General features: G+C 48.1%; 45 protein-coding genes, 1 tRNA gene and 1 other RNA gene (1 of these 47 only partly in view). 35 read left to right on the forward strand and 12 right to left on the reverse strand.

What is annotated here, in order from left to right:
* A protein-coding gene (gene lepA / locus ACKU35_RS05430) for a translation elongation factor 4 (RefSeq protein WP_319763892.1) crosses the window boundary here: on the reverse strand, positions 1–368 show its 5' end (the start). Its footprint begins 1,438 nt before the window's first position; only the first 368 of its 1,806 coding nucleotides appear in the window; it begins with the start codon at positions 366–368; its stop codon lies off the left edge, out of view.
* Positions 369–780: 412 nt separating this feature from the next.
* Positions 781–1,200, reverse strand: coding sequence for a hypothetical protein (locus ACKU35_RS05435; protein ID WP_319763893.1), 420 nt, complete (start codon positions 1,198–1,200; stop codon positions 781–783).
* A gap of 313 nt (positions 1,201–1,513) precedes the next feature.
* Here ACKU35_RS05435 and ACKU35_RS05440 point away from each other — a divergent pair, with 313 nt between their 5' ends.
* Together ACKU35_RS05440 and gltA are read left to right on the forward strand one after the other, a co-directional pair.
* Positions 1,514–2,359 (forward strand): sulfide/dihydroorotate dehydrogenase-like FAD/NAD-binding protein, encoded by an 846-nt coding sequence (locus tag ACKU35_RS05440; RefSeq protein ID WP_319763895.1) that lies wholly within the window; start codon positions 1,514–1,516, stop codon positions 2,357–2,359.
* A complete protein-coding gene (gene gltA, locus ACKU35_RS05445; protein ID WP_319763897.1) occupies positions 2,349–3,764 on the forward strand; it encodes an NADPH-dependent glutamate synthase in 1,416 nt (471 codons plus the stop codon). The genes ACKU35_RS05440 and gltA overlap by 11 nt, the downstream gene beginning before the upstream one ends.
* 117 nt (positions 3,765–3,881) lie before the next feature.
* Here gltA and ACKU35_RS05450 read toward each other — a convergent pair whose 3' ends face one another.
* From ACKU35_RS05450 to ACKU35_RS05465, 4 genes are all read right to left on the reverse strand, one after another.
* Positions 3,882–5,177 (reverse strand): L-serine ammonia-lyase, iron-sulfur-dependent, subunit alpha, encoded by a 1,296-nt coding sequence (locus tag ACKU35_RS05450; RefSeq protein ID WP_319763899.1) that lies wholly within the window; start codon positions 5,175–5,177, stop codon positions 3,882–3,884.
* 257 nt (positions 5,178–5,434) lie between these two features.
* On the reverse strand, positions 5,435–6,631 hold the full coding sequence (locus ACKU35_RS05455) for a dicarboxylate/amino acid:cation symporter (protein ID WP_319763900.1): 1,197 nt from the start codon (positions 6,629–6,631) through the stop codon (positions 5,435–5,437).
* Between the two features lie 70 nt (positions 6,632–6,701).
* On the reverse strand, positions 6,702–7,076 hold the full coding sequence (locus tag ACKU35_RS05460; protein ID WP_319763902.1) for a RidA family protein: 375 nt from the start codon (positions 7,074–7,076) through the stop codon (positions 6,702–6,704).
* Positions 7,077–7,383: 307 nt separating this feature from the next.
* A complete protein-coding gene (locus ACKU35_RS05465) occupies positions 7,384–8,085 on the reverse strand; it encodes a PAS domain-containing protein (RefSeq protein ID WP_319763904.1) in 702 nt (233 codons plus the stop codon).
* 196 nt (positions 8,086–8,281) lie between these two features.
* Between ACKU35_RS05465 and ACKU35_RS05470 the strand changes: the two genes are divergently transcribed.
* A complete protein-coding gene (locus ACKU35_RS05470) occupies positions 8,282–9,283 on the forward strand; it encodes a sensor domain-containing diguanylate cyclase (protein WP_319763906.1) in 1,002 nt (333 codons plus the stop codon).
* Positions 9,284–9,396: 113 nt separating this feature from the next.
* On the opposite strand, the gene ACKU35_RS05475 is transcribed toward ACKU35_RS05470, so the two are convergent.
* Entirely contained in the window at positions 9,397–10,218 is an 822-nt protein-coding gene (locus ACKU35_RS05475) for a TatD family hydrolase (RefSeq protein ID WP_319763908.1), read from the reverse strand.
* Positions 10,219–10,281: 63 nt separating this feature from the next.
* On the reverse strand, positions 10,282–11,265 hold the full coding sequence (locus tag ACKU35_RS05480; protein ID WP_319763910.1) for a glycosyltransferase family 1 protein: 984 nt from the start codon (positions 11,263–11,265) through the stop codon (positions 10,282–10,284).
* Positions 11,266–11,468: 203 nt separating this feature from the next.
* Between ACKU35_RS05480 and ACKU35_RS05485 the strand changes: the two genes are divergently transcribed.
* The 11 genes from ACKU35_RS05485 (at position 11,469) to ACKU35_RS05535 (ending at position 22,777) form a co-directional block, all read left to right on the forward strand.
* On the forward strand, positions 11,469–12,833 hold the full coding sequence (locus tag ACKU35_RS05485; protein ID WP_407944204.1) for a sigma-54 interaction domain-containing protein: 1,365 nt from the start codon (positions 11,469–11,471) through the stop codon (positions 12,831–12,833).
* Between the two features lie 3 nt (positions 12,834–12,836).
* On the forward strand, positions 12,837–13,178 hold the full coding sequence (locus tag ACKU35_RS05490; protein WP_319763913.1) for a dinitrogenase iron-molybdenum cofactor biosynthesis protein: 342 nt from the start codon (positions 12,837–12,839) through the stop codon (positions 13,176–13,178).
* A gap of 251 nt (positions 13,179–13,429) precedes the next feature.
* A complete protein-coding gene (locus tag ACKU35_RS05495) occupies positions 13,430–13,783 on the forward strand; it encodes a response regulator (RefSeq protein ID WP_319763915.1) in 354 nt (117 codons plus the stop codon).
* A gap of 50 nt (positions 13,784–13,833) precedes the next feature.
* Entirely contained in the window at positions 13,834–14,388 is a 555-nt protein-coding gene (locus ACKU35_RS05500) for a CBS domain-containing protein (RefSeq protein WP_319763917.1), read from the forward strand.
* 19 nt (positions 14,389–14,407) lie between these two features.
* On the forward strand, positions 14,408–15,877 hold the full coding sequence (locus tag ACKU35_RS05505; RefSeq protein WP_319763919.1) for an SLC13 family permease: 1,470 nt from the start codon (positions 14,408–14,410) through the stop codon (positions 15,875–15,877).
* 142 nt (positions 15,878–16,019) lie between these two features.
* Positions 16,020–17,459 (forward strand): transferase, encoded by a 1,440-nt coding sequence (locus ACKU35_RS05510; RefSeq protein WP_319763921.1) that lies wholly within the window; start codon positions 16,020–16,022, stop codon positions 17,457–17,459.
* A 60-nt stretch (positions 17,460–17,519) separates the two neighbouring features.
* Entirely contained in the window at positions 17,520–19,010 is a 1,491-nt protein-coding gene (nhaB, locus tag ACKU35_RS05515; RefSeq protein WP_319763923.1) for a sodium/proton antiporter NhaB, read from the forward strand.
* Positions 19,011–19,228: 218 nt separating this feature from the next.
* Complete coding sequence (locus tag ACKU35_RS05520) at positions 19,229–19,777, forward strand: MASE1 domain-containing protein (protein ID WP_319763925.1); 549 nt, start codon at positions 19,229–19,231, stop codon at positions 19,775–19,777.
* Positions 19,767–21,575: a PAS domain S-box protein gene (locus ACKU35_RS05525; protein WP_319763927.1), complete on the forward strand. Its 1,809-nt coding sequence runs from the start codon at positions 19,767–19,769 to the stop codon at positions 21,573–21,575. The genes ACKU35_RS05520 and ACKU35_RS05525 overlap by 11 nt, the downstream gene beginning before the upstream one ends.
* 2 nt (positions 21,576–21,577) lie before the next feature.
* A complete protein-coding gene (locus ACKU35_RS05530; protein WP_319763928.1) occupies positions 21,578–21,946 on the forward strand; it encodes a response regulator in 369 nt (122 codons plus the stop codon).
* Between the two features lie 78 nt (positions 21,947–22,024).
* Positions 22,025–22,777, forward strand: coding sequence for an OmpA family protein (locus ACKU35_RS05535; protein WP_319763930.1), 753 nt, complete (start codon positions 22,025–22,027; stop codon positions 22,775–22,777).
* 81 nt (positions 22,778–22,858) lie between these two features.
* Here ACKU35_RS05535 and ACKU35_RS05540 read toward each other — a convergent pair whose 3' ends face one another.
* Positions 22,859–23,254: a MucR family transcriptional regulator gene (locus ACKU35_RS05540; protein WP_319763932.1), complete on the reverse strand. Its 396-nt coding sequence runs from the start codon at positions 23,252–23,254 to the stop codon at positions 22,859–22,861.
* 430 nt (positions 23,255–23,684) lie between these two features.
* Between ACKU35_RS05540 and ACKU35_RS05545 the strand changes: the two genes are divergently transcribed.
* The 7 genes from ACKU35_RS05545 to ACKU35_RS05575 all read left to right on the forward strand — a co-directional run bounded on the left by ACKU35_RS05545 (position 23,685) and on the right by ACKU35_RS05575 (position 33,434).
* Positions 23,685–26,162 carry a glycogen/starch/alpha-glucan phosphorylase gene (locus tag ACKU35_RS05545; protein WP_319763934.1) on the forward strand — a complete coding sequence of 826 codons (2,478 nt, stop codon included), beginning with the start codon at positions 23,685–23,687 and terminating at the stop codon, positions 26,160–26,162.
* 224 nt (positions 26,163–26,386) lie between these two features.
* On the forward strand, positions 26,387–27,163 hold the full coding sequence (locus ACKU35_RS05550) for an AMIN domain-containing protein (protein WP_319763935.1): 777 nt from the start codon (positions 26,387–26,389) through the stop codon (positions 27,161–27,163).
* A gap of 297 nt (positions 27,164–27,460) precedes the next feature.
* On the forward strand, positions 27,461–28,222 hold the full coding sequence (gene pstB, locus ACKU35_RS05555) for a phosphate ABC transporter ATP-binding protein PstB (protein ID WP_319763937.1): 762 nt from the start codon (positions 27,461–27,463) through the stop codon (positions 28,220–28,222).
* 60 nt (positions 28,223–28,282) lie between these two features.
* Positions 28,283–28,948 (forward strand): phosphate signaling complex protein PhoU, encoded by a 666-nt coding sequence (gene phoU / locus ACKU35_RS05560; protein WP_319763939.1) that lies wholly within the window; start codon positions 28,283–28,285, stop codon positions 28,946–28,948.
* Positions 28,949–29,335: 387 nt separating this feature from the next.
* Positions 29,336–31,090, forward strand: coding sequence for a 30S ribosomal protein S1 (locus ACKU35_RS05565; protein ID WP_319763941.1), 1,755 nt, complete (start codon positions 29,336–29,338; stop codon positions 31,088–31,090).
* Positions 31,077–31,958 carry a signal peptide peptidase SppA gene (gene sppA / locus ACKU35_RS05570; RefSeq protein WP_319763942.1) on the forward strand — a complete coding sequence of 294 codons (882 nt, stop codon included), beginning with the start codon at positions 31,077–31,079 and terminating at the stop codon, positions 31,956–31,958. Before ACKU35_RS05565 ends, sppA begins: the two co-directional genes overlap by 14 nt.
* A gap of 147 nt (positions 31,959–32,105) precedes the next feature.
* On the forward strand, positions 32,106–33,434 hold the full coding sequence (locus ACKU35_RS05575; protein ID WP_319763944.1) for a tetratricopeptide repeat protein: 1,329 nt from the start codon (positions 32,106–32,108) through the stop codon (positions 33,432–33,434).
* A gap of 105 nt (positions 33,435–33,539) precedes the next feature.
* Here ACKU35_RS05575 and ACKU35_RS05580 read toward each other — a convergent pair whose 3' ends face one another.
* Positions 33,540–38,246 carry a FecR domain-containing protein gene (locus ACKU35_RS05580; protein WP_319763946.1) on the reverse strand — a complete coding sequence of 1,569 codons (4,707 nt, stop codon included), beginning with the start codon at positions 38,244–38,246 and terminating at the stop codon, positions 33,540–33,542.
* 244 nt (positions 38,247–38,490) lie between these two features.
* On the opposite strand from ACKU35_RS05580, the gene ACKU35_RS05585 reads away from it, so the two are divergent.
* The 3 genes from ACKU35_RS05585 (at position 38,491) to ACKU35_RS05595 (ending at position 43,176) form a co-directional block, all read left to right on the forward strand.
* Positions 38,491–40,812, forward strand: coding sequence for a cache domain-containing protein (locus ACKU35_RS05585; protein WP_319763948.1), 2,322 nt, complete (start codon positions 38,491–38,493; stop codon positions 40,810–40,812).
* Between the two features lie 113 nt (positions 40,813–40,925).
* Positions 40,926–41,774: a zinc metalloprotease HtpX gene (gene htpX / locus ACKU35_RS05590; protein WP_319763950.1), complete on the forward strand. Its 849-nt coding sequence runs from the start codon at positions 40,926–40,928 to the stop codon at positions 41,772–41,774.
* 49 nt (positions 41,775–41,823) lie between these two features.
* A complete protein-coding gene (locus ACKU35_RS05595; RefSeq protein ID WP_319763952.1) occupies positions 41,824–43,176 on the forward strand; it encodes a trypsin-like peptidase domain-containing protein in 1,353 nt (450 codons plus the stop codon).
* 53 nt (positions 43,177–43,229) lie between these two features.
* Here ACKU35_RS05595 and ACKU35_RS05600 read toward each other — a convergent pair whose 3' ends face one another.
* Positions 43,230–44,654: a sigma-54 dependent transcriptional regulator gene (locus ACKU35_RS05600; protein ID WP_319763954.1), complete on the reverse strand. Its 1,425-nt coding sequence runs from the start codon at positions 44,652–44,654 to the stop codon at positions 43,230–43,232.
* 464 nt (positions 44,655–45,118) lie between these two features.
* On the opposite strand from ACKU35_RS05600, the gene ACKU35_RS05605 reads away from it, so the two are divergent.
* The 6 genes from ACKU35_RS05605 to ACKU35_RS05630 all read left to right on the forward strand — a co-directional run bounded on the left by ACKU35_RS05605 (position 45,119) and on the right by ACKU35_RS05630 (position 53,542).
* Positions 45,119–45,847, forward strand: coding sequence for an amino acid ABC transporter ATP-binding protein (locus ACKU35_RS05605; protein WP_319763956.1), 729 nt, complete (start codon positions 45,119–45,121; stop codon positions 45,845–45,847).
* Between the two features lie 161 nt (positions 45,848–46,008).
* Positions 46,009–46,830 (forward strand): transporter substrate-binding domain-containing protein, encoded by an 822-nt coding sequence (locus ACKU35_RS05610; protein WP_319763958.1) that lies wholly within the window; start codon positions 46,009–46,011, stop codon positions 46,828–46,830.
* A 205-nt stretch (positions 46,831–47,035) separates the two neighbouring features.
* The gene (locus ACKU35_RS05615) at positions 47,036–48,817 is read left to right on the forward strand and encodes an amino acid ABC transporter permease (protein ID WP_319763960.1); all 1,782 of its coding nucleotides are present in this window, start codon (positions 47,036–47,038) and stop codon (positions 48,815–48,817) included.
* 64 nt (positions 48,818–48,881) lie between these two features.
* Complete coding sequence (locus ACKU35_RS05620; RefSeq protein ID WP_319763962.1) at positions 48,882–50,957, forward strand: glycosyltransferase; 2,076 nt, start codon at positions 48,882–48,884, stop codon at positions 50,955–50,957.
* A gap of 135 nt (positions 50,958–51,092) precedes the next feature.
* Positions 51,093–52,751 (forward strand): glycosyltransferase, encoded by a 1,659-nt coding sequence (locus ACKU35_RS05625; protein WP_319763964.1) that lies wholly within the window; start codon positions 51,093–51,095, stop codon positions 52,749–52,751.
* Positions 52,752–52,771: 20 nt separating this feature from the next.
* The gene (locus ACKU35_RS05630; RefSeq protein WP_319763965.1) at positions 52,772–53,542 is read left to right on the forward strand and encodes a YkgJ family cysteine cluster protein; all 771 of its coding nucleotides are present in this window, start codon (positions 52,772–52,774) and stop codon (positions 53,540–53,542) included.
* Positions 53,543–53,620: 78 nt separating this feature from the next.
* Here ACKU35_RS05630 and ACKU35_RS05635 read toward each other — a convergent pair whose 3' ends face one another.
* Positions 53,621–54,271, reverse strand: coding sequence for a CPBP family intramembrane glutamic endopeptidase (locus ACKU35_RS05635; RefSeq protein ID WP_319763967.1), 651 nt, complete (start codon positions 54,269–54,271; stop codon positions 53,621–53,623).
* A 185-nt stretch (positions 54,272–54,456) separates the two neighbouring features.
* Between ACKU35_RS05635 and rfaE2 the strand changes: the two genes are divergently transcribed.
* The 5 genes from rfaE2 (at position 54,457) to rnpB (ending at position 57,547) form a co-directional block, all read left to right on the forward strand.
* Positions 54,457–54,963 (forward strand): D-glycero-beta-D-manno-heptose 1-phosphate adenylyltransferase, encoded by a 507-nt coding sequence (gene rfaE2, locus ACKU35_RS05640; protein WP_319763969.1) that lies wholly within the window; start codon positions 54,457–54,459, stop codon positions 54,961–54,963.
* A gap of 159 nt (positions 54,964–55,122) precedes the next feature.
* Positions 55,123–55,198: transfer RNA gene (locus ACKU35_RS05645), tRNA-Ile, on the forward strand.
* A gap of 210 nt (positions 55,199–55,408) precedes the next feature.
* Positions 55,409–56,218, forward strand: coding sequence for a Nif3-like dinuclear metal center hexameric protein (locus ACKU35_RS05650; protein WP_319763971.1), 810 nt, complete (start codon positions 55,409–55,411; stop codon positions 56,216–56,218).
* 126 nt (positions 56,219–56,344) lie between these two features.
* A complete protein-coding gene (locus tag ACKU35_RS05655) occupies positions 56,345–57,100 on the forward strand; it encodes a C4-type zinc ribbon domain-containing protein (RefSeq protein WP_319763973.1) in 756 nt (251 codons plus the stop codon).
* Positions 57,101–57,183: 83 nt separating this feature from the next.
* An RNA gene (rnpB, locus tag ACKU35_RS05660) (RNase P RNA component class A) lies at positions 57,184–57,547 on the forward strand.
* Positions 57,548–57,671 lie beyond the last annotated feature (124 nt).

The following is a 57,671-nucleotide window of genomic DNA, read 5'->3' on the forward strand; positions in this document are numbered from 1 at the left end:
AATGCCAGAAAAACGTTGGCAAGAGTCTGTGCTTCCACTCCCTGCGTGGAATCCACCACCAGCAAAGCTCCTTCCGAAGCGGCCAGGCTACGGGAAACTTCGTAACTGAAGTCCACGTGTCCGGGGGTATCGATAAGGTTAAGGATGTATTCCTCGCCGTCAGCGGCTTTGTAAGGAATACGCACTGTCTGTGCCTTGATGGTAATCCCGCGTTCCTGTTCCAGTTCCATCTTATCAAGGTACTGGTCCTTTTTTTCACGGTCTGAAACCAGTCCGGTGAGTTCAAGGATGCGGTCCGCCAAGGTGGACTTACCGTGGTCAATGTGCGCAATAATGCTGAAATTTCTTATTTTATCTAATTTAGCCATATGTAAAAATGTCGGCATCCTCCAAGGGACGTCGGCTTGTAGTTATTTTTGTTTTCCTGTTTCCGCTTGGAAGCAGGGGTAAAGGGACTTCTTATTACGGTATTTGTGAGCCGCTGTCTAATATGTAATTGCGGCTCCGGCAAGAATAGAAAGCTTTCCACAGTCCGGGAATCGAAATTAATCCCTATACCTGTTTCAATGTTAAATAAATGTATCATTTTTGTTGCGAAAGCAATTGATTGACCCATCAATTTATATTAAAGATAAGTCCAGCTCTAATGAAAAATGATACTGCTATTGCATTGTTTTCACAGTAATGGGCCAATGATCCTTCTGGGTTATAGGGAAATTGGATCGCCGTGCGCAGCACAGAAAGCGGCCTTGAATTGTGGAATTGTGAATACTGACGGAATCAGACTTTGCCGAGAGCGCTGCCCGGAAGCGCGTACTCAAGAGCACGGGACTGTCGGGAATAGGCATTAATTGCTCTGGTCCTCATGTATCCAGTGCTCCCGGGATTGAAAATGGCGGAATCTTCGGAAAGGGACGTTTGTGTGAGAGCGAGCTGCCGGTGTACATTCTGTACGTGTCGCTCTTCGGTCTGAGTACGTGGATAGGTTTTTGATCGGAATTCGCGCGAAGCCTTGCTGGCTTCGTCCGATTCAAATTCGAGGTCCTTCGCAGTGAAATTTATACCGAGCTTACCGATACTGAAGTCGTATTTACGCGTTGTTACGCGTGCCTTTACCTTTGCTGCTTCAGCGGCAGTCTCTGTGGACCACTTCTTCTTATTATCGGCATATTGGTTTATGCCCTGTGCTGCTATTCTCACTTCTCACTCCACCAGAAAAACCGTTCCGCGTAGACAAAAAAGGCCGACTGCCATTGCTGGCAATCCGCCGTACCTGCGATTTTCGCAATCATCCATGAATGATACGCGGTGTTTCCGGCTTCCGTCCGTGGAAGCTGATGAAAATAAACATCTGCTAAGATGTATTAATATATAATACGTCAGGGCAGAATTGGCAAGAGGGCTTCACTACAGGCTGAAAAAGGCGCCGGAGGGTCTTTATAATCAGTCTTGGTCTTGCATTAAGGGGGGCAAAGTTTTAACTTCCCCTGAAACTTAAGCAGTGTAGGAGATTATGAGCAACAAAATTCTGATCAAAAAAGAACTTATCCCCGGCCAGACATCCATGCTGGTCCTTGACTGTCCTCAAATTGCCAAAAAGGCTAAACCGGGAAATTTTGTAATTCTACGCATCCATGAAAAAGGTGAACGCATCCCTCTCACTATTGCTGACACTGACAAGGAAGCAGGCACAATCACCATAGTATACCTTGTTGTAGGTAAAAGTTCAGCCCTGCTTGAAACGTTGAATGAAGGGGATACCGTTCTTGATGTCTGCGGTCCTCTCGGTAAACCGACTCATATTGAAAAATCCGGCACTGTCATCTGTGTGGGCGGTGGTACCGGGATTGCGGCCATGCATCATATTGCCAAGGGCCACCACTTAGCCGGAAACCATGTTGTCGCTATTGTCGGCGCACGCAGCGAGAATATGCTCCTTTTCTGTACCGAACTTGGCTATTTTTGCCCTGAACTGCTTATCGCCACTGATGATGGTTCCAGCGGTCATAAAGGTTTTGTTACCGACCTTCTTCGCGAACGCCTTGAGCAGGATAAAGATGTTGCCGAGGTTGTAGCTATCGGCCCCGTACCCATGATGGAAGCAGTCGCCAAGGTTACCGAACCCTTCGGCGTTAAAACCACAGTCAGCCTGAACTCCATCATGGTTGACGGTGTGGGTATGTGTGGAGCCTGCCGTTGCAGCGTAGGCGGTGAAACAAAATTCGCCTGCGTGGACGGCCCTGAATTCGACGGACATGAAGTTGATTTCAACGAGCTGAGAATGCGCCTTACCCAGTATAAGGAGCAGGAAGACCTTTCAATGACAATGTTCAGGAGTTGTAGCTGCCATGGTGAATAAACAGAACTTTACGCCGACCCGTACCCCCATGCCGGAGCAGCCGGCTGATGTCCGTAACAAAAATTTCAGCGAAGTGGCGCTTGGCTATTCTAAAGAAGAAGCCATGGCCGAAGCCGCTCGCTGCCTACAGTGTAAAAAACCGCTTTGCCAGAAGGGCTGTCCGGTTGAAATCGATATTAAAAGTTTCGTTAAGCATCTGGCTGACGGCGATATCCCTTCCGCATACCGGGTAATCAAGGAAACCAATGCATTGCCGGCTGTCTGTGGCCGGGTCTGTCCGCAGGAATCCCAGTGTGAGGGCTCCTGCATTCTGGGTAAAAAATATGAGCCTGTTGCAATTGGCAGGCTGGAAAGATTTGTAGCTGATACTTTTGACAGTGATTCGGCCTGTGAAATGATTACCGGGCATACTGCCTGTTCCCTGCCCAATGATCAGTTCAAGGTCGCTTGTATCGGTTCCGGGCCTTCCAGTTTGACTGTTGCCGGGTATCTTGCCGCGCGCGGTGTTCCCGTAACCGTATACGAAGCCCTGCACGAAGTTGGCGGTGTGCTGGTTTACGGTATCCCTGAATTTCGCCTGCCAAAATCCATCGTGGCCCGTGAAGTCGGTGCGCTGTGGTCCAAAGGCGTAACTTTTCAGCCCAATTATGTGGGCGGTAAAACGGTCACTGTGGAAGATCTTTTTGAAGACGGTTTTGATGCTGTTTTTATCGGTGTCGGAGCGGGACTTCCCTGGTTCCTGAATATACCCGGCGAAAATCTTGTCGGTGTTTATTCTTCTAATGAGTATCTGACCCGCATTAATCTCGGCAGGGCTTACGATTTTCCCAACTATGACACCCCCGCACCAAAGGCCCGCAACGTGGCCGTTGTCGGTGGCGGTAACGTAGCTATGGACGCTGCTCGTACCGCTCTGCGTCTGGGAGCGGAAAATGTTTACATCACTTACCGCCGCACTCAGGATGAGATGCCGGCCCGTCTCGAGGAATTGCATCATGCCATTGAGGAGGGCGTTCAGCTTGAGTTGCTCACATCGCCCATTTCGCTCAACGGTGACGAAAATTCAAAAGTTAAGTCCATGACATTGCAGGTTATGGAACTTGGTGAACCTGATGAATCAGGTCGCTGCCGTCCTGTTCCTGTTGAGGGCAAGACCAAAGAGCTGGAAGTGGATATGGTTATCCTCGCAGTCGGAACAGGTGCCAATCCGGTACTGCTCGAAGCTACTCCCGGTCTGGAATTAAGCAAGCGGGGTTATATCGTAACCGACCCCGAAAGCGGTGAAACCTCTATTCCCAACGTTTATGCCGGCGGGGACATTGCGGGTGGGTCCGCAACAGTAATCTCGGCTATGGGCGCAGGACGCCGCGCAGCCAGAACTATAGCTGAAAAGCTTGGTGTGTAACTCTTAACTATGAGTTAACCACTACTGAAGTTTTGCTAAAACAAAGCCCCCCTGATGCTGGTCAGGGGGGCTTTTTCGTCAAGGAGACGACTTTAAGGGGGTGTAGTGCTGTATAAATTATGCTGCCGGAGCAGTAGTATGTTTATCGGTCATTATTTTAAGGATGACTTTATCCGTCTGGGCCATACCCACTGAACCCAGCTGCCCCACGTTGCGGATGCAGGCTTCAATGTCATCATCGAGGATGCCGTCTTTTCCGGGAATGCAAATCCCTTTCATCGCCAGCAATGCTGAGTTGATGGCTGCTTCAACAGCCGAAGAAACCTTCAGGGCGCAGGAGGTCTTTGCGCCGTCGCAGATCATTCCGGCAATATCGCCGAGAGTGTTCTTGATGGTGCTTTCCACTTCTTTAAGTCCGCCGCCGAGGATAAGCACTATGCCGCAACCGGAAGCTGTGGCGGCAAGGCTTGCTCCGCAGAGAGCGGAAAGCTTACCGAGGTGGCTCTTCATATGCACAGCGGAAAGGTGGCTTAGAATCAAAGCTCTGACAAGCTGCTCTTCACTTGCGTTACGACGTCTGGCAAAAGCAACAACAGGCAACGTGGCCGTCAGGCCCTGATTGCCGCTGCCGGAGTTACTCATTACCGGCATCTGAATGCCTTCCATGCGCGCATCAGAAGCTGCTGCGGTAATCTTAATGGCGTAAGAAACTATATCATCGGAACGGATACCGTCTTCGATATCCTTGGCTATGGATTTACCGACCATAAGTCCCCAATCGGAAGCAAGACCTTCAGCTGCAACCTTCTCATTAAGTTTTACTGCTTCAAGGATGAAACTTAAATCTTCCAGCGGGGCTTCGGTGGCGTATTCAAAAATTTCTTTCATGCTCATGGTGCAGCCGGATTCTTTATCCTCGTCGCTGATCAAAGGCGCTGTGAACAGTTCTTCACCGTTTTTTTCCACCAGCACAATGGCGGAATGCGAGCGTGCAATTACGCAGCGGGCGGAATCTTCACCTTTTTTTACTACAGCTTCCACGTAGAGTAGTTCTTCCGTATCGGAAAGTTCCACATGGAGCCGGCCGTCCGCGATGAGTTTCTTACCAGCTGCCAGCTGTTCGGCGTTCAGGTCGCGCAGAACCTCCAGCGCCAGTTCGGATTTACCACCGGTAATACCTACGGCCGCTGCAATGTTCAACCCGGTCATTCCTGTGCCGGGAACGCCTACGCCCATTCCGTTTTTGAGCAGGTTGCCGCTGACTTTAACTACAGCGCTTTCAGGCTCGCACCCCAGTGTTTCAGCTGCTTTTGCAGCGGCAAGTGCGATAGCAACCGGTTCTGTGCAGCCCAGTGCGGGGACAACTTCACGTTTGAGAATCTCTGCGAATTCAGACCATTTTTTATTTATCATTATGATATGCCTCCGGCGGCCCTGCCGGGGGCCTTAACCTCTTTTTGTAAAAAGGGTTAAGAATCCCAAAAACTATTATTAGGGCTTCGCCGTATTCTATGCTGAAAATTTATTTTAAATGAACACGTACAAATGGATAGATGATAAAGGTTTTAGGCTGCCGGATGCAAAATATTTTATTCAAAAAAGAGCATGGCGTGCCCAATCTAATCCCTGCGGGATAATTAAATCCCGCAGGGTATAATGGAAGACCGGGCTTAGGATGCGCGGGCTTTTTCGAGTTCTCCGTTACGGTTGAATATACCTTCCATCATGAGTGCCAATGCTCCGTCACCAGTGACGTTGCAGGCGGTACCGAAGCTGTCCTGAAGGGCGAAAACCGCCAGCAGCAGGGCAACACCGGCCGGGTCGAAGCCGAGTACGCCGACGACGATACCGAGGGAAGCCATAACGGTTCCTCCGGGAACACCGGGCGCGCCGATGGCGAAGATACCGAAAAGCACAATGAACAACGCCATAGTGCCAACAGAAGGCAGGCTGCCGTAGAGCATCATGGAGATGGTCATGGCAAAAAAGGTTTCAGTGAGCACGGAGCCGCAAAGGTGGATGGTCGCGCCAAGGGGAACCATGAACTCAACGGTATCCTTGCCGAGGACCTCGGATTTGCTCGCGCATTCAAGAGATACCGGCAGGGTCGCCGCGCTGGACATGGTACCAACGGCGGTAAGGTATGCCGGTGGATAGTGTTTGAAAACTTCAAGGGGATTACGTTTGGAGATAATGCCCGCAAGAGTATAGAGCAGACTCAGCCAGATGAAGTGACCGATAAGGACGATGACAATAACTTCCATAAAAACGGGAAGCTGTTTAGTCAGGCTGCCTTCGTAGGCAAGTCCTGCAAAGGTGGCTGCGATGAAAAAAGGCAGCACGGGAATAATGATACGGCTGACTACCTGCATCATGATATTTTCAAATTCACCGAGCAGGTTTTCAAAGGTTTTGGCTTTAACCCAGATGGTGGCAATGCCGAGAATAACGGCGGTAATCAGCGCGGTCATGACTGACATGATCGGCGGAATGGACAATTGGAATACAACCTTGGGCAGTTCACGCAATCCTTCTATCTGAGTCGCAATGGAAAGATGCGGAATAAGTATATATCCGGCTACAGCTGCCATGGTTGCGGCCCCTGCTGCGGACAAATATGCCAGACTTACGCCGACACCGAGCATTTTGGATGCGTTTTGTCCCAGTCGGGTGATCGCGGGTGCGATGAAAGCAAGTATCACGAGGGGAACAGTATAGAAAATGAACTGTCCCATTACGTATTTAGCAGTAACTACAACTTCCATTATAGCATGGTTGGCAAAAAGGCCTATGCCGACACCGATGGCGATACCGATAAGCAATTTTATAATCAGCCCGAATTCTTTTAACTTTGAATCATTCGACATTTTCCACTCCTTTGTCAGGACCCTGCCGGACCCCTGAAATTATCCGGCAGCACCGTGGTCCGTATTAAAATTATTTTACCGCAACAGCCTCGATTTCAACCAGAGCACCGAGAGGAAGATTGGCTACCTCAAAGCAGCTTCTTGCCGGGAAAGGTTCCTCAAAATAGGTTCCGTAGACTTCATTGATAGCGGCGAAATCTTCGATGTTCTGGATGAGAACAGTGGTTTTGACCACATTGTTCATTTCAGAACCGGCTGCTTCGAGTACGTATTTGAGATTGTCGAGAGACTGTTTCGCCTGTGCCGCAGGTCCTTCAGGCATTTTGCCGGTTTCGGCGTTAACAGGCAGCTGTCCGGAGGTGAAAATCATATTTCCGGCTTCAATGGCGTGTGAGTAACAGCCGACAGCTGCGGGGGCTTTTTCACTTACAACTACTTTTTTCATTGTTAATCTCCTGTATGGTATTTTTGTATCGGTTTAAAAACATCCTTCATGTTCTGATGGATTTGGATATATCGATAAGAAAATCGCACGTCAATAAAAAATTATTCAAATGCGAAAAAATTATTAAAGATAGACTAAAAAATTATCGTTTTTGGGCTTGTTTGTCGTATTAATAAAAATAATGCTCTTAAATTCATGAAAACATAATCATATGTAGTTTGTTTTGTGTAAACGAAAAAACCGGACCAAACCCAGGTTGGGTTTGGTCCGGTTTTAAAAAGTACCAGCGACCGCAGAGCGGCTGTTATTACTTGTCGTTTATTTTCTGCAGGTAACGGTAGACCGTGGCCTCGGAAACAACCAGATGCTTCGCTACATCTTTTATGGCCCCTTTGAGCATGAAGACTCCACGTTCATTAAGGGTTGAAACCACATCCATTTTTTCATCGGATGTCATACGTTCCGGCAGGATGTTTGTGTCGGAAATTACGTTCACTATCAGTGATTCCGTAAGATCTTCCATGGATTTGGGGAAGGTTTCGCTATGCTCTTCAGTGTGAGCTGTGTTGAAATCTTTTTTCTTAACTGAGTGGTTAAATCCGGAACTGCTGATAACTTTATTAATCAGATCCCGGGCGGCAAGTATATCGGAAGTGTCCATGTTCAGGCAGAGCATCCCCAGCAGTTCGCCTTCTGAATCCTTGATAAAATATGTTGCGGAATGGAGTATGTTTCCGGTCCGTCCTTCGGTGGTGTAGCCCATCACCCAGTCTTTCTCGAGGTAGACCTTCTCCACCAGAAATTTAAGGGCTAAATCCGTAAGCGGAGCGCCTATCCCGCGCCCTGATATATGCTCGTTTGCAATAGCAAGTACAGATTTTTCCTTACTTGTTGTGTCGTGCAGCACGACTTCACAATTATCGCCCAGAAATGTTCCCAGAAATTCAACAAAAGGGATATAATGGTCGATTGTGTTTGGCTTAGATTTTGATTTAACGCTTCCCGGCAAGATTTTCTCCCAAGTAATAACTTTTTATCAGCTGCATAATTTTTTGTACTCATGATAAAAAAATTGTCAATCATCCAGTTGTAATTATAAAAAAGGACCGGTTTTTGGCGCAAATCTTGTGCTGTATTTTTGCAGGAAGCCACTGTATGTTGTAAATGATCCAGCAACGATTAACACGGACGAGTAGAAATCGAACATGACCATAGATAAATTCGACTTTGACGCAACTCTGCTGACTATAAATTTTGCGACCCGGCTTTTGGCCATGGAAGTTGATCCCGATATCTTAACTGACCGGGTTGTTGAAACTTTTTGCGATCTGGGAAATTGTCAGGACGCGACTTTGATGATGTATGATGAATACCGTGAACTCAAAGGTGTGGCCGCTTCCCTCAAACAACGCAGGGTTATTATCAATGAGCATATTCCGCTGAATAAGGCCATGCTGGAAGCAGCTCAATCTTTGAGACCGGTCGTTCGTCCTGTCTGCGATGATTCCATTTACCCCCTGCCCTCGGAATGCTGTGAAACTGATAAAACCTGCCTGTGTGTTCCGCTGGTGGGATCGCGTGACCGTGTTCGGGGATTTGTGACCCTTTACCGTCCGAAGGATCAGCAGTGGGAAGTTTCAGAACTTTTCCAGCTTAGCATTGTTTCCACTGTTGCCGCTATTTCCATCGAAAATTCCAGACTTTTTCGCCAGACCATCGAAGACAGTCTGACCGGATTATATATGCGCCGTTACCTGTTCATCCGGTTGCGTGAGGAAGTGCAGCGCTTCAAGCGCAGGGGAGGGCCGCTTTCGGCAATCCTGATCGATGTGGATAATTTTAAATTGGTAAACGATAATTACGGTCATGCCACCGGGGATGTAGTTCTGCGCGCAGTGGGGCAGATCATGTACGATTGCAGCAGGCAGGGTGTGGACCTTCCTTGTCGCTATGGCGGGGAAGAATTTGTAATCCTGATGCCCGGATCGGAGAAAAAAGAGGCGGAAATTGTCGCGGAAAGGATTAGATCCGCCTGCGCAGTTAAAGAAATTAATACTCAGGAAGGGGCCGTGAATGTAACTCTTAGTTGCGGAGTAGCCTCAATTGAGGAATGTGAGGAACCCTCCGCCGGAGAACTCCTTAAGATTGCTGATAAACGGCTCTATTGTGCCAAGGAATCAGGACGTAACCGGGTGGTGTGTCAGTAACCTGATTATTTAAAAAGTTTTCCCGCCCACGCTCATTACAAGGCCTACGCCGAGTTGACCGCTTTCAGCGGTTGATGAACTTCTCCTTTTCCGGAAAATCCTTGCGGTCTTTCCTATAAATTAAAAAAGCGGTGGGCGTTTTCTGAACAGGCTTTCCATAACTCATTTGTTTCCATGCCTTTTAGCTCTGCAACTTTGGCGGCAGTGAAAACGATAAACGCCGGTTCGTTGCGTTTCCCGCGCCATGGCTCCGGTGGCAGGAACGGGCAGTCCGTTTCCAGCACCATGCGGTCTAGCGGGATGGATTTCACTGCTTCCTGTACAAGTTCATTCTTTTTATATGTAACAGGGCCGGGAATGGAAATATACCAGCCGTGTTCAATAATGCGCTGCGCTGTTTCAGTCTCACCACCGAAGCAATGCCAGAGCAGCGGTTTACCGGACCAGCCGAAATCTTCCAGTACTTCAAGGGTTTCGGCATGGGCATCGCGGCTGTGGATTATTACCGGAAGGTTCAGCTCTTCCGCCATCTTGAGCTGCTTGCGGAAAACTTCTTTCTGCACATCGTGCGGAACACGTTCCCAGTAAAAATCCAGACCGATCTCGCCTACGCCTTTCAAACGCGGATCGGCTTTGAACGCTTCACGCATGGATTCGATGTCTTCTTCACAGAATTTGTCGGAATCATTGGGATGTACGCCCATCAGAAAAAATATTTCCGGGTGATTTTCGAAAAGATCTTTGTTCGCGTGGTAGGCTTGCGGTCCCAGAAAGACGTTGCCGATTTTATCGACTCCGCATTCTTTGGCTCTTGCCAGCACTTCCGGCAGGTCTTCACGGAATTCTTCCAGATCCAAATGGGCATGGGTTTCCACACCGGGAATATTGATGCCCACACTTTGGGGCAGGGCTCTTTTTTTCTTTTTCTTAGCCATATTTTTTTGGGGTGATGTGTTTGCTTTTTATGATGGAACAGTTTGTTTTTAAGGAGAAAGCTTTTAAAAATTGTCCCAGATATTCAAAACAGCTTTTTCCTGTTCTTTTATCGTATATGAACGGATGGTCTGTTGCCCTGCTTCCAGAGCGCTGTCAAGAAGGGGGCCGCCGTCGCGCCATAGACTGAGGGCTCTTTCCAGATTGAAAGCCGCGTCAAGTACGTCCGCATCCGCAGACCAGAAACCGTTGCCGGACCATGGGACTTCACGCAGCGGCCACCATGGCTCGAAGGTAGCTCCTTCAAGCTGGCGCATATAATCCCAGCCGCCGAAACCGGAAAACCCGACAGGTATGCAGCCGGATGCAAGGGCTTCAAGGGGCGGCAACGAAAAGCCTTCCGGGAAACCTGAGGCAAGGAAGATATGGCAGGAGCGCAGTGTTTGGGCCACGCCTTCGGCATCCATTCCGGCAATTTCCACCCACCTGACCGCTGAGCCGGGATTGCGTGATTCAAAAATAGATTTAATCTGGCTGACCATCGCTTTGTTCTTGCGCGGCATGTAGGCGATGCGAATCTTGCCGGAGGGCTTTTTCTCAGGTGCATGAAACAGATCGGTATCGATGCCCGGACGCAGAATGGGGGAAGTTGTTTTTACTGTTTGCTGCATAAACCATTGTACCGGATGGGAAACAGCCAGAAAGGAAACAGGAAGACCTGCCCATGAAACCCCTTCCGGCAGGGAAGAAAACAGATAGGCCCAGTTCTGACAGTAAACGACACATCTTGCCCCGGCGTTAAGCCCCGGTGCCAGACTGTTTACCCACCCCTCGGGTACAAGCCATATATCTTCCGGTTTAAGGCTTACTTCGTCCCAGTGCACGGGGGCGGGGTATCCTTCAGCAAGCGTCGGCATCCAACTGCCCTTTTCACGCATGACAAGCTGAACATCCTTACCGTGACGGGCGAGGATTGATGCAATCTGACAAAAAACCGTGATTCCCCCGGTCGGTTTGCGAACCGGAGGTATGAATATGTATGTTCTCATAATTTGTTTTCCTCGCCGGAACATACAACCGTTTTCACCGATTGAAAAGCAGACCCCGAAATGCACCATTCCTAACGCAAGAAGCGGCGTAACCTATCATATAAGATAGATTTAAATTCTGAAAAAAGCGCGTGGCACATCCAATTCATCCATGATAATGAAGTTATGTGACTAACGAATCTCAATATATCATCAACGGCCTGATGGAACAGGAATTTCTGCTGCCGGACCTTTTGAACAAGGTTCCTGTAGGAGTTGCCGTGCTGGATATCGAGGGTCGGGTAAGGCTGGTCAATCGAGCATGGCAGACCCTGACCGGCGCTGATCCCGATGCCATGCAGGGGTTGAAATGTTATCTCGGGCTGCGCTGTGATTATTGCTTCAAAGGCTGTCCGGTCATGGCTGATAAGGCCGATTTTCAGACGGTTTCAGTTGATGCCGATATTATTGACCGCACACGGACTAAAATTCCCATCCGGCTGAATCTTTCGCCTATCGTGAACAGCGACAAGGTTATCTCCGGATATGTGGAAACAATTCAGGATATCCGGCAGGTTGCGGAGTTAAGCATCTCGGCCAGCAAGGCATATTCATTGGGAGGCATGATCGGCACAAGCCCGGAAATCGTCAAGGTTTTCAATATGGTCCCTTCCATAGCGGGGACGGATTCTTCCGTTCTTATCACCGGGGAAACAGGGACCGGTAAAGATGTTCTCGCCGAGGCGATTCATAATGCTTCCGACCGTGCAGGAGCGCCGTTTATCAAGGTAAATTGCGGGGCGTTGCCGGAAACACTGCTGGAGTCGGAACTTTTCGGGCATGTTAAGGGCGCCTTTACCGGAGCCAATGAAGATCGCCCCGGACGGATTAAGCTGGCCCATAACGGCTCTTTCTTCTTGACTGAGATCGGCGATCTGCCGCTGTCTCTACAGGTAAAATTGCTTTCATTTCTGGATGATAAGATTGTATATCCCCTTGGGAGTACCCGCGGCTTTAATGCTGATGTACGGGTTATTGTCGCTACCCACCGCGATCTGAAGAAAATGGTTCAAGAGAAAACATTTCGTTCAGACCTGCTTTTCCGGTTAAACGTGGTGCACTTGCATCTGCCGCCTCTGCGTGAACGTGGCGAGGACATTCTGCTGCTTAAGAATCATTTCCTTATGAATTACTGCAGTAGGTTCAATAAAAAGATATCAGGATTTTCCAGAAATGCGGCGAAAATATTATCTGCCTACCACTATCCCGGCAATGTGCGCGAACTGCGTAACATAGTGGAGTATGCCGTTAATTTTTGTGATCGTGATGTTATCCGCTCCAGCCATTTGCCGGCTTATCTTACAGAGCAGGATATCATGCGTTCGGTTGCGGAAATTCCGCAACCAGAGCGCGAGCGGGCAGCTCCGGCTGAATACAGATCACCGGAAAGCTGGGGTGAGGCGGAAAAGCAGTTGATCATGGGCGCTTTGGTCAAATGCGCTGGACGTAAAGGAGAAGCGGCTGATCTTCTCGGCTGGTCCCGCTCTACTCTCTGGCGTAAAATGAATAAACACTCCATCAGTGGATAGCTAATGCCGCACAAGATAATGATTCCCTTGCATAACGATGAGGTTGCCCCCCGTTTTGATCTGGCAAAAGATGTCCTGCTGGCTGAATTTCGCGCCGAAGGTGAAGTTGACGAACGTATTATTGTTCTGCCGCAGGCTTCAGCTGATGATCTATGCGCATTGGCTACTTCCCATAATACAGATGCGGTTATCTGCGGCGGCGTTGACGATGAGCATTATCAATACCTGAAATGGAAGGGTATAGAGGTTTTTGATGATGTCATCGGTCCGGTGAAGGCTGTGATGCAGGGCTACAAAGATGGGAAACTCTTCAGCGGCGCTAATTTTTATACACTTCAGTCTTAGATATTTATCCTCCAAATATAAGCATTAATCACAGTGCTTACATTCTTTTTGTTTAAAAATGTTTCATATTGTCTCTTCACTCCAGTTTCAAATTGTTTCAAATTGCTTCAGACCCTTCGTTAAAAAAAACTTCATATAAAATTAACGCTCTGTTATACCTGAAATTATTTTATCTGGCATGCCCGGTGCTTAGTGGAAAAACGTTGTATAGGCTGAATTCCCAGCCGGCAGCAAAGACAACGTTTTAATACATGAAAATAATGATTGTTGAAAAAGACTCGGAATTTCGTGAGCACCTTGTTCTGCGCCTCAGGAAGGAAGGATTGCAGGTGACTGAATCCGGATCACTGGACGAAGCTGAAAAATTAATCAGCGTTGATGGCCTGGACGGTATCGTGCTGGGCCTGTCCGGATTCGGCCGGAGTTCACTGAAATTCATGAAAGACATTTCAGCAATTGTTCCTGATTTGAAAGTTGTTCTAATCAATAGGCACAATATGATTCCGCTTTCCATAGAGGCTATGAATCTTGGAGCATGTGCTGAAATTTCAGTTCCGGTGGATATTGCCGCATTGGTCAAAAACCTGCGTAAAGTATGCGCATAGGCAAAATAGAGATCAAAATGTCGACCGGAAAACCTGCATAGGGGGAAAATGTGAAAAATTTTAAAGTTAAAGATTTGATGATCCCTGTTGAAGAATACAACCGGGTTACAAAGAAAACCACTTTGTTTGAAGCATTGCTGCATCTTGAGCAGCTTGATGAAGAGCAGAAGCAACTGCATCCGCATCGAGATCTGCTGGTGGAGGATGAAGAAGGAAACATTGTAGGCAAGATCACCATGCTGGATATTTTCAAGCATATGGAGCCGGCTTATTTTAAAATGGATAACAAACACTCTCCCAATTCCTTGAACACGGATTTTGTTCAAAAGATTTATCGCGATTTTAACCTTTGGTCCGAGCCTCTAGACAGCTTGTGCCGCAAGAATGCGGTAGCGACAGTTGAAGAGATTATGCATAGGCCCGAAGGGGCGGAAATTCTTGATGAAGACGACTCCATCGATAAGGCCCTGCACGCTTTTGTGCTAGGTGTTCACCAGCCCCTGCTGGTCAGGAAAAATGGTCGTATCACCGGGGTTATTCGCCTCGGCGATGCCTTTGACAAAGTTAGAAGTGCTGTCCTCGCTTGCGAGGGCGATATAGCCTAATCGTATAGGAGCGAAACTCATGAGTGCTGAAATTGCAACTAAGCCCGGATTTGATTTCAAGAGGATGTTCTTCCTGCTGCTGGGAATATCCCTTTTCGCCATTGTCTACTATTGTCCGGCATGGCCGGATGCAATTGATCCCGGCGGGCAGCATTTTGTTTTATCCAAAGAAGCTAAAGGTGCCATCGGCGTCTTCCTTCTGGCGGGTACGTGGTGGGTGTTTGAAGTAGTCCCTATCGGGGTGACCTCCCTGGCCATCGGCGTGTTGCAGGCCATGTTTTTCATCCGTCCGGCCAAGGTGGCCTTTAAGGATTTTATGGACCCTTCAGTCCTTTTTATCTTTGCTTCCATCATGATCGGTCTTGTCTTCACAAAAACCGGACTGACCAAGCGTCTGGCCTATAAGATGCTTATTATCGTCGGTGAAAAGACCAGCCGAATTTATCTGGGTGTATTCGTTGTAACCGCACTGTTGACCCATGTTATGGCTCACACCGCTGTTGCTGCGACCGTTTACCCGTTGCTGCTGGCCATTTATTCCCTCTACGGGGAAGGTGATAAGCCCACCAAGTTCGGTAAGGGCCTTTTTATCGGCATGGCTTTTGTGGCCGGTGCCGGATCTATCGTAACCCTGCTCGGAGCAGCGCGCGGAGCAGTAGCTATCGGGTTTTACAACCAGATTCTTGGCAAGGATATCACCTTTTTTGAACTCACTTATTATATGGCACCGATAGGCTGGGCCATGGTCTTTCTGCTTTGGGGATTCTTCATGGTTTTTCTGAAGCCGGAAAAGGACGTTATCCCCGGTCTGCGTGAAAAGGCCAGAGAGCTTAATGATCGGATGGGGCCGCTTTCCCGTGATGAAAAGCTTGCTGCGGTCCTCGTCGGCGGAGTTATCGTGATCATGAGCCTGCGGTCTTTTATTCCTGAATTGAAGGCCATCGATAAGACTTCCATTATTCTGATCTCATCTATTTCATTCTTTGTTTTCAATATTCTCGACATCAATGATCTTGAAGATATTCCCTGGAATATCATTTTGCTCTTCGCGGGTGCCATGTCCATCGGCTTTTGTCTCTGGGATACCGGCGCGGCGAAGTGGATGGCGGTCAATTGGCTGATCCTTTTTCAGGAATCAAGCGGATTTGTTTTCATTATGTCCATCGCCTTTTTTGTAATGATTATGACCAACTTTATCATGAACGTGGCGGCGATAGCCATATCGCTCCCGGTGGCTCTGGTTATCGCGCCTTACCTTGGCGTGGCTCCGGAAGTGATCCTCTTTGCAGCCCTTGTTGTTGCCGGTATGCCCTTCCTTCTCCTTGTCGGTGCGGCTCCCAACGCAATCGCTTACGATTCCAAGCAGTTCACTACCGGGGAGTTCTTTATGTACGGTGTCCCCGCAAGTATTCTGCTTATGGTTGTAACCGGCATTTTTGTTAAGTTTATATGGCCCCTTATGGGTATGCCTGTAAGCTTGCCGGGTTAGCTATATACAGGTATAAGGAAAAATTAAATATAGGGGCAGGACGGTTACGGCAAGGCATGCCGGAGCCGTCCTGCTTGAATAAACCCTGTTTCCGGTTTCCGCCTACGACTTCCGGTACTTAACTAAAAAGCGAGAAGGATTTATGAAACAGCTGAATAAGCTCATTGATCATGTTGCCAATCGTGTGAACATCAATCTGCGCGAGCCCCTCGTGGATGTCCGTCCTTACATCAAGGATTTGCTCCCCGAGGATAGCTTTGCCCTCTACTACGCATTCTATTCCCTGACCAACACTCATCCGCTTATGTTCAACTTCCGCCATTCCAGTATCGGCGGAACTTATTTCCTTGGTAAATGCAAGGTGAACCACTCCATTCTTTATAAGAGTGACATCCGTGGTGACGAGTTGAAGAGGAAAGGGAGCATTGTCGAGATTAACGGGCAGAAGATCAAACTCCGCGATGATGAAGTCATTAAGATTCGCGACAGTTTTTTGATGAAAACACTTGTCCACAACAACTCTCATGATCCTGAAAATCTTGAGTGTTTCAAAATCTCAAACACAGTATCCCTGCATTACGCAAACATCCACGGAACTTCAGTTGAAGGCTGCTTTCTTGAGCCTTTCTCATCTGTGGACCTCTCTATCTGCCACGACTGCGCAGTAGGTGCATACTCCTACGTGCAGGCAGGTGAGCTATCCCATAAACGCATCAAACCAGGCCGGGTATGGGTCAAGTCCGATGGAGCGTTTGAATTCAATTACCAGTTCCCGAAAGAAGTCCTTTCCAAATACATTCGTATGGAAAACAACAGACCCAAAGGAATTTTTATGGATTTCTTTGACGAGCGTAAAGAAGACTTCGTGCCCATCTATTCTTCAGTTAAGCCTGAGGCGCTGGTTTTTGTCCCCGACGGAGCTTCCGTAAGCCCTTACGCAGTTATCAAGGGTAATTGCAAAGTAGCCAAGAATGTTCTCGTGGCTCAAAGGGCCTACATTGAAAACTCCGATCTCGGCCCCGGTGCGAATGCACAGGAAAACTGTTACATTATCAATTCTGAATACGAAGGCAATGATGTTACCGCCCACGGCGGCAAGGTCATCTACTGCTGTCTCGGCAAGCAGGTCTTCGTTGGTTTTAATTCTTTTCTCAATGGTAAAGAGAATGCTAAAATTGAAATCGGCTCCGGATCGATTATAATGCCTCACACTATAATCGATTCATCAGAGCCTATTAAAATACCGGACAATTCTCTTGTCTGGGGCTATGTAAGCAAACAGGAAGATCTCGAAATGCACTCGATCCTACTTTCTGATTTCGCTGCCATTAAGGGACAGTTCCGCCTCGGTAATCTGACCTTTGAAGGCATCGGATCCAAGTTTGTTGACGGCTTCAGGCACCGCATCGAACATATTCTGGAATGCAACGGTGCGTTCTGGGACGGTTCTGAAGAAACAGCGGGCCATTCCCAGCAGACTCAGGACATATCCTTTAATATCCTTCAGCCTTATCCTGAAGGAGATTTGCAGGGACTTTATCCGGAATTGACAATCGACCCGCTGGTTCCCAGTGATCTTTAAAATTACGTTATAAATTAAAGCTCACAGGTTCCACACACAAAAGGCAAAAGGAGATAAACCGTGCCCAAAACTATGTCACAGGCGTTGCAGAAGAACCTACTTGGTAATTCTCCCGGCTGGTACAAACTGACTATTATCGGCTTTCTGGTGTTCAACCCCATTCTTCTGGCTACAGCCGGACCGTTTATTACCGGATGGGTGCTGATCGGTGAATTTATTTTCACTCTGGCCATGGCTCTCAAATGTTATCCTCTGCCCGCAGGCGGGCTGCTCGCCATTGAGGCAGTGGCTCTGGGAATGACTTCCCCGGATACTGTGTACAAGGAAACCCTGCACAATTTCCCGGTTATTCTGCTGCTGATGTTCATGGTTGCAGGTATCTATTTTATGAAAGACATGCTGCAGTATGTTTTCACCAAGATACTGACCAAAATTAAATCCAAGGTCGTTATTTCTTTACTGTTCTGTTTCGCAGGCGCATTCCTGTCCGCATTCCTTGATGCGTTGACGGTTACAGCGGTTATTATCGCCGTCGCCTACGGTTTTTACGGGATTTATCACCGGTTTGCCTCTACGGGTAAATGTACAATTACCGATGATTCATTGCTTAAAGGCGATTGTGTCGATCACCTTGCCGAATTCCGCGGTTTCTTAAGAAATCTGCTTATGCACGGCGCTGTTGGTACTGCTCTCGGCGGGGTATGCACCATTGTCGGTGAGCCGCAGAACCTGCTCATCGGGCACGTAATGGAATGGCACTTTATGGAATTCTTCCTTAAAGTCGCCCCTGTTTCCATGCCCGTTCTGGCCGTAGGATTACTGACCTGTCTCATGCTGGAAGTCACCGGTATTTTCGGGTACGGTTTTCAGCTGCCGCAGAATGTAAGAGAAATTCTTGAAGAAGAGGCTCGCAAAAACGATGAGGAAATGAGCCTGAAGAAAAAGGCGGCCCTGTTTACTCAGGCCTGTGCTGCTGTCTTTCTGATTCTCGCACTGGCTCTGCATCTCGCAGAGGTCGGGCTGATCGGTCTGGCTATCATCGTTGCCCTGACCGCGCTTAACGGCATCACCGAAGAGCATCAGATCGGTCATGCATTTGAAGAGGCTCTGCCTTTTACCGCTTTGCTGGTTGTTTTCTTCGCTATTGTGGCGGTAATTCACGATCAGCATCTTTTCGCCCCGATCATTCACTATGTGCTTGCTTTGGAAGGTAAAGTTCAGCTGGCGGCATACTACCTTGCCAACGGCGTGCTTTCCATGATTTCGGATAATGTGTTCGTCGCAACCGTATATATTTCCGAAACCCTGAAGGCATTTCAGGAAGGCATTATCGACCGTCAGCAGTTCGATCTGCTCGCAGTTGCCATTAACACCGGAACCAATATCCCCAGTGTCGCAACTCCTAACGGTCAGGCCGCATTCCTGTTCCTGCTGACTTCCGCCATTGCGCCTCTGATCAGGCTTTCATATGGCGAAATGGTCAAGCTGGCCTTTCCCTACACGGTCACCATGTCTATTACCGGTCTTGCCGCTGTGTGGTACTTCCTGTAGCGATCAGCTTACTAAATCCTAACAGATTAAATCCCCCTGCCGTATTTTCGGCGGGGGGATCTTTAATTATGTATGGTGAACGAAAAAAAAATAACATATAATAAAAATAGGATTAGCGTCATTGTCCTTGCCGTCAAGGTGCCAGTCCTCTGTTCGGGGAAAAGCTATTCTCTGGAGCAGGATGTTTTTTCGCTCAAGAGGAGATTTAAGGAGTTGTGATGTCTGAAAGCGGGCAGGTCATATTAGAAAATATAGCCGTGGCGGCAGTATATTGGGGAATATCATACCTTAACTGGCTGATTTTCCGCGGTGTAGGTGTTTTGCCTATGCCGGTATGGCCGGCGGCCGCAATCGCGATTATTGCCGCTTTATATCGAGGCTGGGCCATTGCTCCGGGCATTGCAGTCGGCACCATTCTGGCCAATCATTTTTTATTGGGTGCTTCGTGGCCTTTCTCTTGCTGCATCTCGATTATGAATACCTTGGGACCGATTCTGGGAGCAATGTTGATTAAAAGGAAAAGCGGCGGAAGGGTCTTTTTCGGAACCCCCGGAAATATTGCTTTCGGAATAGTTGTCGGGATTGTGTTTGTTCCGTTGCTGACGGCATTCGGCGGCGTGGGCAGCAAATATATGTTTGGTCTGGTCACTGATGATAAAGTCTTCACTTCAATCATCCGCTGGGCGATGGCTCATGGTTTGGGGACCTTCTTTTTCGGTATTCCCGTTTTAGCCTGGCTGCAAAGCAGAGGTAGACATGAATTATAGCAAAAAGCCCGGACGATCCATGTTGCTGACTTTTGTTATGCTTGCTGTTGCTCTTTGGTGTGTGGAAGCCTTTTTTGATTTTACCTGGTTTGAGGCTGAACCAAATAGCTTATTCCATAGTTTTTTTCCTGCGGATGATCCTCATGAAATGTTTGTACGCACGCTGATGGTTAGTGCGGTCATTTTTTGCGGAGCGATAGTTTCTTTTCTGTATGGCCGTGCTGTTCATTCTGAGAAAGAGGCTTTGGAAAGTGAAGAAAACCTGAAGACTCTGTTTAATTCCATCGGAGATGCCGTTATCGCCACTGATAGGCAGGGAATTGTGGTCAGGATGAATCCGGTGGCCGAAAAACTTACCGGGTGGACCATAGAAGAAAGCAGGGGGACAGCCCTGACCGATATTTTTAACATTGTACATTCCGTGACCAAGCATCCGTGCGAGAATCCCGTGGATAAGGTTCTCAAATATAAAAAGGTGGTAGAACTCACTGATCACACCACTCTGATATCCAAAAACGGAGAGCATTATCATATTGCCGATTCCGCAGCTCCGGTCTTAGATGAAGAGGGCAGCATAACAGGTACGGTTCTTGTCTTCAGGGATGTGTCAGATGAATATCTGCGCCGTGAAGAATTGCGTAAGTTGCGTAATTACCTTTCAAATATAATAGATTCCATGCCGTCAATCCTTGTCGGGGTGGATGCTGAAGGCAAGGTTACGCAATGGAATATGACTGCGGAAAAAATTACCGGGGTTTCATCTGCCGACGCGTATGGCAAATCTCTTGTTTCCGTGTTTCCGCGCATGAGTTCCGAGATGGATAAGATAAGAAAAAGTATCCAAACTCGCCGTGCCATGAGCGAAGAGCGTAAACTCAGACATGTTGACAGTGATGTCCGTTATGAAGATCTGACGATTTTTCCGCTTGTGGCTAACGGTGTTGAGGGTGCGGTTATCCAGATTGATGACGTCACTGAACGTTGCAATATGGAGCAGATGATGATTCAGACTGAGAAAATGATGTCCGTGGGAGGTTTGGCTGCCGGGATGGCTCATGAGATAAACAATCCTCTTGCGGCGATTTCCGGCAATGCCCAGAATATTGTCAACCGTATCTATAAAGATCTGGACATGAATCGTCTCGTTGCCGCTGAATGCAACGTTGAGCTGGAGAATTTACGGGACTACCTTTCCCGCAGGGAAATTCCCAAGATGCTGAACGGTATATCCGACTCATGTAACCGCGCAGCTTCCATTGTGACCAATATGCTTCGGTTCAGCCGTAAAAGCAAAAAGAGATTTACTAAATGCAATCTGCCGGAATTGCTGGATAACACTATCGATCTGGCGGCTAATGACTATGACCTCAAAAAGGAATATGATTTCAGGAAGATTAAAATCATTAAAGAGTACAGCCCCGATCTTCCAAGAGTGCTTTGCGAAGAAAACGAAATTCAGCAGGTTTTCCTGAATCTCTTGAAGAACGGCGCACAGGCTATGATGGAAAAGGATTATGTTGATGACACTTCCCGTTTTATCCTCCGGCTAAAACAGGAAGACCAGATGGCAGTTCTGGAAGTAGAGGATAATGGACCGGGTATGGAAGAGGATGTGCGTAAAAGGGTTTTTGAGCCTTTTTTTTCCACAAAAGGCGTCGGGCAGGGAACGGGTCTTGGACTTTCAGTGTCTTTTTTCATTATAACAGATCAGCATAACGGGGAAATGGAAGTGAATTCTGTTCCGGGGAAATGGACCCGTTTCGTAGTTAAAATACCCATCTCTGGTAGGGAGGCATAGCCATGTCGAATATAATTCTGGTTCTGGATGATGACGTACATGTTAGGGAAAGTCTTGCCATAAGCCTTGAAGATGAGGAATTTCACGTCTATCAGGCAGGAAGTTCCGAAGAAGCAATGGCCTTTTTAGATAAAGAAAAAGTGGATATGGTCATCGTAGATCTCAGGCTTCCGGGGATGAATGGGACAGATTTTATCAAGGAAGCCCGTAAAAAATGGACAGAACTGAAATTCATTATATATACCGGATCGCCCGAGTTCAGCATCCCGGTGGATCTGGCTGAGGTTTCCAGTGTTTCAAATTCCATATTTTTGAAGCCGCTGCCTACTTGCGAAGGTATGGTCAGTGAAATAAAACGCATGCTGAATTAATAACCTACCATATTTGCAATAATGGCGGGGTGGCGCTATCAGGTTAACTGAATAACGCTTTTCCCGGAGAATATTTTTGTGCCCCCGAAAAAAGAAGAAATAATATATATAGAAGCCAAGGCTCCTGCTGAACCTCCTCCGGAAGAGGGATTGCCCCCGTGGATGGCCACCTTCGCGGATATGGTAACCCTGCTGCTGTGCTTCTTTGTTCTGCTGCTTTCTTTCGCAAATCAGGATGTCGCGAACTTTGAAACTCTGAAAGGATCGATGAAGGATGCTTTCGGTGTGCAGACCAAGGACAAGACCGGTAAGCACATGGCTTTTTCCAAAAGTCCGCATACCGCATCTTCAATGAGCGCCAAGGCCAAAAAATCGATGCAGGCGCTTGAAGTTGATGTCAGAGCCTTTATAGCTGCCGGTAAAATGAATAAGCTGATGGCAGTTAATAGTGATCAGCAGGGGGTTCTGGTCAGGGTGCCCTCCCGTGCTATTTTTATGCCCGGAACAGCTACTATTAATCCTAAGGTGGCAAAAATACTGGATAAGGTCGCCGGGATTATGAAAAAGAAAAATTTTAACCTGGTTGTGCGCGGACATACTGATGACCGGGCCACGAGAAATAATATCTACAGTTCCAACTGGGAGCTGTCCGCTGCAAGGGCTGCTTCCTGCCTGCGATATGTACTCAAAAAATCAGGGATTTCTTCAAAACGGGTTAAGGCTGTAGGGTACGCCGGAACTAAACCGCTGGTCCCGAATACTTCTGACCGGAACAGGGCCATCAACCGCAGGGTTGAATTTTATTACCAGCCTCCTTCGGATAGATGGTAATTGGTGTCTGTGGACTGATTAAAAAAAATCCCGGCATTCCTTATGTGGAAGTGCCGGGATTTTTTTGATGAAAAATATGGTTTATTGTTTTTTACGTTTTTCCCAGAGTTTCATTTCTTTCATCTTTTTGCGTCGTTCACGCTGCAGGGATTTGCAGACCAAAGGTGTTTTCTTCGCGTATCCCCATTTCTCCCGATATTCTTCCGGAGTAAGGCCGTATTTTGCAAGGTGACGCTTAGTCAGTACCTTGAAAGACTTGCCCGATTCCAGACAGATGATGCTCTTTTCTCTGATGGCTTTTTTAGGATCTACCGGCGGGGTCGGTTCCTGAGAACCGTTATCGAACATGCCGTCACTGATTTTTTTGATTCCTGCAGACAATTTCTGCACCATGGAGGTGATTTCCTCTTCAGTCATGGTTCTTACGCTGGCCTGAGCTTTAACAATTTCAAGGGCCTCTTTCAGATGATCTTCCATATTATCTCCCCTTATTCTGTTGTTATTTTCTATGTGTTATAAATTAATGAAAAATTATGTTCGGCAGTTACTGCTTGGTCTGTTTATGTCTCTCTTTATTGTAAACCTTGCATGCAACTGATCATTACCAATAACACTATCTGTGGATAAAGGTGAAGTAGAATGTTAAATTCTGATTATTCTTTGTGAGTATTGCACGTGAGTTATAGTACGTGTCCATGTCTGTGTTACTCAAATTGATCATTGAGGCGGACTAAGCAGTTGGATGTTATATGTTCGGATGTTTGACTTTGTAATCTTTAAAAAAAAGTTTGCATTACTTTTTTAAGGTAGTTGAGTTATAACTTTGCTGTAACTGTTTTTTCTGTGGGGGAGTTGTTTTCTTTTTTAAGTGAATTAAATCATTTCTTATAGCTAGAGAGGTCTTTCTATGCCTAAAGATATTAAAGATTTTTTAAATGAAATAGGTGGAATGGATGTTGATTCTCTTGAAAACTGCGTCTGCCGCCATCATCTTTCCAATCTGGGGCGTGATTATGGCCGCACGGATATTTTCTCTCTCTATCAGGCTCTTGCTTATACTTTGCGGGACCGTCTGGTCGGTAATTGGATTAAAACCCAGCAGTCTTATTATAATCAGCGAGCCAAAAGCGTTTATTATCTTTCACTTGAGTTTTTGACCGGTAAATCTCTGGCCAGCAATACCTTGAGCCTTGGGGTGGAAAAGGAAGTGGTTGAGGTCCTCGATAGGTTCGGGGTTTCCCTTGAGGAAACTGAAAACGCGGAAGCGGATGCCGGGCTGGGGAATGGCGGATTGGGGCGTCTTGCATCGTGTTTTCTCGATTCCATGGCCAGTCTTGGAATTTCCGGTTACGGTTACGGAATCAGGTACGAGTACGGAATTTTCAAACAGGCAATTGAAAACGGTGAGCAGGTTGAAGCCCCGGACGATTGGCTGCATACCGGTAATCCCTGGGAATTCAACCGCAAAGGTTTCATGTTTACGGTCCGGCTCTATGGACGTGAGGAACAGTTCACACACGAGGATGGATCTATCCGGCACCGGTGGGCGGACAGCGCCAAGGTCATGGCTGTCCCGGTGGATATGCTTATTCCGGGATACAGAAACGAAAATGTGATCAATATGCGACTCTGGGAGGCCCAGCCTGCAAGGCGTTTTAATTTCGACCTCTTCAACAGCGGTGATTACATTCGGTCCATGGAAGACGCGGTTCGTTCCCAGACGATTTCCAAGGTGCTCTATCCTAATGACCGGCTGAGTGAAGGGCGAGAGCTACGTCTTGTGCAGCAGTATTTTTTCGTCTCGGCTACGATTCAGGATATGATGCGCCGGTTTAAAAAACTGAAGCTTGATTTTTCCGAGCTGCCCAACCGGGCGGTAGTTCAGCTTAATGAAACCCATCCGGCTATCGCCATCCCGGAACTTATGCGTATCCTCATCGATGAAAAAATGCTGAACTGGGATCAGGCATGGCGCATCTGCCGCAGAACATTTGCCTACACCAATCACACGGTAATGCCTGAAGCCCTTGAAAAATGGCCTTTGGACATGATGCGGAATGTGTTGCCGCGTCATGTTTCCATTATTTTTGAAATTAATCGCCGTTTTATGGAAGATGTGAAAGCCCGTTTTCCCGGTGATGAAGATCGTCTGAAACGTATGTCAATTATCGAGGACTGCGAGTTTCCTCAGGTTCGTATGGCGTGGCTGGCTGTGGTAGGCAGTTTCACCGTGAACGGGGTTTCCTCCCTGCACGGGGAGTTGATTAAGAAGAATATTTTTCAGGATTTTGTGGAAATGTTCCCCGGCAGGTTCATTTCGGTAACCAACGGGATAACTCCGCGCAGGTGGCTTAGACAGTGTAATCAGTCACTTTCGAAGCTCATTACCGAAACGATAGGGGAGGAGTGGGTTACAGATCTTGACCAGCTGAGCAAGCTTGCTCCTCTGGCCGATGACCCTGATTTTCAGAAGCGCTGGTATGAATGCAAGCTCAAGGAAAAGAAGCGTCTCGTTGACTATGCCCGCAATGAATACGGACTTTATATGCCTGCGGACTGGATGTATGATGTGCATGTAAAGCGCATCCATGAATACAAACGCCAGCTGCTTAACGTGCTGCACGCAATAACTCTCTACTGCCGTTTGAAGCGCAACCCGAACAGCGTTGCCGTGCCGAGGCTTAAGATTTTCGCAGGTAAAGCGGCCCCCGGCTATTTTTTGGCAAAGCGCATCATCAGGTTGATCAATGCGGTGGGGGCTGTTGTCAATTCAGACCCTGCGGTAAATCATAAGCTGCGCATCGTTTTTATGCCCAACTATAGAGTTTCACAGGCGGAACGCATTATTCCCGCAACCGATCTTTCCGAGCAGATTTCATTGGCCGGGACGGAAGCTTCCGGAACCGGAAATATGAAGTTCGCCCTGAACGGTGCCTTAACCATCGGTACTCTTGATGGTGCCAATATTGAGATTATGGAAGAAGTCGGCCGGGAGCACATGTTCATTTTCGGTATGGATGCGGATGAAGTGGAAACGCGTAAACAGAACGGCTATAACCCTTCGGAAATTGCTTCAGCGGATCAGGAACTGGGCGAGGTTTTGCATTATATCGGCGATGGTACTTTTTCGGAAGGGGACCGCGAGCTTTTCCGACCGATTCTGGACGCCCTTTTTAACGGCGGGGATCAGTACATGGTTCTTGCCGATTATCGGGATTATGTCGACGCGCAGGACCGGGTGGATAAATTATGGCTGGATCGCAGCGGATGGCTACGCAGTTCCATCCTCAATACCGCCGGTTCCGGGTATTTTTCCAGTGATCGGGCTATAATGGATTACGCCCGTAATGTATGGGGAATCCGGCCCATGGATATGGAAAAATAGCCTGATTTTAACCCGACCTTAACATAACCGCCTGTTCCTCGTGGAATAGGCGGTTATGCAGTTTAAGAGGGTGTTAACCATATGATATCTGCCGATTAGTTATGTGTGCCGGAGGAGATTAAGCTCATCCCAGACATTTCGCGGGGTGCGGGAGGTTTTGCTTTCAGCGGGAAATTTACATATATTGTAGCTCCAGAACTGATTATAAGAATGGATACCAGATAATGAAAATGAAATTTCGTCCTTTTACGGCTTTCCTGCTGATTCTCCTGCTGCTTGCGGGAGTCTGCACGTCCCTTTTTCATATGGGGTTTTTCGATGCTTTTTTTACTGATGAAGTAGCAGAAATTCAGCAGCAGGGAGAAGGTCCGGTTGTCCGGCGCGAGGTGAGCAATCTTGTTTTGCCGTTGGAGGATTCTGGAGATGAGACTGTTCAGGATGAGAGCGGTCTTAAAGAGACCGACATAAAGACTGAAAACAAGCCTGCGGAAGAATATACAGCGGAAAAGAAAGAGCAGGAAAAGGCCGATATAGTCGTTCCTGCTGTGGTAGATGAAAAGGCTGCCCCGGAAGATAAGTCTGCCCCGGGAGATAAGTCTGCCCCGGAAGATAAGCCTGCTTCCAAGCCGGAGTCTGTGAACCGGGAGAAGGCTGATTCCCCAAAACCCTTATCTGCCAAAGGTTTTGTAAAAGGATTGAGCTCTGTCTGTAACATGCCAAAAGTCGAAATAAAGATTGCGCTTTCTTCGGCTGCGGGAAAAATAAACTGGTTCAATCTTGATAAGCCGCGCCGACTGGTAGTGGATCTGTATGGGAAATGGGAGAACAAGACTAAGTCCCTGTATCGCATAAAGAATTGCCCGATTCAGAAGGTCGTCCTAGGCGAACACCCTGATAAATTGCGTCTGGTTATCTATCTTGACCATGAGAGCCTCTCTGCAAAGCTCAAGCCGGTAATCCAAAGGCATGATAAAGAGGTTGTCCTACGCCTTGATTTTTGATTCATACCTGCTGAAAATTTAAATTTAACGCCCTGTGGAGCTTGATGCCCGCAGGGCTTTTTTTATGGTCATAAATAAAAATGTCTGATTTTAACATATTGAAATATAAGTTTTTAATAGTGCGATGTTGCGCGTAACATAAACGTAACGACCGGGTCATTGCCCTGTAACCCGTGGCAGATAGTTAATTCATGTCACTTAAGAATGGTGGCAATCTTTATGATGTGTACCAATTAAGATCGGGATCGGACGAACCTGGTCCTATTTTATTTTATATAAATTTATGGAGACAATGTAATGGGGCAAGCTGTTAAAATCGCTTCCAAAAATCTTGACTTTTATTATGGTGACTTCAAGGCTCTTGAAGATATTTCCATGGATTTCGAAGAAAACAGGGTTACCGCGCTTATCGGCCCTTCCGGTTGCGGTAAAAGTACTTTTCTACGTTGTCTGAACAGAATGAATGATCTTATTCCCGGAACACGTGTAGACGGCGATCTCACCCTAGATGATGAAGATATTTACGCTCAGGGATTGGACGTGGTTACTCTCAGAAGGCGTGTGGGCATGGTTTTTCAGAAGCCCAACCCCTTTCCTAAATCCATATTTGAAAATGTCGCTTACGGTCTGCGTGTGAATGGCATTAAAGATAAAGAGTTCGTAGCCCACAAGGTAGAGGAAAGTCTCAAGGGCGGCGCTCTTTGGGATGAAGTGAAAGACCGCCTGCATGCTTCCGCGCTCGGACTTTCCGGCGGTCAGCAGCAGAGGCTGTGTATTGCCCGCGCTCTTGCAGTTGAGCCTGAAATCCTGCTCATGGATGAGCCCGCTTCAGCCCTTGATCCCATTGCGACCCAGAAGATTGAGGACTTGATTCACGAACTTAAAAAGAATTTTACCATTATTATTGTGACCCATTCCATGCAGCAGGCTGCGCGTGTGTCCGATCAGACCGCATTCTTTTATATGGGGCGCCTCATCGAAACCGGTAAGACGGAAACCATGTTTACCAAGCCTAAAAACAAGCAGACTGAAGATTATATCACAGGTAGATTCGGTTAAGGGTTGCGTTGTCACTGTAACTGGTCCGAATTGACGGATCTCAAGTTGAGGAGTTTTCATATGGAGCAGCGTGCCCACTTTGTTAAAAAAATGGATGACCTGAAAGTTCAGGTCCTCAGGATGTCCAGCATGGCAGAAACGGCTCTGCAAAATTCAGTAAAAGCTTTGGCGGAAAGTAATGCCGAACTGGCTGAAGACATCATCATGAATGATATCAAAATCAATGAGCTTGAGTATGAGCTTGATGAATATAATCTGGGACTGCTGGCTCTTGATCAGCCCATGGCCCGGGATTTGCGTTTTATCGTAGGGTCCATGCGTATCAGCAGCAATCTCGAGCGGATAGGTGATCAGGCGGTTAATCTTTCACACCGGGCGGTTTTTTTGAGCACTCGCCCTCCGCTCCCATTTAACCAGTTGCTGGACCGCATGAGCACCATTGCGATTGAAATGGTTTCCAAGGCGGTTAAAGCTTTCGCGGATGAAGATCACGTACTTGCTGCAGAAGTATGCGGCATGGATAATGAGGCAGATGGTCTCAGTGTTCGGATTCTTAAGGGACTTATCGAGAACATGGTCTCTGAAACAAGAATTGTTGAGCGTGGTGTCCATTTGATCATGGCTGCCAGCCATCTGGAGCGTATTGCGGACCAGGCTACCAATATTGCCGAATCAGTTATTTTTATTACTCAGGGCGTCAATATCAAGCATCAATGCAAAGGCTAAACCTAAGCTGTCTTGATTTATTTTTTTGAATGAGCCGGATTTATTCCGGCTCATTTTTTCGTTTAAGCATTGAGCGCAAACGATTTCGGACAGCTGGAGCATATTTAATCCGGTTTACATAAGTCCTTTTTTAGGATAGAAGCAGTTCTCTTAATCTCAAGTCGGAATTTCGTAACCGGGGATATTAAAAATCGCAGGTGTATGATTTTTCGTCAGTATTGAGGTTTTCCCTTAACGGGCATTAGGGATAAATTGCGGCCTTTCAGGCCAACGGACAATCTGGGCCTCGGCTGCCTCGGAACGCGTGAACAGATTGTTTCCAATGCATTTCTCCCATAACATATGTGCCGAAATTTTGTCCGAGGACATCGTTGTTGGAGGTAACCCATGGAAAACAATGAAAACATGAACGCCGAAATGGAAATGGACTTTGAGGCTGCCCTTGAAGATTACCTAAATGCCGATTTCGGAAATCTGGACGAAGGAAGCATCGTTTCCGGTGAAGTAGTTAAAGTTGATAAAGATTTCGTTCTTATCGACGTTAACTTCAAATCTGAAGGCCAGATTGCAGTATCTGAATTTTTGGATGCTGACGGTGAAGTGACTGTAGCAGTCGGTGACAAAGTAGACGTATTTGTTGCAAACAAAAACGAAAACGAAGGCACTATTCACCTTTCCCGTGACAAAGCCAAACGCATGCAGCTCTTCGACAAACTCGAAGAAGTGCAGGAAAAAGAAGGCGTTGTCGAAGGCAGAATCATCCGCCGCATCAAAGGTGGTTACACCGTTGATCTTGGTGGCGTAGAAGCATTCCTGCCTGGTTCTCACGTTGATCTTCGTCCCGTTCCTGATATGGACGCTCTCGTTGATCAGACTTACGAATTCAAGATCCTTAAAATTAACCGTCGCCGCAGCAACGTTATCGTTTCCCGCCGCGTTCTTCTCGAAGAACAGCGCAACGAAATGCGTTCTCAGTTGCTTGAAACTCTTGAAGAAGAGCAGACCGTTAAAGGTAAAGTCAAAAATATCACTGAATACGGTGTATTTATTGACCTCGGCGGTCTCGACGGTCTTCTGCATATCACAGACATGTCCTGGAAGCGCATCAAGCATCCTAAGGAAATGGTCGCACTCGGTGATGAGCTCGAACTGAAAGTTCTGAACTTCGATAAAGAAGGCCAGAAAGTTTCTCTCGGTCTGAAACAGCTCGTTCCTGATCCGTGGGAAGATATTTCCGGCAAGTACCCCGAAGGTGCCAAGTACACCGGTAAGGTTACCAACCTCGCCGATTACGGTGCATTCGTTGAGCTGGAAGCAGGTGTTGAAGGTCTGGTTCACATTTCTGAAATGTCCTGGACCCGTAAACTGCGTCATCCCTCCCAGATGGTACGCGTTGGCGATGAAGTCGACGTAGTTGTTCTGGGTGTAGATCCTGACAAAAAACGCATCTCCCTCGGTATGAAGCAGGTTAAGCCGAATCCTTGGGATGTTGTTGCTGAGAAATTCCCCGAAGGTACTATCCTTGAAGGCCAGATCAAAAACATCACCGAATTCGGTGTGTTCATCGGCATCGAAGACGGCATTGACGGCCTGATTCACGTTTCCGATATCTCCTGGACCCGCAAGGTTCGTCATCCTTCAGAAGTTTACAGCGTGGGCGATTCCGTACAGGCAAAAGTCCTCACTGTTGATAAAGAAAACGAGAAGTTCACCCTCGGTGTTAAACAGCTCTCCGAAGACCCCTGGTCTCAGGTACCCTCTAAGTACCCCGTTGGCTGTACCCTCGAAGGTCTCGTTACCAACATCACCGACTTCGGCCTCTTTGTAGAAGTTGAAGAAGGTATTGAAGGTCTGGTTCACGTTTCTGAAATCTCTCATAAGAAGATCAAGAATCCTTCTGAGATGTTTAAAGAAGGCGTTACCATCCAGGCTAAAGTCATCCACGTATCTGCTGATGAGCGTCGCCTCGGCCTCTCCATCAAGCAGCTCAAGGAAGACACCGAAAAACGTCAGCCCAAAGAATTCCGTTCCGGTTCCGCCGACAGCGGCAACACTCTGGGCGAACTGCTGAAGCAGAAGCTTGCTGATGCAGCTGACGCAGCTGATGCAGCTGCAGCAGAGACTGAGGATGAAGAGTCCTAAAAACGGTTTCTCTGTAAGACATCCGATTCTTTTCGGTTTCAGTCTGCTATTAATGGCTGTGGCTCTCCTATGGGGAGCCGCAGCCTTTTTTCATGGTAGGCTGGACTTGTTAGGTGCCGACAGGATCGGGGTTGTGAATTTACAGGGAACCATCGTAAAATCATTGCCTACGGTAAAGTTTTTGCGCGACCTGCGCCGTGATGATTCAGTGAAAGGTGTTTTACTGCGGGTTAATTCTCCCGGTGGGACCATCGCTCCTTCTCAGGAACTTTATCACGCTGTGAAAAGATTCGCTGAGGTCAAGCCCATTGTGGCTTCCTTCGGTACTGTGGCGGCCTCAGGCGGATATTACGCAGCTGCTCCGGCCACTAAAATTATTGCCAGCTCAGGTTCCATCACCGGTTCCATCGGGGTTAAGGCCGAATATGCCAGCTTTTATCAGATCATGGAGAAGATCGGGGTTAAGCCCATCATAATCACCAGCGGTAAAATGAAGGCTGCAGGCTCTCCTTTTGTAGAGCTTACCCCGGGACAGCGTGAATATTTGACCGAGTTAATAATGGACATGCATAATCAGTTTGTTTCAGATGTCGCTACGGCCCGTAAACTGGATCGTAAAGATGTGGCTAAGATTGCAGACGGCAGGGCTTTTACCGGAAGGGAAGCAAAGGAACTGGGCCTTGTTGACCGTATTGGCGGGTTTGAGGATTCTGTTACTGTGCTCAAGGCTCTGTGCGGGATTGATGGTGATGTAAAAGTGATTGAAGGCCCTGAAGAAGAAAAGCCTTTGATCAAGGAAATTTTAGGTTATATCGGAATTATCCCGGAAGGTTCAGCTACCGGGGACGGGCTGATCTTTTCATATTGATTTTCTGAATTCAGCTGAGAGCATCCATGTTCTCCTTTGCATATGAAGTCTTTTATGCGACCCTACTGAAGGCTGGGTATAAGAGGCTGTAAGACTTAATTGAATCCGCCGGAGAGTAGGTTCAATTATATCGTTAGCGAGGCTTAAATGGCAACCAAATACGATCAGATTGTACGTGAGTTTTATGAAGGACAGTCCGGTTTTACCGTTCTGCTGAGCGATGAACCTTCTTTCTACAAGCTTCTGCGCGGTACTCTACACAAAATTCTGGCTATTCGTAGGGATTGCCTTGCCTATTTTCAGGAACAGTCTTCGTGTTTGAGCGAGATAAAGGATAAGGTCGGCTCAGGACAGCCGGTACTTGTTTTTGTTGAAAGGCTGCTCAAGGGCAGACCAACAGCCGATTTCATTCTAAATATCCACAAGCTTTTCCCGGAAATCAAGGTGGTGGTTCTGACTGACGAAACCAGTCAGGAGGAGCTCATCTTTTTACATGAGCTTGGGGCCAACAACATTATTACCAAACCTGTTTCCGTGGACAGTCTGGTTCAGAAACTTGCATTTACCATTAAACCGCAGGGCAAGCTGGCCCAGCTTGTGGAAGCAGGAAAAACTTTTTTACGTAATGGTGAACTTAACAAAGTCTTGCTGGTCAGTGCTAAAATCCTTGAATTAAAGCCCGGCAGTCCGGCGGCTCTTATGCTGCAGGGGGATGCTCAGTCCGGCATGGGGCAACGAGACGAAGCCCTTAAATCATATTTACAGGCCCATGAACAGTCCAAGGTCTTCATGGAGCCGATTAAAAAACTGGCGGAATTCTACAAGGGTAATGATAACTCCCAGTATCTGCATTACCTAAAAAAACTGGACTCCATCAGCCCGCTGAATACCGAACGAAAGTGCGAAATAGGCAAGGTTCACCTTGAGCGTGAAGAGCTTGATGAAGCGGAAACGTATTTTGATCAGGCTGTGCGTTGCGCGGTGAAGGAAGCGCATAATTATTTATCGCAGGTTATGAGCGGAATAGCTGAATCGCTTTTTGATGTGGCCCCGGATAAGGCAGAGAAGTATTATGCTAAACTACTGCAGGTGAAAGCCTCCAGCTTGAGCTCTGATGACCTTGAGACCTACAACCGTCTGGGAATTGCCTTGCGTAAGCAGGGTAAGTGGGAAAAGGCGGTGGAAAATTATATGGCTGCACTTAAAGTCGCTCCTAATGAACCCGGCCTTTATTACAACATTGGTCTGGCTTATAGCGACGGTAAAGAATATGCCCGATGTGCAAAATATTTTAAACGGGCCGTTCGCTCTGAGGGCATGATTCATAAGTCAGCTCCTTCGGTGGCCCGGAACATCGCCGGTATTTTTATCAAGGTAGGTATGAGCGATGAAGCGCGTGTGGTCATAGAAGAAGCGCTCACTGAATTCAAGGATGACGACAAGTTAAAGGCCTTGCTCACGAAGTGCAAGCCGTAGGCTTAACCAGCCTTACTCAAATTTTCATAAAGCGGATCACATAGATAATGATAGTTACCCGCCCTGCCGGCTTTTGCTGCAGGGCGGGTTTGATTTTTATGTGCGCTAAGAGAAATGGAGATCGTCAGCATGGACTTGATCACCGGAAACGTCCGCGATCATGGTCTCACCTCCGGCAGCATCACCGTTGGCATCATACCAGAGCTGATGGCAGCCATCGAATACAAAGTAGGCATCGGTAGTTCCCGCGTTGGCATTGCCTGTGTAGCTGCTGTCATAGTCGTGGAATCCAGCGGAACTGTCTAAATCGGAGTTGCTGAAATTAAAATAGTCTTTACCGGAATTAAAGCCGGTGATTGTGTCACCACCCTCAGAAGCGGAATTGTAAATCAACTCTGATTTATATGTACCGTCGAGATTGATAGTGTCGTTACCATGGCCACCGTGAATGGTGGAATCCATGGCTGAACTGGCGGTAATGGTGTCGCTGTAACCGGTACCGATGACACCTTCGATGTTTTTGAAAAAGTCATTTGATGCACCGGATGCAGTTGTGTAAGTGCCGGAACCTGCAGCGTTGGCCCCCAGATTAACGTTTACACCTGATCCGCAGTCCAGTCCTGAAAAGCTGATAAAGTCAATTCCACCTCCCCCGTCAATTGTGTCTAGCCCAGTACTTCCTTCAAATGTTTCTGAGGCATCTGATCCGGTGAAGAAGTCATCTTCGGATGAACCGATGAAATGTTCGATTCCATCAAAACTATCTGTTTCCGAGCCGCGTTCGGCTGTTCCAGCTTCGGCGTCAATTGTTACAGCTATAGAGTGATCCCGGTAATCGAGGGTATCAATACCGCCTCCTCCGTGGATTATATCGTTGCCGAGACCACCGATAAAGGTTTCGCCATGGCTGCTTCCGTTGAAGGTGTCGGCATGGTCGGAGCCTTGGAAAGCCTCGATATTACTGACAGTGTCCGTGCCGTCCGAGTGCATGATATTGGCAATGGTTGCATCAAGGTTGAAGGTTACACTGCTGGTCGATGCCGTGTAATCTACGCGGTCATGTCCTTCTCCACCGTCCAGTATGTTGTTTCCTTTTCCTCCGGCAAGGTTATCATCTCCGTCTCCGCCATGAATAACGTCATAGCCTTCTCCACCGGAGATGCTGTCGTTGCCAGCCCCGCCCATCAGGTTTGCTCCGATAGTTGACCCGATTATCGTATCATCGCCATCAGAACCGATGAGGTTCTCAATGCTGGTCAACTCGACATAATTCTTTTCACTGACATCGGATCCTTGGTAGATGTATACGTGCCCGGCAGAAAGGTCTGCATCAATGTGGTAACTGCTGTCCAGATTATCAAACTGAACCCAGTCACTTCCTCCGCCACCATCAATTTTATCCGCTGTAGAAGATTGAGCTGCTGAGCTGTATGAATTATTAATACCGGGAGCAAAAAAGTTTACACCGTCGTCACCGGTAAGGACATCTTGGTAGTTAGAACCTATAACACCTTCGATATTAACTATTGTATCTGTAAAATCTCCGACACTCACTTGGGTTCCAGTGCTTCCGTTGAGAGTCAGGGTAACTCCTTGCGTAGCGTTGGCATAGGAAACATAATCAATACCACTTTCACCATCGAGAAGGTTAGTTCCTTTGCTTGCGTACAAAATATCAGAACCGCCACCGGCATGTACTGCGTCGTCCCCATCTCCACCATTAAATGTTTCGTTATTCGAGCTTCCGTTGAAGATGTCGTCATCGTCGGTTCCTATGAATGATTCCACGCTGGTGAAATGATCCTGCTGAGCTTCTAATCCATCGGAATCTTTGTGGTCAACGGTTCCGCCGGAAGTGGTGATGTTAACCTCTACGCCGAAAGAATGGCCGGCAAAAGACATGGAGTCTGTGCCTTCTCCACCATCGAAATAGTTATTGCCGAATTTACCGGTAAAAGAATCGTTTCCTTTGCCACCGGAAAAGGTATCACCTTCGTTCAAGGCCCCGGTAAAAAAATCGTTGCCGTCAGAACCGATGAACTTGCTGATGTCATGAAAAGTATCGGTGCTGGTTGTTCCGTTCTCTATGTGCTTTGCACTGTTGTCATCAATTTTAATTGTGACTTGTTCTGACCCTTCGTAGGAAAGGGTGTCCGTTCCCATGGCTGTGCCGGCTATACCGCCGTATATGGTGTTGCTTCCTGTACCCCCTTTTAGGTGGTCATCTCCATCACCGCCGTAAATGGTGTCATCTCCATCTCCACCACTTATCGAATCGTTTCCGGCATCACCATAAAGATTGTCATTTCCCTCACCCCCACTGAGCCAATCGTTTTCGTCTCCACCATGAATTGTATCCCATCCTGCTTCTCCGCTTAATGAGTTTGCTTCACTGTCTCCATGTATTTCATCGTTTGCAGAAGAACCCAGAACATGCTCAATGTCATACAATACCGTAGTTTCGCCGTCTGTCCCGGTCGCTGTGTTAGCGGAGAGGTCCACGAAATTATGGAAAGTGCCGCCATTCATGGCAAACCAGTCTTGTCCGTCATCGCCCCAGATACGGTCATTTCCGCTGCTGGCAGTGAAGTAGTCATTATCGTTGCCGCCGTGCAGATCATCGTTGCCGGAGCCACCGGTCAGGGAGTCATTCCCGTCTCCGCCGTACAGGTCATCGTTGCCGGAGCCACCGGTTAGGGAGTCATTTCCATCTCCGCCATACAGGGTGTCATTTCCCCCCTCGCCATCAATGGTATCATTTCCGGCATCGCCGTATGAAAAGTCGTCTCCAGAACCTCCCTGAATGGAGTCATTTCCGTCTCCGCCGTGCAGATCATCGTTGCCGGAGCCACCGGTCAGGGAATCATTCCCGGCATCACCGTATAAAAAGTCTTTTCCTGAACCACCAAGGATAGAGTCGTTCCCATCACCGCCTTGGAGGGTGCCGGTCGTATTGCTGATCCTGGTCAAAGTATCATCGCCTGATGAACCCTTAACGTTTTCGATGCTTTCCAGATCAATGATGCTGACCGGTTCGTGGTCGGAGTCGCTGGTGGAGTCAAAAATGCTGACGGTTCCAGCATCGCTGGAGTCCGAAGAATATTCCAGAAAAAAGTTATTGGCGAGATCCTCAAACTGGACCCAGTCACTTCCTATTCCACCGTCAATGGATTCGTGGGTGGTACTGTCTGCGGTATCGAATTCTCCATTCAGTCCGGGCAGGAATCTGTTGTCGTTGTCATCGCCTGTAAGGGTGTCATGATGCGGGGTACCGATGACGCCTTCAATGTTGACCAGTACATCGTGCCCGTCATCAGTCGTGACGGTTACTTCGCCCTCGCCGTTTTTGGCACTCAGGTCTACGGTAACCCCATGCTTCTGCCCGTAAAAAGATGCGAAGTCGACTTCATGCGTTTCACCGGAACCACCATCAAGATAGTTGTATGAGCCGCCACCGCCGTTGAGCACATCTTCTCCGGCACCGCCGTATAATGTGTCGTTGCCGGCCTGGCCGAAAAGTTCATCATCGCCTGCGCCGCCGGAAAGAGTATCGTTCCCCTGATCACCGTAAATGGTATCTTCCGTGCTGGAACCGATGATTGTATCGTCCGCTGTAGTTCCCTTGATTATTCCGCTGCCGTTAATAACGCTTGGCCCGTCATCCGTACCTGAGTCTCCGTCACCTGTGCCGGAATCGGCTGCTTCAGTACCGTCCCCGTCCAGAGGATCTTCTGTGGGAGTCTCTTGAGGGGGTGTTGCTTGGGTATTCGTCTGATCCGGTTCATCATTATCAGGATTATCGCCATCGGATCCTGAATCATTGCCCTGCTGTTGGTCAGTTCCTTTAACATCCGCTTTATCATTCGGTTTCGGAGGTTGTCCTATTTTATTAGGTTCAAAATTTTTCTGGTTGGCAAGGGCCTTATCGCCGGGATCTATGACACCCTTGTTTACATGTAATGCTCCGCCGTCTGCACCTTCCCCTTCAGCAGGGTCTCCGCCGCCGGGAGCGATATCACCGGGAAGTCCTTCCTGAGCATTTTGCCCGTCTTCCTGCTGTGCCCCTTCTTCTCCAGCATCCTGATTTTCGGCTGACTGCTCTTCCTGAGCCTGCGCGTCAGTGGACTGATCATCGTTCTGTTGATCATCATCCTGCTCGTCATTCTGCTGATCATCGTTCTGCTGTTCTTCTCGCTGGTCCTGAATTTCCTGCTCCTGCCTGATATTCGCAGGTGCGATTTTACGGAACGTGGCGAGTTCCTGCGTGGAGAGGGGGCGGATAGGGCTGAGTACGCCTGATCCGCTGATATCGGACATCTGTCCGGCGAAAAGCTGGCGGATATCTCCCGTGGCTCGGCTTTGAAGGATCATGGCTTTACCGGCGTGAATTTCTTCTACACCGTGGCTTTCACCTGAAGGGCCGACTTCGCTGAGAATGATTGTGCCGCGGATACCGATGGTCGCAAGCGGCGAGCCTAGTTTGAAACGGTCTGGATTCTGTTCAGCAATTTTACCGGTGACAGTACGGAATGTTCCTTGTGCGATGTCACCTAGAAAACTGGAATCTCCCCCGTCCGGGTCATATACATAGTCGTCTAAGGCTATGCGGGAGTTGCCGCCCTGTGAGATAAGGGTGTCGTCAGCAAAGCGAACTTCAATGTTTCCGCCGTCGCCGGTGACCAGCTCATCTCCTTGATAGATCGGGCTTCCAGCTTCCAGAGCGCGTACTCCGGTTGCTGATTCAGCATATGCGTCACCGGACATTCCGGTAACTATTCCGATCTCATGAGCGTTTATTTGCTCAGCGGGCATCTAGGCTCCTGTGTAAATATGGGTGATTTATATATTGTATGTCGTATTAATTTAAATAACGATGAGTAGTAAATAAACTAAAACATTCATGGCCGTACTGCAAGTTTTTGGGTAAAAAAGAACCCTTTATAATTCCTGTATTTGTACGAAGATGTCTTTTTGAAGCTTGTATTGTGTCCTGCAAATGGTATAAGCTTATAACTTAAGAAGTATATTTATTTTCCTTTATCGTTCGGAGTAGCGCATGGGTATTTTTGGAAATAGCAGAAGGGAGGGGCAAAAAAGACTTGTATGGTTGAGGGTTGCCGTTCCTACGGTGGTTTCCTTTATGCTTTTTGTTATTGTACTTTTTGCAGTTCATATGCCTGCTGTGCGGGATACAATGCTTGCCCAGCGTAAAGCATCGTTGAAGCATATGAGCCAGTTGGCTATAGGGGTGCTGGACCATCTGCACGATCAGGAACTTAAGGGATTAATTTCTGGGGAAGAAGCAAAAAAGAGAGCTATCGGAATTATAGGGATGATGCGTTTCGGGTCGGAGAATAAAGATTACTTTTGGATAAATGACTTTGACGCAAAGATGGTAATGCATCCATATATGCCTGAACTTGACGGTCGTGATATGAGCAATTTCACCGATGCCAAAGGTAAACTTCTGACCCGGGAAGTGTTAAATGTTACGAAGAAGAACGGTTCCGGGTTTGTGAATTATTATTGGTATTGGCAGGACCAGTCTGGCAAGGTTGTCCCTAAAATTTCACATGTGCAGCGCTTTTATCCGTGGAAGTGGATAGTGGGGACCGGTCTCTATCTTGATGATCTTGAGGAAGAGGTTGCCACGCGTAACCGTGAATTGATAATGATGACGGTCGCGATTCTCGGAGTTATTCTGCTGCTTTCATTTTACACAATTATTCAAAGTCGGAAAGCCGGGCAGCAGATTCTTGAAAGTGAGGCCCTCTTCAAAGGTATTTTCAATAACAGCCAGCAGTTCATGGGAGTGCTCAGCCCTGAGGGAGTGCTGCTCCTTGCCAATAAAGCGGCTCTGGATTTTATTGATGCCAGTGAGGATGATATCAACGGGCATTATTTATGGGAAACCCCGTGGTGGAATGATTCGCTGGAAGAACAGCGGCAGCTTAAGGAGCTTATTCAGGTAGCCTCTTTCGGCGAGGTCGGGAAAGGGCTCTTCAAACATGTTAATGATGAAGGAACAAGCCTTTATGTTGATTTCTCCGCCAAGCCTGTGGTCGATGAGAACGACAAGGTGTTATTTCTGATCGCCGAAGGTCATAACGTGACGGAGCTTAAAGATGCGAAGGACAAAATAGCTTTAAGTGAAGGCATGTTTCGGGGTATTTTCAGCCAGTCATTGCAGTTTATGGGTGTTATCGGTCTGGACGGTACACTTCTGGAGATCAATAAAGCCGCCCTTGATGTGCAAGATGTAACGGCGGAGGACGTGGTTGGGCGTCCCTTCTGGGAAGGGCCGTGGTGGCAGAATCCGCCATCTCTGGTCGAAGAATTGAAAAAGGACATAGAAAAAGCCGTCAACGGACATATCGTTCGGCGTGAAGTTGTCACCGAATCCCCGGACGAAGGGGGGCGGTATGTTGATTTTTCATTGAAACCAGCCTTTGGGCCGGATGGGAAAATTTTCTTTCTGCTTGCCGAGGGCAGGGACGTTACCGAGCTACGTGTGATTCAGGAGCAGATCAGTGAACTTAACCGCGATCTTGAGCGGAAAGTAGAGGAACGGACTGCAGAATTGAGTCGTTCAGTCGAAAGTCTGGAAAATGCACAGAATCAATTGATTCAATCTGAGAAGATGGCCGCTCTCGGAGATCTTGTTGCCGGGGTCGCCCACGAAATCAATACTCCGGTCGGCATAAGTGTTACTAGTATCAGCTTTATGGAAGAGAAGCTGAATGAGATATCAAAGAAGATGGAATCCGGGGCATTACGCAAATCAGATTTTGATAAGTTTATATCCATAGCGAAAGAAGCCACTCAATCCAGTATGCTCAATCTTCATCGGGCTGCTGAGCTTATAGGTAATTTCAAGCAGGTCGCTGCGGATCAGGCCTCCGGACAGAGACGGACCATTAATTTCCGTGAATATCTCGAAGAAATTCTGCTCAGCCTACGCTCCAAGTATAAGAGAACCAAGCATAAAATTAATATAAATTGTGCCGATGATCTTGTTCTAAGGACCTATCCCGGTGCATTTATGCAGATTTTCTCTAACCTGATTATCAATTCCCTTATTCATGGGTTTGAAGGAGTTGAGGCCGGAAATATCGACATTGGGGTTGAGGTTGATGGTGATGATATTGTCATCCGTTATACTGACGATGGTAAGGGCATGAGTGAAGACAGTTTGAATAGGATCTTTGAGCCTTTTTACACTACGAAAAGGGGAAAAGGCGGGACGGGGCTGGGCATGAGTATCGTATACAGCCTTGTGAATAAAAGGTTGGGCGGGGTCATAAAATGTTCAAGTGAGGAAGGGCAGGGTACAGCCTTTACCATCACTATTCCCGGTGAATTCGTTGTCGAGGACTGATTTTCCTTATTTACAGGCCCTTGACTGGTCGATTTTAAAACATATCTTTCATATACCGTATCGTTTCAGGTGCGGTATTTTTCTGCCAAGTTAAAAAAACAGGAGCTTTCAATATGACCAGTCAGATCAAAACTTTTTTCCTGCTCGCCGCGCTTACGGCTATCATCCTTTTTCTCGGGGGAATGATGGGAGGACGGACCGGGCTTGTCATAGCCTTCGGGCTTGCCATGTTTATGAACGTCGGCAGCTACTGGTATTCGGATAAAATTGTCCTTTCCATGTATAAAGCGCGTCAGCTTTCCGCCAATGATGCTCCGCAGGTTCATGCTATGGTTCAGGAACTGGCAGCCAATGCCGGAATTCCCGCTCCGCGGCTTTTTGTAGTTGATCAGGATTCACCCAATGCTTTTGCCACCGGTCGTAATCCCGAAAACGCTGTCGTCGCCGTAACCAGCGGAATCATGCGCATACTCACCCCGGAAGAACTGCGCGGGGTAATTGCCCATGAAATCGGCCATATTACCAACCGGGATATCCTGATTCAGTCAGTAGCCGCAGTGCTCGCAGGGGCAATTATGATGATTGCCAACATGATGCAGTGGGCTGCTATTTTCGGCTTCGGCGGTGATGATGAAGATGGCGGAACCAATCCCTTTGCCGCGATTCTTGTGGCAATACTCGCGCCCGTTGCCGCTTCTTTGATTCAGATGGCCATCTCCCGCTCACGTGAATATCTTGCCGACTCTACCGGCGCACGTATTTCCTGTGATCCTAAAGCACTGGCATCAGCCCTTTACAAGCTTGATGCGACCGCAAGGAATATTCCCATGGATGCCAACCCGGCAACCGAGAATATGTTTATTGTCAATCCTTTCAGCGGCGGTAACATGGCAAACTGGTTCAGCACACACCCTTCAACCGAGGACCGCATCTCCAGACTCATGGCCATGGCCGCAAAATAACGGTAGAAAATCCGCGGTAAATTTGCCTGCGTATTGCAAAGGTCTTTAAATGTTTAAATATTTTCTTAAAATAAATCTTATTATTCTGTTGGCATTGGTCTCCATTAAACCGGTATTTGCGGAAAATGACGACTCCCTGCGCAGAACTCCTGTAGTGCGGGCGGTGCAGAAGACAGCTCCGGCCGTTGTAAATATCAGCGTGACCCGGATAGTTGAACGGGGAATCTCCCCTTTCGGGCAGATGTTCGGAGGACAGGGCTTTGATCTTTTCTTCGATGGTTTTGAGACCCGTAAACGCAAATATCGCTCTCAGGCAACCGGCTCAGGCGTGATCATCAACGGACGCCGGGGCTTGGTGCTGACCAACGCACATGTTCTTGCGGGCGGTAGCGATATCAAGGTAAAGACCCTCGGCGGAGAGGAATACAGCGCCGAGATTGTCGGATCAGACGCTGATTTTGACCTTGCCGTGCTCAAGATCAAAGGAGCCGGAAACCTGCCGCAGGTCGCCATGGGCGATTCCTCGGATATATACATCGGCGAAACCGTTATCGCGATCGGCAACCCTTTCGGATACACCCATACGGTGACCACCGGGGTTGTTTCCGCGTTGAAACGTACCGTGAAATCAAAGGATGATGCGTACACGGATTTTATTCAGACCGACGCAGCCATCAATCCCGGAAACAGTGGAGGCCCCCTGCTCAATATCCTGGGGGATCTGATCGGGATCAATACCGCCATTCAGGCTCGTGCCGAGGGAATCGGCTTTGCCATTCCCATCAACCGGGCCAAGCGGGTGGTCAAAGAACTGCTCGCTTCAGGTACCGTTTCACCTGTATGGCTGGGACTGAGCGGTCAGGATCTCGACCAGGGATCAGCCAGCTATTTCGGCCTTTCAAGAGTTTACGGAATGCTGGTGAGTGATGTTCATAAAAATACTCCGGCGGCCTATGCCGGAATTAAACCCGGTGATGTCATCCTGAAAATTAACGGCATTGAAGTTGAAGATAAGGCCGGGTATCTGGCCCTGCTCCGGGTTCAGACCCGCAGCGAGGATGTGGAACTGGAAATTTTGCATGAAGGTAAAGTTCGGCAAGTGGTGGTTCGTCCGCAATCATTGGGCCCTCGGGAAGTCCGGACACAGGCGTGGTCCCGCTGGGGAATGCTGGTTGATAAGGATTCCCGCGGACGCGGTATGCTGGTCAGCAAGGTGCGCGCGAACAGTGCCTCCGCCCGGTTGGGACTCAAAGCCGGTGATAAGATCCACCAGATCGGCAATCATCGGGTGGAATCACAAAAGGACTTCCTTGATTCCTTTTTGCGCTACCGCATGAATAACAAGGTGATGCTCAAGGTTCAGCGCGGACGTAATTTCTATTACGTAAAGCTGAATAGTTAGTTTATTGACCGAATTTAAATATAACGGGCAGTCCGTATACGGGCTGCCTTTTTTTATAAATCCAGCCCCTGTTTCTTGTAGTCGTTCAATTTATTACGCAGGGTGCGTACGGATATACCGAGCAGTTCGGCGGCTTTGGTGCGGTTGCCGGAAGTCTGGTCGAGGCTTTTTATGATCAGCTTCTTTTCCATCTCGGAGATCGGCATTACCGCAAAATCTGCGGCGACACCATCCGGGGTTCCGGCCGGATCTGCCGTTGCAGCGCCTTCGGTATGTGCTTCGTCCGGCATCCATGCGTCGGGATCGTTGAGGAAATGTTTGGATTCAATGGGACCGGCGCCGGCCAGCAGCACGGCTCTTTCCATCAGGTTCTGAAGCTCGCGAACATTGCCGGGCCATTCGTAATCCAGCAGCCAACCGGTTGCCTCTTCAGAAAAGGCCAGCGAGGACAGGCCGTACTCGGTACAGTATTTATTTACGAAAAATTTTGCCAGTAGCAGAATATCTTCCCCCCGCTGGGAGAGTGCCGGAAGTTTGAGCGGTATCACGTTCAAGCGGTAGAAAAGGTCCTGCCTGAATTTGCCTTCTTTAACCGTTTCTTCAATGGCTCTGTTGGTGGTTGCCAGAACACGCACATCAACTTTGACGGTTTCCACTCCTCCTACACGGTCTATTTCTCCTTCCTGCAGAACTCTGAGCAGTTTGGCCTGCAGTCCGAGTTCCATTTCAGTTATTTCATCGAGCAGGATGGTTCCGCCGGAGGCCAGTTCAAATTTACCGAGTTTGCGGTTGATTGCTCCGGTAAACGCCCCTTTTTCATGTCCGAAAAGTTCCGATTCCAGTAGATGTTCGGGTAACGCCGCGCAGTTGATGGCCACAAAGGGCTTATCTGTCCGGTCCGAGTGATGATGCAGAAAGCGGGCGAACATTTCTTTACCTGTACCGGATTCGCCGGAAATGAGAACGGTAGCTTTTGATTTGGCTACTTGTTTGGCAAGTCCCAAAACACGGGCCATGGCCGGATGCTGGCCTATAATCTGATATCGTCCCTGCGTACCTTTCTGCTTTGCCGCGTCGGGCTTATCCGTCGCTCCCAGCTGTTCAGGGGTAGGCATTGATGAAGGCTTTTCATCGGGCAGCATCAGTTTGATCTTTTCCCATGAAAGAGGTTCCAGCCAATAATCACGAGCACCAAGTTCCATGAATCTCTGGGCTTCGTCTGCGGAGCCGTTGCGGGAAAAAACAACAACGGGCGGGAAATCTTCAATGTTAACAGCTTCGGCCAGAAGGGCCTGAGCGGAATAGCCCTGCATAACCGGCCTTGTGAATATAAGGCACGGTTTTGACTTTTTGATAAAATTGACCGCCCCAGCAAGGTTGTCAGCCAGTCCGGCTTGAAACCCCGCTTCTTTAAGAGGGGAAAAGACAGAAGTCACGGATTGCGGTTCGGCTATAAATAGTAATGTACTCTCTGGCATATAGATTCCATATATCTAAGTGAGCAGCTTTTCAACACCATATATATTATTGACGTTGATAAATTATTGAAAATAGCAAAACAGTGTAAAAATTGAGAGATTCGTACGTTACATCCTGGAGCGAAAGTGTGTTTTATCTTATTTGGGGCATAATTGTTTTAAGTCTGCATGATATCATGGCCTCGCTTTCATTCATGTTGATTAGAAAGGAAAATTTATGATCAAAACGTAAGAAATTTTGAAATAATTTCGATTTACGAAAAAAACAAAATTGTGTGCAGTTGGCTTTTGCAGAAAAAAAGAAGACTGTTTTTAACAAAAATGAGTTTTCTTTGGATATATTATTCGCAAAACGCTAAAAAGAGAAGTGTTCATCCAAAAAAGGGGAGGACTTGCCGAATTTTGTTCCATTTGGTACCCATTTTTTGGCCTTAGAACATTTATTTTACGGGATTTGTACAAAAGTGATAAAATTTAACAATGTCAATAAATACTACGGTGACTACCACGCCCTGAGGGATATCAACCTTCATATTAAAAAAGGCGAGGTTGTTGTTGTCTGCGGACCTTCAGGGTCTGGGAAAAGTACCATGATCCGCTGTGTTAACCGGCTTGAACCCATTCAGGAAGGTGAAATACTTGTGGAAGACATGGACGTTAACGGGCCGAGGGTGAACCTGCCTCTGTTGCGGGCTGAGATCGGCTTTGTTTTCCAGTCTTTCAATCTTTATCCGCATATGACGGTTTTGGAAAATATTATTCTGGCGCCGACTATGGTGCGGAATATGAAACGCAAGGACGCCGAAGAGCTGGCCATGGAGCTTCTTTCCAAGGTTAACATTCCGGACAAGGCCGGCGATTATCCTTCCCAGCTTTCTGGAGGGCAGCAGCAGCGTGTGGCAATCGCCCGCGGATTGGCCATGCGCCCGAATATCATGCTTTTCGACGAACCCACTTCCGCTCTTGACCCGGAAATGATCAACGAGGTTCTTGATGTAATGAAGGCTTTGGCCCGCGAAGGCATGACCATGGTTTGCGTAACTCATGAAATGGGCTTTGCCCGTGAGGTTGCGGACCGGGTTATCTTCATGGACGAGGGCAGTCTCATTGAAGAAAACACACCGGAAGAATTCTTCAATAATCCTCAGCATGAGCGTTCCAAACTCTTTCTGAGCAAGATCTTATCACATTAGGGATTAATCCATCAGGTTCCGTGAATTTGATGGGTCTAGATAAGTACGGTTAGGAAATGCCTGTAAGTTTGTTTACAGGCTTAGTATCAGGAATTTAGCGGTTTCCGTGTCGGAGCTCGCATTCCTTATACTCTTTGTCTATTTCCACGCAGGAGGAAAGAATGAAAAGGTTTATGACTCTGGCTCTCGCAGCCGCTCTGGTTATGGCTTTCGCTGCAACTGCTTTTGCAGGTGCCACCTATGACAGAATCATGAAAGACAAGGTTGTTCGCGTCGGTATCATGACCGACTCCATCCCCGGTGCTTTCTACAACGCCAAAAAAGAATGGGTCGGCTTTGACGTTGACATCGCCAATGAAGTTGCAAAACGTATGGGCGTAAAAATCGATCAGGTTCCCGTCAACAACAAAACCCGTATTGGTTTCCTTCAGCAGGGACGTATCGATCTTTCCGTTTCCAACATGACTCACAAGCGTTCCCGCGACAATTCCATCGATTTTTCTATTACTTACTTTTTTGACGGCCAGAAAATGCTCGCTCCCAAAGGTAAGTTCTCCTCTCTCAAGGATTTCGTAGGCAAGAAAATTGCCGTTATGCAGGGTACAACTTCCGAACTGAATGTTAAAAAACTGCTCAAGAAACTTGGCGACGCAGCTCCCAAAGTTATCTCCTACCAGAAAGAGTCCGAGTGTTTTCAGGCTTTGCAGATGGGTCGCGTAGACGCATGGTCCACTGACTCCACCATCCTGCTCGGTTACTCCGCACAGGTTCCCGGCAAATACGAACTCGTGGGTGACTTCTTCTCCAACGAGCCTTATGGAATCGGTCTGGTTGAAGATGATTCCAAGCTCCGCGATACCGTTAACTTCATCATCCAGGATATGTGGAAAGACGGTACCTACGAAAAGATCTACAACAAGTGGTACGGTCCTGATACCAAGTACTACTTCCCCCTCACCGAACAGGTTGAAATGTGGCCCTAGGCTTCATTTTATATGCTAGACAGGCGGGACCGTTAGTGGTCCCGCCGCTTTCAAGGTCCAGAAAAGGTTTTTAAAATAAATTTTTTAATTCTTGAGACGAGGATTTCTCAGGGATTCCAAAGGTGATTATCGCCTTTGGCCGCCGGAGACGAAACCAATTCGTCAAAAGCGGGAAGCGCATCATATAAAAAAGAAAGTTTTTGCAATGATTAATCGCTATCTGGAAAAAACATGGGTTCAGTACCTGTGTCTGGCTGCCATAACCGGACTATTGGTATATTATTTCGGCTGGGTCTTTGACTTCGGCTATAAATTCGACTGGACCGTTCTTTATAAGAAAGACGCCTCTTATGGCGAGGTACTCGGTAATATGCTCGTCACCGGACTGGGATTGACGATCAGCATCTCACTGATGAGTTCGGCCATTGCGCTGGGGCTCGGTATCCTTTTCGGTCTGGGCAGGCTTTCGCAGTTTAAGCCGGTGTACTATTTCTGTACCTGCTATGTTGAATTTTTCCGGAACACCCCGTTACTTGTTCAGCTCTTTTTCTGGTACTTTGCCCTGCCCATGGGATTACCTGAAGGGGTGCGTGATTTTCTTTTCGACCAGAATTTTGAGATGATTTCCGCTACGGTAGGTCTTGGTATCTATACCAGTTCCTTCATGGCCGAGGTTATTCGAGCCGGTATTCAATCCATACCCAAGGGATTGCTTGAAGCGTCCTATTCTTCCGGTCTGACCCCTTTTCAGACTTTGACCAAGATTATTCTTCCCTTGGCTTTCCGTGCGATTATTCCCCCGCTGGGCAGTGAATTCCTCAACAATATGAAGAACTCCTCACTGGCTATGGTTGTCGGCGTTCCTGAACTTTGCTGGGCGTCACAGCAGATCGAGGGAATGACCTTTAAAGGCTTTGAGGCAACTACTGCGGCCACGGTCATTTATCTTTCCTTATCCCTGATCATTGCCGGTATCCTGACCCTTATCAACTGGAAGTTGCAGATTGTCCCCGTCAAGAACCGCACTCTGGGACATAAATTTGCGCATATGCTTTTCTGGCCCTTTGAGGCTCCGGTGGCTTTCATTTCCAGAATGCACCGCAGAATAAAGCGTAAACGTCAGGATGATTTCAGCCTTTCCAAAGCACAGGCGGCGCGCAGGGCCTTTTTCACAAAGTTGTTCAAAATTTTGGGTCTGATCTGGAAAAGTGCTTTTCTGGGATGTCTGGCTTTTCTGCTTTTTTCAGCTGTCTACGGTGTTTCCAAATTCAATTTTCAGATTATCTGGGATAACCTCGGAACCATGCTCTGGTGGCGTTTTCCCCAGGGTGGAGCAGATGAAATTCTTTGGGGTCTGGGCGGTTTGTCTTTCTCCATACTCATGTCTGTGATAGCTATCTCGATCAGTTTTTTTATCGGGTTGGTTGTTGGGATAGGGCGTACTTCCAAGAACAAGCTTTTTCAGATTCCGGCTACTCTTTATATTGAACTTATCCGCGGTAACCCGCTGATTATGGTCATCTTCTGGATCTATTTCTTTATTCCCATCCTTACCGGGCAGTTTTTAAATGTATTCTGGTCGGCCACTATCGCACTGACAATTTTTACCGGAGCCTATCTGGGTGAAATCGTGCGTTCCGGTATCCAGAACCTGCCCCCGGGACAGTTCGAGGCGGCTGTATCCACCGGACTGACCTATTGGCAGACCATGCGTAAGGTAATTCTTCCGCAGGCTTTGAAGCAGATGCTCCCGGCCATCGTCGGGCAGTTTATCGCCATCTTCAAAGATACCTCGCTGGCTTTTGTTATCGGTGTACTGGAGCTTACTTTTGTGGCGCAGGGACTGAACAACAGGTTGATGATTTATCCTTTTGAGATTTATACCACCATAGCATTTTTATACTTTATTTGTTGCTACCTGATGAGTCTCGTGGCAAGACGACTCGAACGGAAGCTGTCCACAGAGACCTTCCGTCTGCAGATGTAATTGATCTTCCTCCCCCGTTTATCGGGGGAGGGCAGTTGATATATAAGCGTTTCGGAGTTGTCTCATGCTCGGTAAGAGTGTTCCTGTTTTTTGCTACCATGCCGTCTGTGAAAAGGATGGGCTTTCCCCCGTCGCGTTTGCCGCTCATCTAGATATGATGCAGGAGATGGGGTTCAAAACCATCACCGCCGATCATCTTTTTGAAATATGTCTGGGCCGCAAACCCATTGATGACAAATATGTGGTGCTCACCTTTGACGATTGCCACATAAGTAATTGGATCAACGTTGTCCCCATGCTTGAAGAGCGGGGTATGACCGGGGTCTTTTTTGCGGTCAGTGATTTCATCGGCGCAGGAAAAATCAGGAGCAGGGCGGATGTTAAAGAAATTCTGCCCATGCGTGAGGCTTTTGTCATGGCTCTTTCCCGTGATGATAATTCCCAGTTCATGAATGAAGAGGAATTGAAGTCTCTCGTCCATGATAAGGGTATGGAAGTCTACGCCCACACCTGCCGGCATCAGGGCTGCTTTAAGGATTTACGATTCAAGGGTAATTATTCCGCATCTTCCCATTGGTCCACATGGGGCATCTACCGTAAATTCAATGCCGAACTTCCCACTTATGATTATGGCAGCGCCTTTGCCTATAACGGGTTCTGGCCCCAATTCAGAAAGGGGAAAGTAACTTTCAAGCGCCGCAGTGATGATGAAAGACGTAAATTTATCCGCGATGATTTTAAGCGCAGTCTTGATAAAATCAAAAAAATAAACGGAGCGCGCCGTCAGTTCTTCTGCTGGCCGTGGGGAGACTTTGACAGTCTCGGTATGCAGGAGGCCGCCGCAGCGGGATTCTCCGGTACTTTTACTCTGGAACGTTCAGCGAATATGCTCGGTACGGACCCCATGCGCATCAATCGTATCGGAGTCGGTTCCGGCAAGGACGCCGCGTGGATCAAAAAACGTTTGCTCATGTACTCCAATGAAGCTCCGGCCATGCTTTGTTTTAAGTTTTTCACAAAGCGTAACGACATAGGCAAAATTTTATATATTACTGATTCGGATAAGCTCTCCGGAGGCAGCAGGCAACTGGTCAACAGCGCACGGGCCATGCTTCAGTCCGGTCTGGGGGTAGTCTCGGTGCTTAAACCCGGTTCCATGCTTATTCCCGTGTTGAAAGAGATGGGAGCGGATGTTGTTCTGCTGGACGATTTTAAGAATATTCTAACTGCCGGAGCTTTTCTTTCAAACGTGATTGAGGAGTATCAGGTGGATGTTGTTCATACCTTTCATAACCGGGCAGTAAAGATCGGTTGCATTGCCAAGGGGCTTTCCCTGCTTGGTGGTCGTAAGCATAAACTTTTCTTTAACCGTGGGGTCATTTACAAGCCCAACCCGCTGGCTCCGCTCTTTTCCCTCATAGGCAACGGCTATATCTGCAATTCCGCCAGAAGCCGTGAGGTGCTGCTCAAACATTTCGTTCCGCCCAAGCGGGCGCAGGTTGTCTACAATTCTTTTGTGGGCGGTGGTCGCAAGCCTAAACGTTCCGCTGAGACTTCTATTATTTATGTCGGAAACGGGGGCCATGCCAAGGGCGCGGATGTCTTTATCCAGTCCGTTGATCGCCTTCTTGCCAAGGATAAATGCGAGGGTGTGCGTTTTATCGCTGTGGGTTTGAAGGATATTTCCAGCTTCAGCGAGAATGCTTCTCCGGCAACGCTGGAACGCATTGAGAGTCCAGGCTTTATCGCGCATGAGGAAGTTGGAAAACTACTGGCGACCTCACATATTTACGTTATGAGTTCCCGGCTGGAATCCATGCCTAATACCCTGCTTGAAGCATTCGATGCCGGACTGGCCGCCATTTGCACCAAAGCAGGCGGAACCGGGGAGTTGATCCGTAACGGGATGAATGGTTTCCTCTGTGAACTGGAAGACAGCGAAGGGCTGGCTAAGTGCATGAAGACGCTCATTGATGATACCGAGCTGCGGGGTGAAATGGGACGGCTTAACCGCAGGATTGTGCGCACTTTTATGTCAAGTTCGGCCAAGTCTCGGTCTTTGTTGAAAGTCTACTCGTCCATGCCCGGCGATGAACCGCAGGTCGATCTGCCGGATATTGACGGTTTGATTAAAAAATAAATTTTAATGCGGTATGATTTTTAAAGGGAAGGGCGGTTTGCAGCTCTTCCCTTTTTCTTTGGGGTGTTGTGGAGAATATCTCTTTTGGTTAACGTGGGCATGAATAATCCAAGTCTTAATGAAAAGGGAAAGTTAATGGGTAATTTATATAGCGATAACTACTGGGCCGATATGTATGCTGCGGTGCGTCGTAAACTTCTGATCGGCTCTGTGGGGGCGAAGCATCTTTTTGATACCGGGGCGCATGCTCTAGAATCCAACCCGCAACTGGGTGTCGAGCTTTTGCTGGCGGCTTACATCGCTAATCCGCTTGACGGTAATATGGCAACGCAGCTTGCACAGGTGGAAGGCCTGCTGCCGCTTTTTCCTTCGTCCACAGCTGCCTGCCTTAAGAGCGTTGCGGCTCGTTTCAGCAAGCCGGAAAATCTTTCATATTTCATGCGTATCGCGGCCAAAAGGGATGCCGTAAAAATTAAGAACTACATACTTTCCTGTCTGAAAAAGGAACCGGGAAATTTGTTCTGGATACAGCAGGGGCTGGTTCATGCCGGAGCCTTTGCGGATTTCCGTTTCGGGTTGGAGCTTTTATCCGCTAAGTTTCCCGACGAACTTCTTCCGGCAATCAATTGCGCCAAAGCTTTTTTTCATTATATGGACGGAAATGCTGCTGAGGCGCTCCCTTTGCTCATGTCCTCTTCCGATGTGTTCGGGCTGAACAACATGGCCCATCTGGCGGCTTCCGTGACCTTGAGGCTCGGTGAACGTGAAACAGCTATATCAATTCTCGCCGGGGCTGTGGACGCTCAGCCGTGGAGGGTTTCCGAAGCCATGCGGCTCTATGATCTGGCTTGCGGTCTGGATCAAAAGAAAGTGCCCCTGCCCGGAAATACGGCTGTCCTGCTTTACTCCTTCAATAAAGCGGATGAGCTGGACGCGACCCTTGAATCCCTGCATCAATCCGAGCTGCACACGGCTAAAATTTTCATGCTTGATAACGGTTCCTCGGACGGTACAGCTGAAGTCTTGGATAAGTGGCAAAGCCAGTTCGGTGAACGTATGGTACGCATCGACCTGCCGGTTAATATCGGCGCGGCAGCAGCACGTAACTGGCTGATGCATGAACCTCAGGTGCGGGAATGTGAATTCGCGATCTATCTTGACGATGATGTGGAAGTTCAGCCGGATTGGATTTCTCGGCTCGGCGCAGCTGTTGAGGCCTATCCCGATGCGGGAGTCTGGGGTTGCAAGGTGCTTGATCACGCCGCTCCGGCAGTGATGCAGTCCGTGGACCTGCACATGATCCAGCCCGTCGGTGATGAGGGAGAAGGTCCTGAGGTGGATCTTTCCAAAATAGCGCCCAATCCTTTTCGTTGTTCAGATCTGCATCTGTACCTTCTCGATAGCGGTTTTTTCGATTACATGCGTCCCTGCGCTTCTGTAACCGGCTGTTGTCATTTGTTCAGGACACAGAAGCTGCTTGACAACGGAGGCTTTTCCTTGTTCCTTTCTCCCTCGCAGTATGATGACCTTGAGCATGACCTGCGTAGTTGTCTGAAAGGTGAATTTCCTGTTTATCAGGGACATCTCGGCATCCGGCATCGTAAACGTTCCGGATTTGCCAGCCATACCAGCTTCGTACAGGAAGGTAATGCTCTGGGAAACCGTTACAAGATGCAGGCCATGCATCCGCGTAGCGAAATACTGCGTATAATGGCTGAGGAAGAAAGGCTTCTTCAGTCCGACCTTGAGAAAAAGATGCAGTATCTGGTGCGGAAGGGTTTTCTGGCCGGATAAATAAATACAGGGAGAGAGTAATGTCCGACCACGATCAAACTCAGGATTTTTTGAACAACCTGCCCGAACTTGAGCCCGGTAAAACTTTCGGCTTTGCCTGCCATCCCGGAGTTCCTTGCTTTAACGCCTGCTGCGGTGACCTTAATCTTATGCTCACACCTTACGACGTTCTGCGTTTGCGTAAGGGACTGGGGCACGATAGTAAAAAATTTATTCATAATCACGCTGATATTACCCGCACTCCCGGTGTCGGCTTCCCCATGTGCAAGCTGCGCATGCTCGATAATGCCAAACGCAGCTGTCCTTTCGTTCGTGAAGAAGGCTGCTCTATTTACGAAAACCGCCCCGGAGCATGCCGGACATATCCGCTGGGGCGCGCTTCCCGCATGGATGAGAACGGTGAGACAATCGAACAATTTTTTATCGTGCAGGAACCTCACTGTCGCGGATTTGAAGAAGAGAAAGAATGGACCAGCACAGAATGGCTTAAGGATCAGGGGCTTGAACCTTACAATGAAGTAAATGACCGTTACATGCGGCTCATGAACCGTGCCCGCAAGGCCGGGGTCGTTCTTGATGAACGCAAGTTGAATATGGCTTTTCTGGCCCTCTATCAGGTCGATAATTTTATGAATTTCATCAAGGATATGAACGTGTTCTCTCGTCTTGATATTTCTGAAGAACGTCAGCAGGCTATCCTCAGTGACGAGGAAGAATGTCTTAGTTTTGCCCTCGACTGGGTTGAGCTGATTGTGCTTGGTTCTTCCGAAAACCTGTCGCCTAAAAAATAGCCGCGGCAGCTCAGTAAGTTTGTCAGGCTGTAAGCGGAATGCCGGTCCGCAATATCCTGCGCGGTATTGCGGACTTTTTTACAATCCCCAAAATTGAGCAGCCTTACCTGAAAAAGAAAGATAATTAATTACATAATGCGCGATGATGGTCGGATATATTGACCGTGTGCAATACATGCAGATCATGAGTCCGGAGCCGGTGACAGCTGTTGCGATAATTGCAACCGGGCCCTGCGACCAGTGAATCAACCCGAATATGACAGCTGAAAGGAGAAAGATTTTGGGGATGGAATAACCGCGCTCTTTGAGGGTGGTGAAAGCAAGCCCGCGGAAGATCACTTCTTCCGCAATAGCGACAAGTGCGAGTCCGAGAGTCATATCCAGCATGTAAAGCGGGGAGTCTGCGCCGATGGGGATGGACCCCAGCCGCATGGACGGCAGCAGCTTGGACCAGAGGGTGAAACCCGGTTCGTCGAGGCAGAGCCCGAAGATTGTTATGCCCAGTGTCCAGAGGATAAGCCGTTTCAGGGGCATGTTCACAAGGCCTAGATCCTTACTGCACAGAGTGTTTGTTTTCAGCAGATAAAACAGGAATGCCAGCGGGATAATTTTGGCTCCATAGTCAATTGTCAGCCAGAGCAGTTCGTGCTTTATAAAGATGTTGTTGAAGTCATTCAGGTAGAACGGCAGGGCCGCGAGAATGAGTATTGCAGTTTTATTATTGATCACGCGGATTACTCCTTGCCAAGCGCGCATTGCTGATTATTAATTCTATGACGATCTTGCGCGTAGGATGGCGAAGCCTTATTTAAAAAGTTTGGGAATCTTAAATCCTTTTCAAAGGGGTTAAGCAGCCGGAGGCGAAATGTTATTATCAAAAAGCGCGATACGTCTCAAATAAATTGGAGATAAAATTGTCAGAGCAATTAAATACAGAATTAAGCAGCCCGAAGATACTCTCTGCGGATGAATTTGCAAAGATAAGGGCTGATTTTCCCGCTGACCGGAAACTGGTTTTTACCAACGGTTGTTTTGATATTCTTCATGCCGGACATGTGGACCTGCTTTCCCGTGCTCGCGAGCAGGGAAATCTGCTGGTACTGGGGCTTAACAGTGATAAATCCGTACGTTCCATCAAGGGGGAGAAACGGCCTGTTAACGGGCAGCAGCAGCGTGCATTTGTCCTTTCCGGTTTGGCCTGTATTGATTATGTTATCTTTTTCGATGAGGATACCCCGTACAACCTGATCAGTAAGGTCCAGCCCGATGTGCTGGTCAAAGGCGGCGACTGGAGCGTGGATAACATCGTCGGGCGTGATATTGTTGAGGAGCGTGGCGGTAAAGTGCTTTCCCTGCCTCTGCTGTCAGGCTATTCTACAACAGGGTTGATCCGCTATATCCGGGAGAATAATATTGAATAGACGCGCTGCGGTCAGGGCTGTCTTTTCTCCTGAAATCATTCCGGTTTTAAATATTTCATTTTTGTGCTAGTTTTTTTCACGTTTATTGGATTGGATGTTGTTTAGGTGTTGACAAGGCGATTGAAGTTGGGCTATTAAGCTCGACTCGCTTAGCGAAAAGGGCCAATAGCTCAGTTGGCAGAGCCCCCGGCTCATAACCGGATGGTCCCAGGTTCGAATCCTGGTTGGCCCACCACTTATTTCATATGGATACATATCAAAATACAATCCAGAATATTTATGCTTTCTGATTTATGAAGGCTGATGTGCTCCCGGGGGAAATCCCTTGCGGGAGCATATTATTTTATTGTATTTTGATGTGTTCAGATTGATTAAGAGTGGAAATAATTGAACATCTTCCCCGTGCGGACATAAACAGCCGTGTGGTGGGCATATGGTGGCAGTTATGAAAACAGCAGATGTAATCAGCAGGATCGAGTCTCTTGTTCCTTCGGGGTATGCCGCCCCTTGGGATAATTGCGGTGTTCAGATCGCAGGCCGGGAAAGGGAAGTCGGTAAAATTGCCGTGGCCCTTGATCCGCTGCCGCAGGTTGCCGCAAAAGCTCTGGAATGGGGGGCTCAGTTTATTCTGACCCATCATCCGCTGGCAATTGAGGCTAAGCTGCCCGCAAAGCTGGACTGGTTCCACTCTGTGATGAAGCAGGTCCTCTGCGCGGAGGCTACTCTTTTTGCCTCGCACACCTCTTTGGATGTGCAGTTTAAGGGAGTTGTTTCATGGCTGGGCCGTGAGCTGGAGCTGGAAAATCTGCGCGTACTTGACCCGGTTGCGGAAAACGAGGCCGGTGATATACTCGGGTTCGGATGTATCGGCGAGTATACAGCCCCGGTTGTTTACGCTGATTTTGTTGAACGAGTTTCGCGGCTTTCCGGATGCGGGGTTGTTTCCCTGTGCGGACCGGAACCGGAGAAGGTCGGCTGTGTTGCCATGTGTCCCGGTTCGGGATCATCGCTCATGGACAAGGCTTTCGGCCTTGGAGCGGATGTTTTCATTACCGGGGATGTGAAGTATCATCCCGCACAGGAAAGTGTGGGCGCGGTGCTGGATGTGGGGCATTTTTCTCTGGAAGAAGAGATGATGCGCCGTTTTTCCGCTGTTCTGGACGAAGAACTCGGAAATGAAGTGGAAGTTAAATTTTTCAGTGGACGCAATCCTTTCGCCCATTACGTGCAGGGGGAAGGCGTTCGCAGGCCCTGATCGGGCTGTCATGACAAAAGAGAATTAACAGGAACGTAGAGGCCTTACGGGACTGTATTGTTAAGTTTCCGAACATCGATGTGGCGGAGGTCGTTTTAAAGACCGTCCGCAAAAGGGGACCCCATAATGTATGAAAAGCAGATAGAACAGCTTGTAGTTTTGCAGAAGGTTGATGACGAAATTATCCTTCTTGAAGCGGAAATAGATCAGGCGCCCAAAGATGTGGCTGCCCTTGAATCCCGCAAGGAATCCCTTGAAAAACGCAAACTGCAGCTGACCGAAAAGCTTGAACTGCTTGCCGAGCAGAAGAAAAAGCTTGAAGCCGAGATCGAAGAAGATTCCGTTAAGGTTAAGAAGAGCAAAAGTAAACTGATGCTCGTCGGAACCACCAAGGAATACCACGCCATGATGCGTGAAATGGACAGTCTTGAAAAGCTGAACAGACTTCGTGAAGAAGAGAAGGTCACCGTACTTGAAGAAAACACCCGTCAGGTTGAGCTTCTGGCTGACATTGACGGTAAAATCAAGGAACTTGACGCAGAGCTGGATGAAAAGCGCGCCGGTCTCAAGGAAAGACTTGCCGCAGCCAACAGCGAGCTGGAGAAACTTACCAAACGCCGCAATAAAGCCGGTGAAGTTGTTCCCAAGCCAATTCTCGGTCGTTACGAATTTATTCGTTCCCGTCTTTCCCATCCCGTTATTGTGCCTGTTGAAGACGCAGTATGTTCCGGATGTAATATTATGATTCCCCCGCAGGAATTCAATGTTCTGCAGGAAGGAAAACAGATACTGAGCTGCCCCAACTGTCAGCGCCTTATCTACTGGATTGAGCACGTTCCCGAAGCTGCGAAGCCTAAGGCTCTCCAGAAAGACGAAGCTTAATTTTTAATGCCCCGTGATCTTGAGTGGAATCATTTTTGTGATTCTCACGCCGGTCTTAAGGGGTGATATGAATAGGATTTTTAGGAGTTGGACGGATCATCGCCGCGGCTTAGCGCCGGGGAGGAAAGTCCGGGCTCTTCAGGGCAGGACGCTGGGTAACTCCCAGCGGAAGCGATTCCGGGAAAGTGCCACAGAAAACAGACCGCTCCGATGAATTTTTATCGGAGTAAGGGTGAAACGGTGGGGTAAGAGCCCACCGGCGGGTATGGTGACATATCCGGCCAGGTAAACCCCGTCCGGAGCAAGACCAAATAGGGAAGTGTTTGAGGCCGGCCCGGCCGAGCTTTCGGGTAGGTTGCTTGAGGTGTATGGTAACATGCATCCTAGAGGAATGATGATCATCCGCTTCGGCGGATACAAGACCCGGCTTATAGTCCGACTCCTCTTTTATTGCTTTGATTAGAAAGGGGCAGCCTTAGGGCTGCCCCTTTTTTTATTATTAAGATTTTTTAAATTCTTAACGGTTTTGCCATACATGATGGCGAAGCCTTATTAAAAAAAGTTTGGGATT

The sequence above is a fragment of the Maridesulfovibrio sp. genome, assembly GCF_963676065.1.
In the GTDB taxonomy this organism is placed as follows: Bacteria; Desulfobacterota; Desulfovibrionia; order Desulfovibrionales; family Desulfovibrionaceae; genus Maridesulfovibrio.

Coding starts and splice junctions, on each gene's coding strand:
- ACKU35_RS05440 (WP_319763895.1), top strand. CDS start 1,514: ATGAGCAACAAAATTCTGATCAAAAAAGAACTTATCCCCGGCCAGACA.
- gltA (WP_319763897.1), top strand. CDS start 2,349: ATGGTGAATAAACAGAACTTTACGCCGACCCGTACCCCCATGCCGGAG.
- ACKU35_RS05450 (WP_319763899.1), bottom strand. CDS start 5,177: ATGATAAATAAAAAATGGTCTGAATTCGCAGAGATTCTCAAACGTGAA.
- ACKU35_RS05455 (WP_319763900.1), bottom strand. CDS start 6,631: ATGTCGAATGATTCAAAGTTAAAAGAATTCGGGCTGATTATAAAATTG.
- ACKU35_RS05460 (WP_319763902.1), bottom strand. CDS start 7,076: ATGAAAAAAGTAGTTGTAAGTGAAAAAGCCCCCGCAGCTGTCGGCTGT.
- ACKU35_RS05470 (WP_319763906.1), top strand. CDS start 8,282: ATGACCATAGATAAATTCGACTTTGACGCAACTCTGCTGACTATAAAT.
- ACKU35_RS05475 (WP_319763908.1), bottom strand. CDS start 10,218: ATGGCTAAGAAAAAGAAAAAAAGAGCCCTGCCCCAAAGTGTGGGCATC.
- ACKU35_RS05480 (WP_319763910.1), bottom strand. CDS start 11,265: ATGAGAACATACATATTCATACCTCCGGTTCGCAAACCGACCGGGGGA.
- ACKU35_RS05485 (WP_407944204.1), top strand. CDS start 11,469: ATGGAACAGGAATTTCTGCTGCCGGACCTTTTGAACAAGGTTCCTGTA.
- ACKU35_RS05490 (WP_319763913.1), top strand. CDS start 12,837: ATGCCGCACAAGATAATGATTCCCTTGCATAACGATGAGGTTGCCCCC.
- ACKU35_RS05495 (WP_319763915.1), top strand. CDS start 13,430: ATGAAAATAATGATTGTTGAAAAAGACTCGGAATTTCGTGAGCACCTT.
- ACKU35_RS05505 (WP_319763919.1), top strand. CDS start 14,408: ATGAGTGCTGAAATTGCAACTAAGCCCGGATTTGATTTCAAGAGGATG.
- ACKU35_RS05510 (WP_319763921.1), top strand. CDS start 16,020: ATGAAACAGCTGAATAAGCTCATTGATCATGTTGCCAATCGTGTGAAC.
- ACKU35_RS05520 (WP_319763925.1), top strand. CDS start 19,229: ATGTCTGAAAGCGGGCAGGTCATATTAGAAAATATAGCCGTGGCGGCA.
- ACKU35_RS05525 (WP_319763927.1), top strand. CDS start 19,767: ATGAATTATAGCAAAAAGCCCGGACGATCCATGTTGCTGACTTTTGTT.
- ACKU35_RS05530 (WP_319763928.1), top strand. CDS start 21,578: ATGTCGAATATAATTCTGGTTCTGGATGATGACGTACATGTTAGGGAA.
- ACKU35_RS05540 (WP_319763932.1), bottom strand. CDS start 23,254: ATGGAAGATCATCTGAAAGAGGCCCTTGAAATTGTTAAAGCTCAGGCC.
- ACKU35_RS05545 (WP_319763934.1), top strand. CDS start 23,685: ATGCCTAAAGATATTAAAGATTTTTTAAATGAAATAGGTGGAATGGAT.
- ACKU35_RS05550 (WP_319763935.1), top strand. CDS start 26,387: ATGAAAATGAAATTTCGTCCTTTTACGGCTTTCCTGCTGATTCTCCTG.
- pstB (WP_319763937.1), top strand. CDS start 27,461: ATGGGGCAAGCTGTTAAAATCGCTTCCAAAAATCTTGACTTTTATTAT.
- phoU (WP_319763939.1), top strand. CDS start 28,283: ATGGAGCAGCGTGCCCACTTTGTTAAAAAAATGGATGACCTGAAAGTT.
- ACKU35_RS05565 (WP_319763941.1), top strand. CDS start 29,336: ATGGAAAACAATGAAAACATGAACGCCGAAATGGAAATGGACTTTGAG.
- sppA (WP_319763942.1), top strand. CDS start 31,077: ATGAAGAGTCCTAAAAACGGTTTCTCTGTAAGACATCCGATTCTTTTC.
- ACKU35_RS05575 (WP_319763944.1), top strand. CDS start 32,106: ATGGCAACCAAATACGATCAGATTGTACGTGAGTTTTATGAAGGACAG.
- ACKU35_RS05580 (WP_319763946.1), bottom strand. CDS start 38,246: ATGCCCGCTGAGCAAATAAACGCTCATGAGATCGGAATAGTTACCGGA.
- ACKU35_RS05585 (WP_319763948.1), top strand. CDS start 38,491: ATGGGTATTTTTGGAAATAGCAGAAGGGAGGGGCAAAAAAGACTTGTA.
- htpX (WP_319763950.1), top strand. CDS start 40,926: ATGACCAGTCAGATCAAAACTTTTTTCCTGCTCGCCGCGCTTACGGCT.
- ACKU35_RS05595 (WP_319763952.1), top strand. CDS start 41,824: ATGTTTAAATATTTTCTTAAAATAAATCTTATTATTCTGTTGGCATTG.
- ACKU35_RS05600 (WP_319763954.1), bottom strand. CDS start 44,654: ATGCCAGAGAGTACATTACTATTTATAGCCGAACCGCAATCCGTGACT.
- ACKU35_RS05610 (WP_319763958.1), top strand. CDS start 46,009: ATGAAAAGGTTTATGACTCTGGCTCTCGCAGCCGCTCTGGTTATGGCT.
- ACKU35_RS05615 (WP_319763960.1), top strand. CDS start 47,036: ATGATTAATCGCTATCTGGAAAAAACATGGGTTCAGTACCTGTGTCTG.
- ACKU35_RS05620 (WP_319763962.1), top strand. CDS start 48,882: ATGCTCGGTAAGAGTGTTCCTGTTTTTTGCTACCATGCCGTCTGTGAA.
- ACKU35_RS05625 (WP_319763964.1), top strand. CDS start 51,093: ATGGGTAATTTATATAGCGATAACTACTGGGCCGATATGTATGCTGCG.
- ACKU35_RS05630 (WP_319763965.1), top strand. CDS start 52,772: ATGTCCGACCACGATCAAACTCAGGATTTTTTGAACAACCTGCCCGAA.
- ACKU35_RS05650 (WP_319763971.1), top strand. CDS start 55,409: ATGAAAACAGCAGATGTAATCAGCAGGATCGAGTCTCTTGTTCCTTCG.
- ACKU35_RS05655 (WP_319763973.1), top strand. CDS start 56,345: ATGTATGAAAAGCAGATAGAACAGCTTGTAGTTTTGCAGAAGGTTGAT.